Annotated in this window: 54 protein-coding genes, 1 tRNA gene and 2 pseudogenes (1 of these 57 only partly in view); 29 read left to right on the top strand and 28 right to left on the bottom strand. The window is 70.4% G+C overall.

Annotation, left to right across the window (positions count from 1 at the left end; translation table 11 throughout):
- Positions 1–663 carry the 5' portion of an ABC transporter permease gene (locus tag ACFWYW_RS27580; RefSeq protein ID WP_379614809.1) on the bottom strand. 1386 nt of this gene lie to the left of the window's left edge, so 663 of the gene's 2049 nt are visible here — the first part of the coding sequence; it begins with the start codon at positions 661–663; the stop codon falls past the left edge of the window.
- Entirely contained in the window at positions 660–1340 is a 681-nt protein-coding gene (locus ACFWYW_RS27575; RefSeq protein ID WP_379614807.1) for an ABC transporter ATP-binding protein, read from the bottom strand. The genes ACFWYW_RS27580 and ACFWYW_RS27575 overlap by 4 nt, the downstream gene beginning before the upstream one ends.
- Before the next feature lie 91 nt (positions 1341–1431).
- On the opposite strand from ACFWYW_RS27575, the gene ACFWYW_RS27570 reads away from it, so the two are divergent.
- Positions 1432–2079: a response regulator gene (locus ACFWYW_RS27570; protein WP_379614805.1), complete on the top strand. Its 648-nt coding sequence runs from the start codon at positions 1432–1434 to the stop codon at positions 2077–2079.
- Positions 2080–2146: 67 nt separating this feature from the next.
- Positions 2147–2824, top strand: a complete 678-nt coding sequence (locus tag ACFWYW_RS27565) for a DUF4328 domain-containing protein (protein ID WP_379614803.1) — start codon at positions 2147–2149, stop codon at positions 2822–2824.
- Positions 2825–2848: 24 nt separating this feature from the next.
- Here the strand turns inward: ACFWYW_RS27565 and ACFWYW_RS27560 are convergent, their stop codons facing one another.
- The 3 genes from ACFWYW_RS27560 to ACFWYW_RS27550 form a co-directional block, all read right to left on the bottom strand.
- Entirely contained in the window at positions 2849–6691 is a 3843-nt protein-coding gene (locus ACFWYW_RS27560) for a DNA polymerase III subunit alpha (protein ID WP_379614801.1), read from the bottom strand.
- Positions 6691–6957, bottom strand: coding sequence for a DUF6504 family protein (locus ACFWYW_RS27555; protein WP_379614799.1), 267 nt, complete (start codon positions 6955–6957; stop codon positions 6691–6693). Before ACFWYW_RS27555 ends, ACFWYW_RS27560 begins: the two co-directional genes overlap by 1 nt.
- Before the next feature lie 83 nt (positions 6958–7040).
- Entirely contained in the window at positions 7041–7787 is a 747-nt protein-coding gene (locus ACFWYW_RS27550; protein ID WP_379614797.1) for a GntR family transcriptional regulator, read from the bottom strand.
- A 110-nt stretch (positions 7788–7897) separates the two neighbouring features.
- On the opposite strand from ACFWYW_RS27550, the gene ACFWYW_RS27545 reads away from it, so the two are divergent.
- From ACFWYW_RS27545 to ACFWYW_RS27515, 7 genes are all read left to right on the top strand, one after another.
- A complete protein-coding gene (locus ACFWYW_RS27545) occupies positions 7898–9049 on the top strand; it encodes an ABC transporter substrate-binding protein (RefSeq protein ID WP_379614795.1) in 1152 nt (383 codons plus the stop codon).
- Positions 9046–9867: an ABC transporter permease gene (locus tag ACFWYW_RS27540; RefSeq protein WP_379614792.1), complete on the top strand. Its 822-nt coding sequence runs from the start codon at positions 9046–9048 to the stop codon at positions 9865–9867. The genes ACFWYW_RS27545 and ACFWYW_RS27540 overlap by 4 nt, the downstream gene beginning before the upstream one ends.
- A complete protein-coding gene (locus ACFWYW_RS27535) occupies positions 9855–10694 on the top strand; it encodes an ABC transporter permease (protein WP_379614790.1) in 840 nt (279 codons plus the stop codon). The genes ACFWYW_RS27540 and ACFWYW_RS27535 overlap by 13 nt, the downstream gene beginning before the upstream one ends.
- A gap of 64 nt (positions 10695–10758) precedes the next feature.
- Positions 10759–11835: an ABC transporter ATP-binding protein gene (locus ACFWYW_RS27530; RefSeq protein WP_379614788.1), complete on the top strand. Its 1077-nt coding sequence runs from the start codon at positions 10759–10761 to the stop codon at positions 11833–11835.
- Positions 11825–12421 carry an HAD family hydrolase gene (locus ACFWYW_RS27525; RefSeq protein WP_379614785.1) on the top strand — a complete coding sequence of 199 codons (597 nt, stop codon included), beginning with the start codon at positions 11825–11827 and terminating at the stop codon, positions 12419–12421. Before ACFWYW_RS27530 ends, ACFWYW_RS27525 begins: the two co-directional genes overlap by 11 nt.
- A 6-nt stretch (positions 12422–12427) precedes the next feature.
- Positions 12428–14059 carry a serine/threonine-protein kinase gene (locus tag ACFWYW_RS27520; RefSeq protein ID WP_379614783.1) on the top strand — a complete coding sequence of 544 codons (1632 nt, stop codon included), beginning with the start codon at positions 12428–12430 and terminating at the stop codon, positions 14057–14059.
- A gap of 67 nt (positions 14060–14126) precedes the next feature.
- Complete coding sequence (locus ACFWYW_RS27515; protein ID WP_379614781.1) at positions 14127–15074, top strand: quinone oxidoreductase family protein; 948 nt, start codon at positions 14127–14129, stop codon at positions 15072–15074.
- Between the two features lie 43 nt (positions 15075–15117).
- Here the strand turns inward: ACFWYW_RS27515 and ACFWYW_RS27510 are convergent, their stop codons facing one another.
- Positions 15118–15840 carry an SDR family NAD(P)-dependent oxidoreductase gene (locus tag ACFWYW_RS27510; protein ID WP_379614779.1) on the bottom strand — a complete coding sequence of 241 codons (723 nt, stop codon included), beginning with the start codon at positions 15838–15840 and terminating at the stop codon, positions 15118–15120.
- 54 nt (positions 15841–15894) lie between these two features.
- Between ACFWYW_RS27510 and ACFWYW_RS27505 the strand changes: the two genes are divergently transcribed.
- Positions 15895–16464 carry a TetR/AcrR family transcriptional regulator gene (locus ACFWYW_RS27505; protein ID WP_379614777.1) on the top strand — a complete coding sequence of 190 codons (570 nt, stop codon included), beginning with the start codon at positions 15895–15897 and terminating at the stop codon, positions 16462–16464.
- On the opposite strand, the gene ACFWYW_RS27500 is transcribed toward ACFWYW_RS27505, so the two are convergent.
- The 4 genes from ACFWYW_RS27500 to ACFWYW_RS27485 are packed head-to-tail and all read right to left on the bottom strand — an operon-like array spanning position 16433 to position 20004.
- Entirely contained in the window at positions 16433–17512 is a 1080-nt protein-coding gene (locus ACFWYW_RS27500; RefSeq protein WP_379614775.1) for a sensor histidine kinase, read from the bottom strand. The two genes, ACFWYW_RS27505 and ACFWYW_RS27500, sit on opposite strands and share 32 nt — an antisense overlap.
- 25 nt (positions 17513–17537) lie before the next feature.
- Positions 17538–17714 carry a hypothetical protein gene (locus ACFWYW_RS27495; RefSeq protein WP_379614773.1) on the bottom strand — a complete coding sequence of 59 codons (177 nt, stop codon included), beginning with the start codon at positions 17712–17714 and terminating at the stop codon, positions 17538–17540.
- 26 nt (positions 17715–17740) lie between these two features.
- The gene (locus ACFWYW_RS27490; protein WP_379614771.1) at positions 17741–18364 is read right to left on the bottom strand and encodes a LysE family translocator; all 624 of its coding nucleotides are present in this window, start codon (positions 18362–18364) and stop codon (positions 17741–17743) included.
- Positions 18365–18369: 5 nt separating this feature from the next.
- Positions 18370–20004, bottom strand: coding sequence for an FAD-dependent oxidoreductase (locus tag ACFWYW_RS27485; protein ID WP_379614769.1), 1635 nt, complete (start codon positions 20002–20004; stop codon positions 18370–18372).
- 137 nt (positions 20005–20141) lie between these two features.
- On the opposite strand from ACFWYW_RS27485, the gene ACFWYW_RS27480 reads away from it, so the two are divergent.
- The 5 genes from ACFWYW_RS27480 to ACFWYW_RS27460 are packed head-to-tail and all read left to right on the top strand — an operon-like array spanning position 20142 to position 25437.
- On the top strand, positions 20142–21719 hold the full coding sequence (locus ACFWYW_RS27480; RefSeq protein WP_379614767.1) for an ABC transporter substrate-binding protein: 1578 nt from the start codon (positions 20142–20144) through the stop codon (positions 21717–21719).
- A 1-nt stretch (position 21720) separates the two neighbouring features.
- On the top strand, positions 21721–22665 hold the full coding sequence (locus ACFWYW_RS27475; RefSeq protein ID WP_379641095.1) for an ABC transporter permease: 945 nt from the start codon (positions 21721–21723) through the stop codon (positions 22663–22665).
- Between the two features lie 5 nt (positions 22666–22670).
- Positions 22671–23492 (top strand): ABC transporter permease, encoded by an 822-nt coding sequence (locus ACFWYW_RS27470; protein ID WP_379614763.1) that lies wholly within the window; start codon positions 22671–22673, stop codon positions 23490–23492.
- Positions 23489–24433, top strand: a complete 945-nt coding sequence (locus tag ACFWYW_RS27465) for an ABC transporter ATP-binding protein (RefSeq protein ID WP_379614761.1) — start codon at positions 23489–23491, stop codon at positions 24431–24433. Before ACFWYW_RS27470 ends, ACFWYW_RS27465 begins: the two co-directional genes overlap by 4 nt.
- Positions 24430–25437, top strand: coding sequence for an ABC transporter ATP-binding protein (locus ACFWYW_RS27460; protein WP_379614759.1), 1008 nt, complete (start codon positions 24430–24432; stop codon positions 25435–25437). Before ACFWYW_RS27465 ends, ACFWYW_RS27460 begins: the two co-directional genes overlap by 4 nt.
- On the opposite strand, the gene ACFWYW_RS27455 is transcribed toward ACFWYW_RS27460, so the two are convergent.
- From ACFWYW_RS27455 to ACFWYW_RS27445, 3 genes are read right to left on the bottom strand one after another with little or no spacing between them, the layout of a single operon-like run.
- Entirely contained in the window at positions 25382–26359 is a 978-nt protein-coding gene (locus ACFWYW_RS27455) for a PucR family transcriptional regulator (RefSeq protein ID WP_379614757.1), read from the bottom strand. The genes ACFWYW_RS27460 and ACFWYW_RS27455 overlap by 56 nt on opposite strands.
- Positions 26360–26366: 7 nt before the next feature.
- Positions 26367–27158 (bottom strand): ABC transporter permease subunit, encoded by a 792-nt coding sequence (locus tag ACFWYW_RS27450; RefSeq protein ID WP_379614755.1) that lies wholly within the window; start codon positions 27156–27158, stop codon positions 26367–26369.
- Complete coding sequence (locus tag ACFWYW_RS27445) at positions 27155–28039, bottom strand: ABC transporter ATP-binding protein (protein ID WP_379614753.1); 885 nt, start codon at positions 28037–28039, stop codon at positions 27155–27157. Before ACFWYW_RS27445 ends, ACFWYW_RS27450 begins: the two co-directional genes overlap by 4 nt.
- A gap of 99 nt (positions 28040–28138) precedes the next feature.
- On the opposite strand from ACFWYW_RS27445, the gene ACFWYW_RS27440 reads away from it, so the two are divergent.
- Both ACFWYW_RS27440 and ACFWYW_RS27435 read left to right on the top strand, forming a co-directional pair.
- Complete coding sequence (locus ACFWYW_RS27440; protein WP_379614751.1) at positions 28139–28951, top strand: patatin-like phospholipase family protein; 813 nt, start codon at positions 28139–28141, stop codon at positions 28949–28951.
- 4 nt (positions 28952–28955) lie between these two features.
- Complete coding sequence (locus ACFWYW_RS27435; RefSeq protein WP_379614749.1) at positions 28956–29975, top strand: 1-acyl-sn-glycerol-3-phosphate acyltransferase; 1020 nt, start codon at positions 28956–28958, stop codon at positions 29973–29975.
- Here ACFWYW_RS27435 and ACFWYW_RS27430 read toward each other — a convergent pair.
- Positions 29972–30286 carry a chorismate mutase gene (locus tag ACFWYW_RS27430; RefSeq protein WP_184959739.1) on the bottom strand — a complete coding sequence of 105 codons (315 nt, stop codon included), beginning with the start codon at positions 30284–30286 and terminating at the stop codon, positions 29972–29974. The genes ACFWYW_RS27435 and ACFWYW_RS27430 overlap by 4 nt on opposite strands.
- 61 nt (positions 30287–30347) lie before the next feature.
- On the opposite strand from ACFWYW_RS27430, the gene ACFWYW_RS27425 reads away from it, so the two are divergent.
- Together ACFWYW_RS27425 and ACFWYW_RS27420 are read left to right on the top strand one after the other, a co-directional pair.
- The gene (locus ACFWYW_RS27425; RefSeq protein WP_379614747.1) at positions 30348–31232 is read left to right on the top strand and encodes a DNA-3-methyladenine glycosylase family protein; all 885 of its coding nucleotides are present in this window, start codon (positions 30348–30350) and stop codon (positions 31230–31232) included.
- Positions 31233–31255: 23 nt separating this feature from the next.
- Positions 31256–31846 (top strand): exonuclease domain-containing protein, encoded by a 591-nt coding sequence (locus ACFWYW_RS27420; protein ID WP_379614745.1) that lies wholly within the window; start codon positions 31256–31258, stop codon positions 31844–31846.
- Here the strand turns inward: ACFWYW_RS27420 and ACFWYW_RS27415 are convergent.
- A complete protein-coding gene (locus ACFWYW_RS27415) occupies positions 31767–33272 on the bottom strand; it encodes a cobyric acid synthase (RefSeq protein ID WP_379614744.1) in 1506 nt (501 codons plus the stop codon). The two genes, ACFWYW_RS27420 and ACFWYW_RS27415, sit on opposite strands and share 80 nt — an antisense overlap.
- Positions 33273–33392: 120 nt before the next feature.
- On the opposite strand from ACFWYW_RS27415, the gene ACFWYW_RS27410 reads away from it, so the two are divergent.
- Positions 33393–34712: an MFS transporter gene (locus ACFWYW_RS27410; RefSeq protein WP_379614742.1), complete on the top strand. Its 1320-nt coding sequence runs from the start codon at positions 33393–33395 to the stop codon at positions 34710–34712.
- On the opposite strand, the gene ACFWYW_RS27405 is transcribed toward ACFWYW_RS27410, so the two are convergent.
- Both ACFWYW_RS27405 and ACFWYW_RS27400 read right to left on the bottom strand, forming a co-directional pair.
- Positions 34642–35613 (bottom strand): cobalamin biosynthesis protein, encoded by a 972-nt coding sequence (locus ACFWYW_RS27405; RefSeq protein WP_379614740.1) that lies wholly within the window; start codon positions 35611–35613, stop codon positions 34642–34644. The genes ACFWYW_RS27410 and ACFWYW_RS27405 overlap by 71 nt on opposite strands.
- Positions 35597–36373 (bottom strand): phosphotransferase, encoded by a 777-nt coding sequence (locus tag ACFWYW_RS27400; RefSeq protein WP_379614738.1) that lies wholly within the window; start codon positions 36371–36373, stop codon positions 35597–35599. The genes ACFWYW_RS27405 and ACFWYW_RS27400 overlap by 17 nt, the downstream gene beginning before the upstream one ends.
- 92 nt (positions 36374–36465) lie before the next feature.
- Between ACFWYW_RS27400 and ACFWYW_RS27395 the strand changes: the two genes are divergently transcribed.
- Together ACFWYW_RS27395 and ACFWYW_RS27390 are read left to right on the top strand one after the other, a co-directional pair.
- Complete coding sequence (locus tag ACFWYW_RS27395; RefSeq protein ID WP_379614736.1) at positions 36466–37200, top strand: ZIP family metal transporter; 735 nt, start codon at positions 36466–36468, stop codon at positions 37198–37200.
- A gap of 54 nt (positions 37201–37254) precedes the next feature.
- Positions 37255–37328: transfer RNA gene (locus tag ACFWYW_RS27390), tRNA-Arg, on the top strand.
- Between the two features lie 229 nt (positions 37329–37557).
- On the opposite strand, the gene ACFWYW_RS27385 is transcribed toward ACFWYW_RS27390, so the two are convergent.
- Positions 37558–39117 carry a tyrosine-type recombinase/integrase gene (locus ACFWYW_RS27385; RefSeq protein WP_379614734.1) on the bottom strand — a complete coding sequence of 520 codons (1560 nt, stop codon included), beginning with the start codon at positions 39115–39117 and terminating at the stop codon, positions 37558–37560.
- A gap of 856 nt (positions 39118–39973) precedes the next feature.
- On the opposite strand from ACFWYW_RS27385, the pseudogene ACFWYW_RS27380 reads away from it, so the two are divergent.
- The 3 genes and pseudogenes from ACFWYW_RS27380 to ACFWYW_RS27370 form a co-directional block, all read left to right on the top strand.
- Positions 39974–41511, top strand: a pseudogene (locus ACFWYW_RS27380) (IS481 family transposase); the annotation flags it as partial.
- A gap of 501 nt (positions 41512–42012) precedes the next feature.
- Entirely contained in the window at positions 42013–42204 is a 192-nt protein-coding gene (locus ACFWYW_RS27375; RefSeq protein ID WP_379614732.1) for a hypothetical protein, read from the top strand.
- A 226-nt stretch (positions 42205–42430) separates the two neighbouring features.
- Positions 42431–43222 (top strand): hypothetical protein, encoded by a 792-nt coding sequence (locus ACFWYW_RS27370; RefSeq protein ID WP_379614730.1) that lies wholly within the window; start codon positions 42431–42433, stop codon positions 43220–43222.
- Positions 43223–43352: 130 nt separating this feature from the next.
- On the opposite strand, the gene ACFWYW_RS27365 is transcribed toward ACFWYW_RS27370, so the two are convergent.
- Entirely contained in the window at positions 43353–43565 is a 213-nt protein-coding gene (locus tag ACFWYW_RS27365) for a DUF397 domain-containing protein (protein ID WP_379614728.1), read from the bottom strand.
- Positions 43556–44383 carry a helix-turn-helix domain-containing protein gene (locus tag ACFWYW_RS27360; protein WP_379614726.1) on the bottom strand — a complete coding sequence of 276 codons (828 nt, stop codon included), beginning with the start codon at positions 44381–44383 and terminating at the stop codon, positions 43556–43558. The genes ACFWYW_RS27365 and ACFWYW_RS27360 overlap by 10 nt, the downstream gene beginning before the upstream one ends.
- A 243-nt stretch (positions 44384–44626) precedes the next feature.
- Here ACFWYW_RS27360 and ACFWYW_RS27355 point away from each other — a divergent pair, with 243 nt between their 5' ends.
- A complete protein-coding gene (locus tag ACFWYW_RS27355) occupies positions 44627–45121 on the top strand; it encodes an ATP-binding protein (RefSeq protein WP_379614724.1) in 495 nt (164 codons plus the stop codon).
- Positions 45122–45466: 345 nt separating this feature from the next.
- Positions 45467–45670, top strand: a complete 204-nt coding sequence (locus ACFWYW_RS27350; RefSeq protein WP_379614722.1) for a hypothetical protein — start codon at positions 45467–45469, stop codon at positions 45668–45670.
- A 1713-nt stretch (positions 45671–47383) separates the two neighbouring features.
- Here the strand turns inward: ACFWYW_RS27350 and ACFWYW_RS27345 are convergent.
- Together ACFWYW_RS27345 and ACFWYW_RS27340 are read right to left on the bottom strand one after the other, a co-directional pair.
- Positions 47384–48019 (bottom strand): tyrosine-type recombinase/integrase, encoded by a 636-nt coding sequence (locus ACFWYW_RS27345; protein ID WP_379627929.1) that lies wholly within the window; start codon positions 48017–48019, stop codon positions 47384–47386.
- Between the two features lie 312 nt (positions 48020–48331).
- On the bottom strand, positions 48332–48922 hold the full coding sequence (locus ACFWYW_RS27340; RefSeq protein WP_379627927.1) for a hypothetical protein: 591 nt from the start codon (positions 48920–48922) through the stop codon (positions 48332–48334).
- A 566-nt stretch (positions 48923–49488) separates the two neighbouring features.
- Here ACFWYW_RS27340 and ACFWYW_RS27335 point away from each other — a divergent pair.
- Positions 49489–49923, top strand: a complete 435-nt coding sequence (locus ACFWYW_RS27335) for a hypothetical protein (protein ID WP_379627925.1) — start codon at positions 49489–49491, stop codon at positions 49921–49923.
- Between the two features lie 508 nt (positions 49924–50431).
- Positions 50432–51166, top strand: coding sequence for a hypothetical protein (locus ACFWYW_RS27330; protein WP_379638700.1), 735 nt, complete (start codon positions 50432–50434; stop codon positions 51164–51166).
- On the opposite strand, the gene ACFWYW_RS27325 is transcribed toward ACFWYW_RS27330, so the two are convergent.
- The 6 genes and pseudogenes from ACFWYW_RS27325 to ACFWYW_RS27300 form a co-directional block, all read right to left on the bottom strand.
- Positions 51099–51533 carry a hypothetical protein gene (locus tag ACFWYW_RS27325; protein WP_379627965.1) on the bottom strand — a complete coding sequence of 145 codons (435 nt, stop codon included), beginning with the start codon at positions 51531–51533 and terminating at the stop codon, positions 51099–51101. The two genes, ACFWYW_RS27330 and ACFWYW_RS27325, sit on opposite strands and share 68 nt — an antisense overlap.
- Positions 51530–52084 (bottom strand): hypothetical protein, encoded by a 555-nt coding sequence (locus ACFWYW_RS27320; protein ID WP_379627967.1) that lies wholly within the window; start codon positions 52082–52084, stop codon positions 51530–51532. The genes ACFWYW_RS27325 and ACFWYW_RS27320 overlap by 4 nt, the downstream gene beginning before the upstream one ends.
- A 65-nt stretch (positions 52085–52149) precedes the next feature.
- Positions 52150–52518, bottom strand: coding sequence for a hypothetical protein (locus tag ACFWYW_RS27315; protein ID WP_379627969.1), 369 nt, complete (start codon positions 52516–52518; stop codon positions 52150–52152).
- A 379-nt stretch (positions 52519–52897) separates the two neighbouring features.
- A complete protein-coding gene (locus ACFWYW_RS27310; RefSeq protein ID WP_379627971.1) occupies positions 52898–53365 on the bottom strand; it encodes a hypothetical protein in 468 nt (155 codons plus the stop codon).
- 229 nt (positions 53366–53594) lie between these two features.
- Positions 53595–54599, bottom strand: coding sequence for a DUF932 domain-containing protein (locus ACFWYW_RS27305; protein WP_379627973.1), 1005 nt, complete (start codon positions 54597–54599; stop codon positions 53595–53597).
- A 311-nt stretch (positions 54600–54910) separates the two neighbouring features.
- Positions 54911–55980: pseudogene (locus ACFWYW_RS27300) on the bottom strand (hypothetical protein); the annotation flags it as partial.

Genomic DNA, 55980 nt, shown 5'->3' with positions numbered 1-55980 from the left:
CGCCCCCGCGAAAGAAGCGATCTTGGTGGGTGGCGAGCCCACGATCCAGTCGTCGCTGCGCGGCGCGGTCATGGCGGCGGCGTCGGGACGGTGCCCGATGACGGCGACCAGCTCACCGGGATGGACGAGCCCTTCGTCGCCGATCTGACCGGCGACCTTGGGATAGCGGCCGGCCAACTGGTCGGCGGGCAGTTCCTTGACCAGAGCGGCCAGCGCGGGCGACAGCCACGCCTCCCCGGGCGCGGGAAAACGCGGCAAACCAGGCGGTGCAGGCACCACCCCAGCGGACGCCACCCCAGCGGACGCCACCCCAGCCGGCACCGCCCCAGCGGGTGCCACCCCAGCCGGCACCGTCCCGGCGGGCGCCACTCCGGCTGCCGCCTTCTCGGGGGGCAGCGCGGCCAGGTCGACGACGGTGATCTGCCGGTCGCGGACGAAGTCGTGGCGCTGGGCCTCGATCGCCACCGCCCCGGCCTGGGCGGCGACGGGGTTGCGCCAGGCGCCGCGGTCGGCGCGGGCGTCGAAGGCGAAGTTGGCGGAGACCGCGAACAGCAGCAGCGCGGTGGAGATGGCCACGGCGCCGAAGGTCAGCCAGGTGCCGAGCATGCCGCGCCGGCCCCCGCCACGCAGCAGCCGCCAGCTGAGCGCGAGTGTGGTCTTCATCCGTGCGCTCCCCGGAGTGCCAGGATGTGGCCGTCGCGGACCTCGACCGTGCGGTCGCAGGCGGCGGCCACGTTGGGGTCGTGGGTGACGACGATGAGCGAGGCGTCGTTGTGCTTGGTGGCCTGGACGAGCAGGCGCATGGTGTCGTGGCCGGTGTTCTGGTCGAGCGCGCCGGTGGGCTCGTCGGCGAAGACGACGGCCGGCTTGGTGACCAGCGCGCGGGCGATCGCGACGCGTTGCGCCTGGCCACCGGACAGTTCGCCGGGCCGCCGGGTCTCCATGCCCTGCAGGCCGAGGGGGGCGAACCATTCGCGGGCCTGCCGTACGGCCTGGAGGCGGGTGACGCCGCCCAGCATGAGCGGGAGCGCGACGTTCTCCTCGGCCGGCAGTTCGGGCAGAAGCTGCCCGAACTGGAAGACGAACCCGAAGCGGGTACGGCGCAGCGCGCTCCGCTGTCGTTCGCCCATGGCGTCGATGCGCTGGCCGAGCAGGTGCACCTCGCCGGAGTCCGGTTTCATGATCCCGGCCAGGCAGTGGAGCAGGGTCGACTTGCCGGAGCCGCTCGGCCCCATGATCGCCACAGCCTCGCCGGCCCGTACCGCTATGTCCACGCCGCCCAGCGCGACCGTCTGGCCGAATCGTTTGGCCAGCGCCCTTCCTGCAAGCACCTCGTTCATGGGGAAAAGCTTCTCGATCAACCGGGGGGCGGCGGATCGGCCGAGCGTCCGGTTGCCCCTCGGCCGAACGGCTGATTCTAGAGTTGGGGCCGTGACTATTCGCGTACTCATCGCCGATGACCAGGAACTCGTGCGCACGGGCTTCAAGATGATCCTCGACGCCCAGCCGGACATGGACGTGGTGGCGGCGGTGGCCGACGGGGCCGACGCGGTCGCCGAGGCCAGGCGGCTGCGTCCCGACGTGTGCCTGCTCGACATCCGCATGCCGAAGCTGGACGGGCTGGAGGTGACCAGGGCGCTGGCGGGCCCCGGGGTGGAGAACCCGATGCGCGTGGTGATCGTCACCACGTTCGACCTGGACGAGTACGTCTACGGCGCGCTGCGCGCGGGCGCGACGGGTTTCCTGCTGAAGGACAGCGGCCCGACGCTGCTCATCGAGGCCATCAGGGCGGCGGCGACGGGCGACGCCCTGGTGTCGCCTTCGGTGACGGTCCGGCTGCTGCAGCACCTGGCCCAGCCCAAGCGGAGCGCCGCGCAGCCCGACGAGGCGCTGACCGAGCGCGAACTCGACGTGGTACGCCTGGTGGCCAGGGGCAGGACGAACCAGGAGGTGGCCGGTGAGCTGTTCGTCTCGCTGTCCACGGTAAAGACGCATCTCGGGAGCATCCAGTCGAAACTCGGTGCCCGGAACCGGGTGGAGATCGCCGCATGGGCGTGGGAATCCGGTGTGGTGAGCTGATTAATTCCGGGGCCCGCGGGATACAAGTTAGGGGAGAACCCAGCGCATGGCCCGGGGGGAGAACTACGTGCGGGCTGTCCAGACACCACCCACAGGGGCTGCCTCCGCCGTCTACCTGACGCTCGTCATCCAGGTCCTTTCCCTCGGGGCCCTGGTCGTCTTCGAGCAGGTCCGCGGCCGCAGCCTCGCCGGGCAGATCGCCGCGCTCGGCGGCGAGGCCAGAGGCTCGCAGGCCGTGGTCGGCGCGGTCACCGTCTTCGCCGTCCTGATGATGTTGCTGGTCGGCACCACCGTCGCCGCCGCCATCGCCTACCTGACCTGGCTGATCCGCGCCAGGCAGGTCAACGTCCCCACCGCCCCGGCGGCTCCCGTGCTGGCCGCGTGGCTGGTGCCCGGCGTCAACCTGGTCGCCCCGTTCGTCCTGGCCGACGAGGTGTGGCGGAGCGCCCGCCCGCCCTTCGACCGGCGCGGGCGCTGGCTGGGGCTGCTGACGGCCTGGTGGGTGTCGTGCCTGGCCGCGGTGTTCCTGGTGGCCGCCCGCCTGCTGGACACCAGCGTGGGCGAGCTGACCGGGCTGGGGCTGACGGAGCTCGCCGTGACGCTGCTGGCCGCGGTGCTGTGCGCGTGGACCGTGCGCGACGTCACCGCCATCCAGCGTTCCCTGCACGACAGCCCGCAGGTACGCCGCCTGCCGCTGGCACGTCCCCGCCCCGCCCGCCACGCCGCCTCCGACGTGGCCTCCTGAAAGACGTGGCCTCCTGAAAGCGGGTCAGACGGCGATCTGGGTCGGGCCCGAGCTGCCCTGGCTGGCGTGCCAGAGCTTGCGGGGCGGGTTGGCGGTGATGGCCGGGCCCAGGTCGGAGTAGGGCGACAGGAGGAAGCCGTTGGCGTACTCGATCCGCCGGCCGCCCACGTTCTCGCGTTCCTCCGGCGTCTGGGCCAGCAGCGCCCTGACCGCGTCGACGCCCTGGGCGCGCCACAGGCGGTCCAGGTCGACGAGGTCCCAGCAGTCCACGGCCCGCATCGAGATCGCCCGCGGCCCGGTGCGCCTGATCACGCCGCGGGCCACCATCAGCCAGGACCCGAACACCGTCGCCGCGCACCGCCCCTGCACCGACTCGAAGAACGTCAGGTCCACCGGCCCGGTCGAGTCGTCGAGCGTGGCGAAGATGACCCGCTGGCCGGAGCGTACGGCCGGCGTCTGGGTGGCCACCTTGACCCCCGCCACCAGCACCTCGGCGCCGTTGCGCTGGTCGAGCAGGTCCTGGGAGCGCACCACGCCGATCAGGTCGAGCAGTTCGTCGTGGAAGCGGATCACGTGCCTGCTCACGTCGATGCCGAGGATCTCCAGTTCAGCCTCGACCATCTCGCTCTCGGTCATCTCGGGCAGTTCGCCGGGCGCGATGTGCTCGGTGAACCCCAGCGGCAACTGCACGGCGCTTCCGGCTTCCGGCTGGTCCGGAGGCGCGGAATCAGGTATGCCGGAAGGCAGGCCCCCCGGCAGACGATGGCCGCCCGGTGAACCCGGTGGGGTCGCGGCGCCGTTCTGCCGGGGGGCTGTTCTGGGGGTGTAGCCGCGCCGCCGGCGCGGCGCGGTGGTCGCGCCGGACGACGAGGCGCGCTCCAGCACGCCGGTCTGGGCGATCAGATCGCGCCTGGTCAGCTCGCCCGCGCGCCAGCGCTCGCCGCCGGGGTGCAGGTCGTGCAGGGCGTCGAGGCCGCCCACCTGCACGATCCGCTCCATGGTCGGCCGCGCGGGCCGCGCCCGGTCCCAGAAATCGGCCATCGAGGTGTACGGCTGGCCCGCCACCATCCGCTCCACCTCGGCCTCGCTCACCCCCTTGACGGCGGAGAACGGCACGCGCAGCGCGTACCCCTTGCCGATCTCGGAGATCTTGAACTCACGCCGCCGGTAGTCGCCCAGGTCGGCCGGTTTGACCCGGACCTTCAGGCGTTCGACCTGCCAGTCCTTGCCGGACTTGTTGATGTCGAGCGGCAGGATGGCCACCCCGCACTGGCGGGCCTCGTCGATGATGACCCGCTGCGGGTACATGCCGGGCTCGTGGGTGAGCACCCCGGCGAAGAAGGCGGCCGCGTGGTGCCGCTTGAGCCAGGCCGACTGGTAGGTGGGCAGCGCGAAGGCGGCGGCGTGCGCCTTGCAGAAGCCGAAGGCGCCGAACGCGTCGAGCACCTTCCACGCCTTCTCCACCTCCTCGTCGGAGAAGCCCCGCGACTTGGCCAGCGGGACGAAGTGGCCGTGCACCTTCAACCGTCCCGCCTCGGTGGCGAGCGTGCGCCGCATGCTCTCGGCGAAGTGCAGGTCCTTCCCCGTCATCACCGAGATGATCTTGAGTACCTGCTCGTGGAAGACGACCACGCCGTGCGTCTCCTTGAGCGCCTCCCGCAGTTTTTCGTGCGGATAGTACGGCTGCCGCCACCCGTGCCTGGCCTCCAGGTACGGCGTGACCATGTCGGAGTTGACCGGCCCCGGCCGGAACAGCGAGATGTCCACGATCAGGTCGTGCATCGTGCGCGGCTCCAGCTTGGCCACGAGCTCGCGCTGCCCCGGCGACTCGATCTGGAAGCACCCCAGGGTACGGCTCGCGCAGATCATGTCGTAGGTGGCCGCGTCGTCGTGGGGCACGGAGTCCAGGTCGACGTCGGCGTCGTCCACCCGCTTGATCTCGCCGAGCGTGTAGGCCATGGCCGACTGCATGCGTACGCCGAGGACGTCGAGCTTGAGCAGCCCCGCCTCCTCGACGTCGTCCTTGTCGAACTGCGACATGGGGAAGTCCAGGAAGCTGCGCTCGACCGGCGTCACGTCCTTGAGCCCGGCGTTGCCGATCAGCACGCCGCAGGGGTGCAGCGCGATGTGCCTGGGCAGGCCGTCGAGCTTCTCGGCCAGCCGGAAGACCCGGTCGAGCCCGGCCTCGCCGAGGCGGCTGTCGCGCAGTTCCGGCAGGTCGCTGAGTGAGGCGGTGATCTGGCGGGCGCGGATGTGCGGGAAGGCCTTGGCGATGGCGTCGATCTCGTGGGGCGGCAGGCCCATGGCCGCGGCCACGTCGCGGATGGCGCTGCGGGCCCGGTAGGTCTCCATCATCGACACGCAGGCGACGCGGGCCTCGCCGTACTCATCGAAGATGGCCTTGTAGCAGTCGAGGCGGCGGGCGGACTCGACGTCGATGTCGATGTCGGGCAGCCCGATGCGGCCGTGGGACAGGAAGCGTTCCATGAGCAGGCCGTGTTCGAGCGGGTTCACCTCGCCGATGCCGATGAGGTAGTTGACCAGGCTGCCCGCTCCGGAGCCCCGGATGGCACACCTGATATCCATTTTTCGGATCATGTCGGTGATGCCGACCACTGCCACGAAATATCCGGACAGGCGCTTGCTTTCGATGATCGCCAGTTCCTCGTCCAGCCGCTCCCTGGCGTCGCGCGAGCCCTCCAGCCCGCGCGCGTGCAGGCCGTCCTCCACCCGGTGGCGCAGCAGCGGCACCGGGTCGCCGCCGATCTCCGGCAGGTGCAGGTTCGGCGGCTCGCTCCGCAGCGCCAGCATCGAGACCGGGTCCACCGCGCAGGCCTCGGCGAGCTGCCGCGTGGTCAGCAGCAGCCGCCCGGCCCGCTCGCGGTCGGCGCCGGTGACCTTCAGCGCCACCTGCCACATCTCCTTGGTGCTCTTGAGATAGGCGTGCGAGGTGGGCCTGTCCAGGTGCCGGGGGTGCAGCGGGACGAGCTGCCTGGCCGCGTCGAGCACGTCGCCGACCTGGTGGTCGGCGGGGTCGAGGTAGCGCACCGCGTTGGTCAGCACCGCGGGTACGCCGAGCGACTCGGCCAGGGCCAGCATGCGCACGGCGGTGCCGGAGTCGCGGTAGCCGTACTGGTCGACCAGCTCGATCGCGATCCCGGAGACCATGGAGCGCCACAGGTTGAGCAGCACCCTGGCGTACTCGTCACGGCGCTCGGCGACCGCCCTGCCCACGTCGGAACGCGGGCCGAGCAGCACGACGAGCCGGTCGTCGGCGCCGAGTTCCGCCAGCAGTTCGCGGGTGATCCACGGGTCGCCGCGCTCGCCCATGTGGTGGGCGGCGGTGACCAGCCTGGCCAGCCTCGGCCAGCCGCCCTTGCGGGCCAGCACGGTGACGCGGTCCTCCGCCATCGGCCCGGTCTTCGGCCGCCCACCCGAAAAGCCACCACCCGAAAGGCCGCCACCGGAATGGCCACCGCCGGGGAAGCCGCCACCCCTGGAGCCGCCTCGGGAGCCGCCTCGGGAGCCGCCTCGTGAAGAGCCGTCTGAAGAGCCGCCGCCGGCAGAACCGGAGAGATCAGCGCCTGCGGAGCCCGGGGGCGCGTCCCAGAAGGACAGATCGGGACCCGGCGCGCCCGCGTAGATGTCGGGCCGCAGCGCCAGGTTCACCCCGAACACCGCGCGCAGCCCGGCGTCGGCGCAGGCCTGGGCGTGCTTGACCGCGCCGTAGAGACCGTCGCGGTCGGTCAGGGCGAGGACGTCCATCCCGTGTTCGGCCGCGCGGGCGGCAAGCTGCCGCGGGAAGGCGGTGCCGTAACGCATCGAGTAGGCGGAGCTGACGCTGAGGTGCGGGAACGGGCGCGCCATCAATCCCACGCCCGCAGCAGCAGCCAGCCACCGCTGGCGGTGTCGAAACGGAGCTCGTAGGAGCCGGTCTCGCGGCCGGGGCTGGCCTCGACCCGCCAGAACTGCCGTTCGCCCGGATCCCCCTCGCTGGTCTTCCACCACTCCCGGGCCACGACCCAGTGGTCGAGGACGCGCCGGACGAGGTAGAGGCGGTCACGCCAGACGAATTGGGTGGGTTGCCCGTCGCGGGTCCACACCTCGATCGGATCGCCATAGAGTCTGCTCAAGACGCTTCTTCTCCCCGCGGCTCTGGTCCTTCGGTGAGCCACCCGGGGGAAGACGGGCGCTGCTAATACTCGAACATACGTTCTCACACCCCGAAGTGCAAGTCGCCCGCCTGCCGTATGAGGGGGTTCGCGCCGATCGAGTTGCGGATGCTGAACGTCACGCTGCCGGCCCGGTAGCGGTCGTCCGAGCTCTCCACCGGCCGGCCCTCCTGCGTGGTGGTGATCCGGCGCTGGCGCAGGAGGGGGCTGCCGCGCCGTACACCCAGGAGGCGGGCGTCCTGCGCGCCCGCGGCCACGGCGTCGATGAGGTGCTCGCCATAGGCGAAGACCAGCCCGGTGGAGTCGTAGAGCGCCTGCGTGATCGAGCCGCAGTCGCGCGGGATGGCCTCGACGGCGGCGGCGATCCAGCCCGCGTAGACGGTGCGCTCGACGAGGACGGGCTCGGTCTCGAGCGTACGCAGGCGCAGGACCTCCAGGACCTCCTCGGAGCCCAGCCTGGCCGCCTCCGCCGGACCCGCGGCCCGGCGGCGCTGCTGGAGCACCTGCCCGCCGAAGCTGTAGCCGTTGGATTTGGCCCACTGGGCAAAGCTGTGCAATTCCGCGAAACTCTGACTACGCGAGTTGCCGAGGACAATGCGGCGGGCCCCCTGACGGCTGCCGACCAGCCCTTCCGCCACCAGTACGGCCAGCGCCTGCCGTACCGTGCCACGGGCTGCGGAGTAGCGCGCAGCCAGCTCGGCATCGGTCGGCAACGTGGACCCCACGGAGTGCACACCCCGAAGAATGTCATCGCGCAGCTCAGCGGCGATTCGTTCATAGCGCGCGACCATTCTCGACCCTTCCCGTTCACGAAAGAGCAATCTTTATCCGACTTACTAGGGCTGGCCTTGTTTGTACAAGTTCCCCTAAGTTCGTTCTACACCCCCAGAGTGGAGGCGACGTGTTCACTCCTCGCGCCAGCGTGGCAGGCGTCATAGCAGCCCTAACCGTAGCCACCGCCGCCTGCGGCGCGGCACCCGGCACGCAGACCGCCGAACCGTCGAAGGGCGGGGTGGACGCCAAGACGGCCACCTCCGCCGCCGACTTCGGTGGTTTCGACAAGCTTGTGGAGGCGGCCAAGAAGGAGGGCAACCTCCACGTGATCGCGCTTCCCCCGGACTGGGCCAACTACGGCGAGATCATCAAGACTTTCGAGGCCAAGTACGGCATCAAGATCGAGAGTGAGGACCCGGACGCGGCCAGCGCCGACGAGATCAACGCCGTCAAGACCCGCAAGGGCCAGGACCGCGCCCCCGACGTGCTCGACCTCGGCCAGTCCTTCGCCATCAGCGGCGCCAAGGAGGGGCTGTTCGCGCCCTACAAGGTGCAGTCCTTCGACAAGATCCCCGAAGGCCAGAAGGAGGCCACCGGCCTCTGGACCAACGACTACGGCGGCTACGTCTCCATCGGCTGCGACGCCAAGAAGATCCCGAACTGCCCCACGAGCTTCAAGGACCTGCTCAAGCCCGAGTACAAGGGCAAGGTCGCGATGAACGGCAACCCGACCAAGTCCGGTTCCGCCTTCGCCGGCGTCTACGCCGCGGCCATCTCCAACGGCGGCTCCTTCGACGACATCCAGCCCGGCATCGAGTTCTTCAAGCAGCTCAAGGCCGCCGGCAACTACAACCCGGTCGAGACCACGCCGGCGACCATCGAGAAGGGCGAGACCCAGATCAGCATCGACTGGGACTACAACAACGCCGCCTACGCGCCGCAGCTGGCCGCCAAGGGCCTCGACTGGAAGGTCAACGTGCCGAGCGACGGCAAGTACTTCCAGATGTACGCCCAGGCCATCAACAAGGACGCCCCGCACCCGGCCGCCGCGCGCCTGTGGCAGGAGTACCTCTACAGCGCCGAAGGCCAGAACCTCTACCTCAAGGGCTTCGCCCGCCCGGTCCTGCTGCCCGTCATGACCACCGACGGCAGCGTCGACAAGGCCGCCGCCGAGAAGCTGCCGCAGGTCGACGGCACGCCCACGTTCCCCACCCCCGAGCAGGTGGACGCGGCCAAGGCGAAGCTCGCCGAAGGCTGGGACGCCGCGATCTCCGGATGAGGAAGTCCCGGGGCTGGCTGGGCGCGCTGCCGCTGTTCGCCGTCTACGCGCTCGTCTTCGGCGTCCCGGCCGTCGCCCTGCTGGCCGGGGCGTTCACCTCGCGGGGTGAGCCCACGCTCGACAACATGCGGCTGAGCCTGCAGGGCGGCAACCTGACCGCGATCGCCGGCAGCGTCCAGGTGTCGGCGGTCGTGGCGGTGGCCGGGGCCGTGCTGGGCACGTTCCTGGCCTACGCCGTCGTCACCTCCGGGTCGGGCGCGCTGCGCTCGGCCGTGCTGACGGCCTCCGGCGTGCTGGCCAACTTCGGCGGGGTGCCGCTGGCGTTCTTCTGGGTGGCCACGCTCGGCAACTCGGGGATCGTCAGCGGCCTGTTCGGGCTGCCTTCCGGCGTGCTGTTCACGTTCTGGGGGCTGGTCATCGTCTACCTGTACTTCTCGGTGCCGATGATGGTGCTCGTGATGGCGCCCGCGCTGGACGGGCTGAAGCCCCAGTGGCGGGAAGCGGCCGCCAACAACGGCGCCACCTCCTGGCACTACTGGCGCTACGTCGCCCTGCCCGTGCTCACCCCGGCCCTGCTCGGCGGCGTCGTGCTGCTGTTCGGCATGGCGTTCTCCGCCTACGCCACGGCCGCGGCCATGGGCGCGGGAACCGTCGTCCCGCTGGTCACCCTCAAAATCGCCAACGCGCTGACCAGCGACGTGCTGATCGGCCAGGAGAACGTGGCGCTCGCGCTCAGCCTCGACATGATCGTGGTGGCCGGGCTCGTGATGGCGGTCTACCTGCCGCTGCAGAAGAGGAGCACCCGATGGCTGCAGTGACGGGCCTGGAGAAGGTCCGCGCCGTGCAGCGGGGAGGCCGCTGGCGGTGGGCCGTGTTCCTGCCGGCCGCCCTGTACTTCCTGGTGCCGCTCGGCGCCTCGCTCTGGTACACGGTCTACAACGCGAACACCGGCTTCTCCCTCGCGCCCTACGCCGAACTGCTGACCGCCGAGGGCTTCGCCCAGTCGCTGCTGCTGTCGCTGAGCCTGGCCGTCGCGACGATCGTGCTGGTCCTGCTGCTCACGCTGCCGGCGATGCTGGCCGTACGGCTGGCCGCCCCGCGCCTGCGCCCCGTGATGGAAGTGCTGTGCACGCTGCCCCTCGTCGTGCCCCCGATCACGTTCGTCGTCGGGATCGGCAAGTCGCTGGCGGTGGGCGGCGAGGTGCTCGCCCCCACCCCGTTCTGGGCCACGCTCATCGCGATCCAGAACCCGGGCTTCCCCATGGTGCTCGTGCTCGCGTACGTGGTGCTGGTGCTGCCGTTCGTCTACCGCTCACTCGACGCCGGCCTGCGCACCATGGACGTGCGCACACTGGTCGAGGCGGCGCGCAACCTCGGCGCCTCGTGGCCGTACGTGATGTTCCGGGTGATCATCCCCAATCTGCGCTCGGCCATAGCCAGCGCCTCGTTCCTGACGCTGGCCCTGGTGCTGGGCGAGTTCACCGTGGCCAGGCTGCTCGGCTACCAGCCGTTCGCGGTCTGGATCGTGACGATCTCCGGCTCCAGGGGCCAGATGTCGGTCGCGGTCTCGATCCTCAGCCTGCTGCTCATCTGGCTGCTGCTGCTCGTGGTCTCCAGCGTCTTCGGTAAGGAGAAGAAGCAATGACCGAACGGAGTGAGGGCATCGTCAAACACAGCGACCTTGTCGCGAGACCGACGAAGGAGGGCTCGTGACAGCCCAGGTGGAGTTTCGGGCTCTTCGCAGGGTGTTCGGCAAGACGGTCGCGCTCGACGGCCTGGACCTGACCATCGAGCCGGGTGAGCTCGTCGCCCTGCTCGGCCCGTCGGGCTGCGGCAAGACGACGGCGCTGCGCTGCGTGGCCGGGTTCGAGCGTCCCGACTCCGGTGCCGTGCTCGTGGACGGCAAGGACATCACCGCCGTCCCCGCCAACAAGCGGGACGCGGGCATGGTCTTCCAGTCCTACTCGCTCTTCCCGAACCTCAACGCCGCCGACAACGTCTCCTTCGGCCTGCGGGTGCGCAAGGCCCCGGCCGCGCAGCGCCGGACCAAGGCGCTGGAACTGCTGGAGCTGGTCGGCCTGCCCTCCCACGCCGACCGCTACCCGCACCAGCTCTCCGGCGGCCAGCAGCAGCGGGTGGCGCTCGCCCGCGCCCTGGCCCTGGAGCCGCGCGTGCTGCTGCTCGACGAGCCGCTGTCGGCGCTCGACGCCAAGGTCCGCGTCAACCTGCGCGAGGAGATCCGCCGCCTGCAGCTCGATCTCGGCATCACCACCATCTTCGTCACCCACGACCAGGAGGAGGCGCTGTCGATCGCCGACCGGGTCGCGGTGCTGCGGGACGGCCGCCTGGAGCAGTGCGGCGCGCCCGCCGAGGTCTACGACCGGCCCGCCACCCCGTTCGTGGCCGAGTTCGTCGGCACCATGAACCACCTGGCCGGGCGGGTGTCCGGTGACCAGGTGACGGTGCTCGGCCAGCTCCTGCCCGTGGACGGCCAGGTGCCCGAGGACCCGTCCGTGGACGTGCTCATCCGCCCGGAGGCCGTCCAGGTCACCCCCGCGGCGGACGGCAGGGCCGAGATCCTGGCCGCCTCCTTCCGCGGCGCCTCGGTCCGGCTCAGGGTGGCCCTGGAAGGGGGCGAGGTGCTCGCCGACGTACCAGGTCACGAGGCGGTACGGCTCGCGGCCGGCACTAAGGTGACCGTACGCCTGGTCGAACGACCGGTCCTGGTGGCCGCCCGCACGGTCACGGTCCCCGCCCCCGTCACGGAAACAGCAGATGCCGTCTGATCTCCCCGCCGCCGTCCTGTTCGACATGGACGGCACCCTGGTCGACACCGAGGGCCTGTGGTGGCAGGCCACCGCCGCCGTCGCCGAGTCGCTCGGCCACGGCGGACTCGGCCCCGATGACGTCCCCCACGTCCTCGGCCGCTCGGTCGAGGACACCGCCGCCCACCTGGCGCCCGCCGACGCGGGGGCGGTGGCGGTCCGCCTCACCGACGCCTTCGCCGAGCGCATCGCCGGTGGCATCGACCTCATCCCCGGCGCCCTTGACCTGCTGCGCGAGCTGACGGCCGCCGGGGTGCCCACGGCGCTGGTGACCGCCTCGCCGCGGAGCATCGTCGAGCGGGTGCTGCCCAACCTCGACGGGCACCGCTTCGATCTGGTGATCACGGCGGAGGACAGTTCGCGGGGCAAGCCGTACCCGGATCCCTATCTGAAGGCGGCGCGGCTGCTGGGGCTGCGGCCGCAGGAGTGCGTCGCCGTGGAGGACAGTCCGGCCGGCATCGCCGCGGCCACGTCGGCCGGATGCCGGGTCGTGGTGGTCGATCCTGCGCACGGCCTGCCCGAACTGCATGCCATGTCGGTAAGCTAACCCGCCGTGAGCGGTGAAACCTCCCACATCGGGCGCTACAAACTGATCAGTGTGCTGGGCCGCGGCGGGATGGGCACGGTTCACCTGGCCGAGGACCCCGCAGGCGTGCGGGTCGCGGTCAAGGTGATCAACCCCGAGTTCAGCCAGCACGAGCAGTTTCGCATGCGCTTTCGCCGGGAGGCGGACGCGGCGCAGCGGGTGCGGCGGTTCTGCACGGCGGCGGTGCTGGACGCCGCGCTCGACGGCAACCAGCTCTACGTCGTCACCGAGTACGTGCCGGGGCCGAACCTGGAGGAGGCGGTCAAGCAGTCGGGACCGCTGACCGGCTCCAGCCTCGACGCGCTGGCGGTCAGTGTGGCCACCGCGCTCACCGCCATCCACGGCGCCGGGGTCGTGCACCGCGACCTCAAGCCGTCGAACGTGCTGCTGTCGCCGGTCGGCCCGCGGGTGATCGACTTCGGCATCGCGCGGGCGCTTGACGAGCTGGGCGGCGTGACCGGCACTGGCGAGATCATCGGCACGCCCCGCTACATGGCGCCCGAGGTGCTGCGGGGCGAGCCGGTCTCGCCCGCCTGTGACGTGTTCTCCTGGGGCTGCCTGATCGCCTTCGCGGCCAGCGGGCGGGCGCCGTTCGGCGGCGACTCGCTGCCCTCGATGATCTATTCGGTGCTCAGCACCGAGCCCGATCTCGGCGGTGTGGAGCCGGGGCTGCGCCCGCTGGTCGTGGCGGCGCTGCAGAAGGACCCGGCGCTGCGCCCGACCGCGCAGCAACTGCTCGACCATCTGGTGGGCAGGCAGGCCGCGCCCGAGCAGGCCGCGCACACCGTGCAGGTGGCCTGGCAGCGGGCGACCACCCCGATCACCACGGCGCAGCCCGCTCCGCCGGGAGGCGGCGCACGGCGCGTCAAGCTGATCGCGGGCCTCACGGCCGGGGCGGTGCTGGTCGCGGGCGGCGCCGTGGCGGCGCTGATGCTGTCGCAGGGCTCGCCGCCGACCCACCTGGGCCGCCTCTACCAGGAGGACTTCACGACCTCCTCCGGCGGCTGGGACGGCACCTACGACGCCGACGACGAGGCCAGCTTCGGCTACAAGACCGACGGCACCTACGGCCTCGACGTCGAGCCGAGCTACGAGCAGCGCTGGGCCAAGGCTCCGGCGCCCTTCGCCAACGCCTCCCCCACGCCCTCCCCCAGCGCCACCCCGACCCCGCTCATGCCCGACTCCGTGCTGATCAGCGTGACGGCGCAGGCCAGGAAGGTCTCCGGCGACGGCGAGTACGGCGTCTACTGCCACAACACCGCGGACGGCACCTTCTACGAGTTCGGCCTCGACACCACGGGCAACGCCCGGATCAGGAAGATCATCGACGGCGCCGGCGGCACGCTCGCGCAGCAGGCGGAGCTCGAGATCAAACCGCAGGCCAAGGTCCGGCTCGAGGCCTTCTGCGAGCAGTCGGGCTCAACGGTGAAGCTGACCATGTGGGTGGACGGCAAGCAGATACTGCGGGCCGAGGACCCCAACGGCATCAAGACCGGCCATGTCGGGTTGTTCGCCCGGGTGCCGAAAGACGAGAAGTCGATCATGAAGACCGTCTTCGACGACTTCGAACTGCGCGGCCAGCGCTCGGAGCAGCCCTGACTCACCCGGCGCCCGGCATGTCCGCGCGGCTGGAAGCAATACACGCGCGCCTGGGTTAGACAGGACTATGCGCGCAGTCGTCATCGCCGCCCAGGGCGGCCCAGAGGTCCTCGAATACGCCGAGCACCCCGATCCTGTCGCGGGACCCGGAGAGGTGGTCGTCGACGTCGCCGCGAGCGGCGTCAACTTCATCGACATCTACCAGCGCTCCGGCGTCTACCCGCTGCAACTCCCGAGCCCCATCGGCGGTGAGGGCGCCGGCACCGTCTCGGCCGTCGGCCCCGGCGTCACCGGCTTCGCCGTCGGCGACACCGTCGGCTGGGCGAACGTCCTGGGCAGCTACGCCGAGAAGGCCGTCGTGCCCGCCGACCGCCTCGTGCCCGTGCCCGACGGCGTCACCGCCGACCTGGCCGCCGCCGCCCTCCTGCAGGGCATGACCGCCCACTTCCTCACACGCTCCACGCACGAGGTCAAGGAGGGCGACCGGATCCTCATCCACGCCGGCGCCGGCGGCATGGGCCAGCTGCTCATCCAGCTCGCCAAGCTCTACGGCGCCACCGTCCACACCACCGTCTCCACCGACGAGAAGGCCAAGCTGGCCCGCGCCGCCGGCGCCGACGAGGTCCACTCCTACGACGACTTCGCGCAGGCGCTCGAGAACAGCATCGACGTGGTCTACGACGGCGTCGGCGCCACCACCTTCGACGGCGGCCTGGCCGCCCTGCGCCCGCGCGGCCTCATGGCCCTGTACGGCGCGGCCAGCGGCCCCGTGCCGCCCATGGACCCGCAGATGCTCAACCGGTCGGGCTCGTTGTTCCTGACCCGGCCCACGCTCGTGCACCACGTCGCCGAGCGGGAGGAACTGCTGTGGCGGGCCCGCGAGGTCTTCGGGTGGATCGCCGCCGGGCAGTTGCGCATCGACGTCTCCCACCGGTACCCGCTGGCCGAGGCGGCGCGGGCGCATGAGGACCTGGCGGCGCGCCGTACGACGGGAAAGCTGCTTCTGATCCCCTGAGACCTCAGCCCCGAGGACGGCTCGCCGTCCTCGGGGCTCGGGCTCACACGTGGGAGCCGCCGTCGACGCGCAGCTCCACGCCGGTGAGGTAGGCGCCGTCGGCCGAGGCGGCGTAGGCGATGGTGCCCGCGATCGCCTCCGGCTCGCCGAAGCCGACCTGCGGCATGATCCGCCCGTAGAAGGAGGCGTCCACGTCGTCGGGGAAGCTCACCGAGCTCATCAGCGGCGTCACCACGCCGCCCGGCGAGACCGCCACGACCCGCACGCCCTGCGGCGCCACCTCCGCCGCCAGGCTCAGCGAGAACGCCAGGACGCCGCCCTTGGAGGCCGCGTACCCGGTCATGTAGGGGTGCGCGTGCGTGGCCGAGGTGGAGGCCGTGTTGACCACGACGCCCTTGCCCTCCACCAGGTACGGCATGGCCTCCCGGCAGAACAGGAACGTGCCGAGCAGGTTGACGTCAAGGAGCCTGCGGAAGTCGGCGAGCGAGAGCGTGGCCAGCGGCGTCGTCTTGTGGATGCCGGCGACGTTGATCAACGTGTCGATCCCGCCGAACTCCTTGGCCGCCAGGGCCACGGCTTCCTTGACCTGCCCCTCGTCGGCCACGTCGGCGACATGCGGGGTGATGGCCGGATGGCGGGGAATCTCCGGGTTGAGGTCGACGGCGAAGACCCGCGCCCCTTCCTCCGCCAGCCGCAGGGCCGTCGCCCGCCCGATCCCGGTGGCCGCGCCGGTCAGCAGGACCTTCTTGCCCGCGAAACGCTCCATGAATCCTCCACGTCTCACTACGAGACAACTATGTCTCGTCTAGGATATGTCCTGATGAGCACCTCCGACTCCATGGCGAGAACCCGGGACGCGATCCTCCGCGCCGCCGCCACGGCGCTGCGCACCCACGAGCGAGCCGGCATGGCCGACATCGCCGCCGCGGCCGGCGTCGGCCGCGCCACCCTCTACCGCCACTTCGCCACCCGCGACGACCTGCTGGTCGAGCTCGGCCGCTTCGCCGCGGAGGAGTCCATCCGGGTGATCGACGCGGCCGGCATCGACGGCGTCGCGACCGAGACCGCCCTGACCCGCCTGACCAGGGCCCTGCTGACGGCCGGGCGCGAGTTCTGGGTGGTCAGCACCCACCGGCCGCAGCTGTGGCCGGAGGAGGAAGAGGTCGGCGAGCGGCTGCGCATCCTGGCCGAGCGGGGTCAGCGCGAGGGCGTGCTGCGCGCCGACGTCCCCGCCGAACTCCTGGCCGCCGCCCACGGCGCGCTCATCCTGGGCGCGCTGACGCTCGCGCCGCTGTCGGAGCTGGGCGTGGAGGACGCCACGGACACCATCGTCAGGCTCTACCTCCAGGGCGCCCGGCTCACACCCACGGAAGCGACGCCTCCACCCTGAACCCGCCCTGCGGCGACGGCGCGGCCCGCGAGACGCCGCCGAACAGCGCGGCCCGCTCGGCGATGTTGACCAGGCCGTGCCCGGACCTGCGCGGCGGCGCGGGCGGCCGGCCGGCGCCGTCGTCGATGACCGTGATGTCCAGCGCCTGCTCGCCGTAGCGCAGCACCACGTCCGCCTCGGCGTCCTTGCCCGCGTGCTTCAGCGCGTTGGTCAGCGCCTCCTGAACGATCCGGTAGGCGGCCAGCCCCAGCCCCGCGGGCACCGCCCTGACCCGCCCCTCGACCCGTAACCGCACCTCCAGCGGATGCCGCTCCACCAGCGCGTCGATCGCCTCGATGCCGGGCTGCCGCTCCCCCGGCTCCTCGCGCAGCCCGCCCAGCAGCAGCCGCAGCTCCGTCAGCGCCGCCTGCCCCGACTCTCTGATCGACTCCAGCGAGGTCCGCGCCGGCCCGTGGTCCTCCGCCGCCAGCGCCGACACCGCGACGTGCGACTGGATCACCATCGCGCTGACGTTGTGCGCCACGATGTCGTGCAGTTCGCGGGCGATCCGCACCCGCTCCTCCGCCACCATGGCCCGCGCGCGCCCCTCCTCGGCGCCGGCCGCCGCGACGACCCACCGCCGCCGCGCCACCCCCGCGCCCCACGGCAGCGCGCACACCAGCGCCGACATCACCCCCGCCGGCACCAGCACCCCCAAAAGCAGCAGTCCGTGGTACGGCGAAGCCCGCCACCTGCCCACCGTGTAAAAGGCGACCTGCAGAGCGGTGGACGCCCCCAGCTCGGCCCACGAGGCGTTGACCTCGGCCCAGACGTCCCAGCGCCCCACCGCCAGCCACAACACCCAGACCGCCGCCAGCACCCCGAGCGGCCACCGCCGCCGCAGGGCCAGGAGGGCGAAGGCCGCCAAATCCCCCCAGAACGTCAGCGGAACGCTCCCGATCTCGGCCAGCGTAGCCTCGGTGTAGGGAACCTCGATCAGCAGATACGCACACGCGATCCCGGCCAGCGACGCGTCGGCGGCCAGCGGGTGCCCCTCCAGCCACGCCACCAGCCTCCGGACCCGGTCCCGCAGCTCAGCCCGCACGGCCGACCGGCCCGGCCGCTCCGGTCACGATCCTGACCGCCGGGTCATCGGCGGGTTGGGGCGCTGACGCGGCCGGCGGGGCGAACAGGAGCACCGTCAAGAAGGCACTGCGCGGAGAGCGCCGTTCAAGGATCGACGTGGCCCGGCCGAGCAGACTATCGATCATAGACGGGAGTATCGCAGCACTCCCCGTCAATCCTGTACGGCCAGCCGTACCCCGAAGCCGATGATCACCACGCCCGTGAGGCGGTCGAGCAGGCGGCGGACCCTGGGCGTGCGCAGGACGCCGCCCATGAACGTGGCGAAGGCGACCAGCAGGGCGCTCCACACCAGCCCCTCGCCCACGTGTACGCCGGCCAGCGCCAGCCCCATCAGCGCGGGCGGCACGTCGTCCGGGATGAACTGGGGCAACATCGCCACGTAGAACGCGCCGACCTTGGGGTTGAGCAGGTTGGTCAGCAGGCCGCGCCGGAACGCGCGCGCGAACGTCTGGTCGGTGACCGGGGCGGCCTCCGGCCGGGCGGGGTGGCGGGCGTCCCAGAGCATGCGGGCGCCCATGTACACGAGGTAGGCGACCCCGGCCCAGCGCAGGATCTCGTAGGCCAGGTGCGAGGCCGCCAGCAGGGCGGACAGCCCCGCGGCGGTCGCCAGGCCCCAGACCAGGGTGCCGGCCTGGATGCCGAGGACGACGCCCCACGCCGGACGCCGGCCCGACAGCAGCGACGTGCGCAGGATCAAGGCCGTGTCCAGGCCGGGGGTCAGCGTCAGCAGGGCGACGACCGCGGCGAACGAGGCGATTGATGCTGCTATGTCCATGGAGGTCAGCGTAGCGAGGCGGCGATGTGCAGGGCGGCGGCGTAGCCGAACGTCATCGCCGGGCCCAGCGTGGCGCCCGGCCCCGGGTAGGTCTCGCCCATGACGGCGGCCGCGACGTTGCCCGCCGCGTACAGGCCGGCGATCGGCGAGCCGTCCCCGCGCAGCACGCGGGCGTCCACGTCGGTGACCACGCCGCCCTTCGTGCCGATGTCGCCGGGTACCAGGGGGATCGCGTAGAAGGGGCCCTTCTCGATGGGCAGCAGGTTCGGGTTGGGCAGGGTCGGATCGCCGTAGTAGTGGTCGTAGGCGCTGTCGCCGCGGTGGAAGTCGGCGTCGGAGCCGGCGCGGGCGAAGCCGTTGAAGCGGTCCACGGTGGCGCGCAGCTTGCGCGGGCCGAGTCCCATGCGGGCGCCCAGTTCCTCGACGGTCGCGGCCTTCTTGACGAAGCCGTTCTTGAGCCACGCGGCCTTGAACGGCTGACCGGGGAAGTGGCCGAGCATGATGTGCCGGTTCTTGGTGCGCTGGTCGATGACCATCCAGGAACGCACGGCGTCGCGCGCGTACATGGTGTCGACGAACAGGTGGTACGGCGCCGCCTCGTTGACGAAGCGCTCGCCCCGCCCGTCCACGACGATCATCCCGGGCACGCCGCGGTCGGTGACGAGGAACGTCGGCGGCTCGCCCGGCGGCACCGCGGCCGGCATGCCCCAGACCCGCTCCATGAGGTCGAGTTCGGCGCCGAGCGCGAGGGCGGCGGCGATCGTGTCGCCGGTCTGGGCCGGGGCCGCCGAGCTCCAGCGGGCGTCGGTGGGCAGCGGCAGGTACTTCTCCCGCATTTCCTGGCTGTGCGAGAACCCGCCCGCCGCCAGGACCACCCCGCCCCGCGCCTCGATCGTCCTGCCGCCCGCGCGTACGCCGGTGACCCGGTCGCCGGAGACGACGAACTCCTCGAACGGCGTGTTCACCCAGATCTTGCCGCCCGCCTCGGCCAGCGACAGGCTCAGCCGGCCGACCAGCGCCTCGCCCAGCGCGGCGTAGCGGGCGCCGGTGAGCAGCCCCTTGACCGCGCGCAGCCCGATCTTGGCCGCCATCAGCTTGCCGCGCGTGGTGCGCGTCATCATGTTGACCTCGTGGAACTCCGAGGACTTCATGACCATCCCGTACGTCGCCAGCTCGGAGCGCCGCATGATCCGGCGTAGCGCGCCGAGCCGGCGCAGGTCGAACACGGGCGGCTCCACCGAGCGGCCCATCGCCTTGCCGCCGGGGAGCTCGGGGAAGTAGTCGGGGTAGCCGCGGGCGTACTCGAAGCGGACGTGGCGGGTCCGCTCGTGCAGGAAGCGCACCTTCTCCGGCCCCTTGTCCAGGTACGCCGCCCGGCGCTCCTGCGGCACCCGGTCGCCGACCGTCGCCTTGAGGTAGGCCCCGGCCTCCTCCTTGCCGTCCTTCAGGCCGGTGCCGTCGAGGTAGAGGTTGCCGGGCACCCAGATGGCGCCGCCGGACAGCGCGCTCGACCCGCCGTACTTGTCCGTCTTCTCGATGACCACCGCGGTGAGCCCGCGCAACCGCGCGGTCAGCGCCGCGGTGAGCCCCGCGGCGCCCGATCCGACCACGACGACGTCGAAGCTGTGATCCCAGCGCACGACCAACCTCCCTTGTCTCATGGCGAGACATACATGTCTCAGTCACGATAACGCGTCCGATGACGTGATTAGTCCGGCGCTGAACTTCTTGACAGGCGACAGTCAGAGTGATCAGCTCGTGGTCACGGGAGGCCCCCATGAGACCCGTGATCCCCATGGTGGCGGCCATGCTGACCGTCGCCGCCTGTTCCTCGATCCAGCCCGCCCAGCCCCAGAGCCCCGCCCATTCCACCGGCCCCGTGCGCGCGGGCGGCACGCTCACCTTCGCGCTCAACGCCGACCCCGACCACCTGGATCCCACGCTCAGCCGTTCGCTGGTCAGTCGCCAGATCTTCCACGCCATGTGCGAGAAGCTCTACGACGTCGACGAGAAGGTCCAGGTCGTCCCCCAACTGGCCGCCGCCCTGCCGAGCATCAGCCCCGACGGCAGGACCTACACGATTCCCCTGCGCGCCGGGGTGAAGTTCGCCGACGGCACGCCGTTCGACGCCGAGGCGGTCAAGCGCAGCCTCGACCGGCACCTCACGCTGGAGACCTCCTCGCGCCGCAGCGAGCTCGGGCCGATCACGGCCGTGCGCGCCACCGATCCGCGGACCGTCACCATCACGCTCGAACGCCCCACCGCCCCGCTCACCGCCGCCCTGGCCGACCGGGCGGGCATGGTGATGTCGCCCAAGGCGCTCCAGGGGAACTTCGCCGCCGCCCCGGTCTGCGTCGGGCCGTTCAAGTTCGCCTCGCGGGTCCCGCAGAGCAGCATCGAGCTGGTCAAGGACCCCAACTACTACGACGCGGCCAAGGTGAAGCTGGACAAGCTCGTCTACCGGATCATCACCGACGGCAGCATCAGGGCGGCCAACCTGCGCTCGGGCGACGCCCAGGTGGCCGACACGATCTCGCCGGAGGACGTGCCCCAGCTCAGCGCCGACACGAACCTGCGGGTGCTGCAGTCCGACTCGCTCGGCTACCAGTCGCTCACCGTCAACGTCGGCAACACCGACGGGCTGGGCAAACCGCCCAAGACGCTCGGCACCCCGATCGCCAAGGACCCGCGCGTCAGGATCGCGCTGGAGCACGCGATCGACCGCGACGCCCTGGTCAAGACCGTCTTCCGCGGGCTCTACCGGACGGCCTGCTCGCCCGTCTCGCCCAACTCGCCCTATACGAGCGAGCGGGCCCAGCGGTGCCGGCCGCACGATCCGGCCAAGGCCCGGCAGTTGCTGGCCGAGGCGGGGGCGGCGGTGCCGTACAAGATCAAGATGTCCGTCACGAACACGCCGCTGAACCTGCGCCTGGCCCAGACGCTCCAGGCCATGGTGAAGGACGGCGGGTTCGAGATGGAGATCCAGGCGGCGGAGTTCGCCTCGCTGCTCGACCTGCAGGACGCCGGTGACTACGAGACGCTGCAGATCGGCTGGTCGGGGCGGGTGGACGCGGACGCCAACATCACGCCGTTCGTGCGCACCCAGGCGGCGCAGAACGTCGCCGGCTACAGCGACGAGCAGGTCGACGCGCTTCTGGACAAGGCGCGCGAACAGCTCCAGCCCGCCGAGCGCGCGCAGACCTACGCGCAGGTGATCGAACTCCTCCAGCGCGACAACCCGCTCATCTACCTCTACCGGCAGCGCAACATCACCGGCGTCAGCGCCCGGCTCACGGGCGTGCAGGGGTTCGCGGACGGCCTGGTCCGCGTGGCCTTCGCCGGTTTCGTGTCGTGACATGCGGCGCTACCTGCTCCGGCGGCTGGCCGAGTCGGCGGTGACGTTTCTGCTGGCGACCGTGGTGGTCTTCGCGGGCGTGCGGGCGCTGCCGGGCGATCCGGCGCGCGCGCTGGCCGGTGAGGACGCCACGCCCGAACTGCTCGCCGCCATCCGCGAGCAGTACGGGCTGGACCAGCCGCTTCTCGTCCAGTACACCCGCTACGTCACCACCAGCCTCACCGGCGACCTGGGCACGAGCCTGCGCACCGGCCTGCCGGTGCGCGACATGCTGGCCCAGGCGCTGCCGGTCACGGTGGAGCTGGCCCTGCTCTCGCTCGCGATCGCGGTCCTCATCGGCGTGCTCGCCGGCGTCGTCGCCGCGGTACGGCGCGGCCGCCCCGCCGAGTGGGTCGCCAACGGCTTCGCCCTGCTCGGCCTGTCGATCCCGAACTTCTGGCTGGGCCTGATGGGCATCCTGTGGTTGTCGGTGGCGCTCGGCCTGTTCCCGGCCTCCGGTTATGTCCCATTCTTCACCGACCCGCTGGGCAACCTGCACCGCATGGTCATACCCGCGGTCGTGCTGGGCACCGGCCTGGCCGCGGTGATCATGCGGCAGACCAGGGCGTCGATGCTGGAGGCGCTGTCGGCCGACTACGTGCGGACGGCGCGGGCCAAGGGGCTGGCCGAACGCCAGGTGATCGGCGTGCACGCGCTGCGCAACAGCCTGATCGTGGTGGTCACGATCGCCGGGCTGCAACTGGGCGTGCTGATCTCGGGCGCGGTGGTGACCGAGCGGATCTTCGCGATCCCGGGATTCGGCAAGCTGACGGTCGACGCGGTCTTCCAGCGCGACTACCCGATCATCCAGGGTGTGGTGCTGGTCACCGCCACCGCGTACATCGTCATCAACCTCCTGGTCGATCTGCTCTACTCGGTCATCGACCCGCGGATCAGGGTCGCATGAGGGCCGTGCGCAGGCTCCTGCGCAACCCCCTGACCGTCGGCGGGCTGCTCGTCCTCGTGATCGGCGTGGGGGCGGCGCTGCTGGCGCCGTGGCTCGCGCCGCACGCCTTCGACCGCGCCGACTTCGGCGGCCTGTTCCGCCCGCCCGGCTCGCCGGGACACGTCCTCGGCACCGACGACCTCGGCCGCGACATCCTCTCCCGCATCATGTACGGCATGCGGGCCTCCTTGCAGGTGGGGGTGTTGTCCGTGCTGCTGGCCGTGGGCATAGGCGTCCCCCTAGGCCTCATAGCCGGATATTTCAGGACCTTCGATGGCCTGGTCTCCCGCCTGACCGACCTGGTCCTGGCCTTCCCGTTCCTCATCCTGGCCGTCGGCTTCGCCGCGATCCGCGGGCCGTCGCTCACCAACGCCGCCCTGGCCATCGGCATCACCCAGATCCCCGGCATGATCAGGGTCACCCGCTCGGAGACCCTGCGGATCAAGGCGCTCGACTACGTGGACGCCGCCGTGGCGGCCGGCGCCCGCGACGGCTGGATCGTCACCCGGCACGTCTTCCCGAACGCCGTCTCCGCGATCATCGTGCAGGCCACGGTGGCCGTCCCGATCGCGATCATCGGTGAGTCCGTGCTCTCCTTCCTCGGCCTGGGCGTGCAGCCGCCGGTGCCTAGCCTCGGCACGATGCTCTCCGACGCCCAGTCCTACAGCTCGACCGCGCCCTGGACCGCGGTCGTGCCCGGCATCACGATCCTGCTGGTCGCCTTCGCCTTCAACCTGGTCGGCGACGGGCTGCGCGACGCCCTCGACCCGAAGGAGAGCCGCCGATGATCGAGGTGTCCGATCTGTCGGTCGGCTTCCGCACCGAGGACGGTCCGGTGCGGGCCGTGGACGGCGTCTCGTTCGACGTGCGGCCCGGCGAGGTGCTCGCGGTGGTGGGCGAGTCGGGCTGCGGCAAGAGCGTCATGGCGATGGCGCTGACCGGCCTGCTGCCGCCGACCGCGGCCGTGTCCGGCTCGGTCCGCTTCGAGGGCACGGAGCTGGTCGGCGCCCCCGCCCACCTGCTGCGCTCGGTGCGCGGCAAGGACATCGCCTACGTCTTCCAGGAGCCCGCCACCTCGCTCAACCCGGTCTTCACCATCGGCAGGCAGATCGTCGAGGCGGTCCGCGCGCACACCTCCTTCTCCAGGCGGGCCGCCGCCTACCGGGCCGCGGAACTGCTCGACCTGGTCGGCATCCCGCGTCCGCTCGAACGCCTCGGCCACTACCCCCACCAGCTCTCCGGCGGCATGCGCCAGCGCGTGATGATCGCGATGGCGGTCGCCTGCGGCCCCAAGCTGATCGTGGCCGACGAGCCGACCACGGCGCTCGACGTGACGATCCAGGCGGCCATCCTCGACCTGCTGCGCGACCTGCGCTCCAGGCTCGGCACGGCGGTCCTGCTGATCACCCACGACCTGGGCGTGGTGGCCGACTCCGCCGACCGCGTCGTGGTCATGTACGCGGGCCGCGTCGCCGAGTCGGGCACCGCCCGCGCCATCTTCACCCGTCCCCTGCACCCGTACACCAGAGGCCTGCTGGGCGCGGTGCCCGCGGGAGCCGGCCGGCGGCTGACCGAGATCCCCGGCATGGTGCCCGTGCTGGCGGATTCGCCCGACGCGTGCACGTTCGCCAACCGGTGCCCGCTGGCCGTACCCGGCTGCCTGGCGGGCCGCCCTCCGCTCCGTGGCGGCGAAGGCCACGAAGTCGCCTGCATAAGGGCCGAAATATGAGTGCGTTGTGTGAAGTAGAGGATCTGGTGCTGCATTTCGGCCGGGTACGCGCGGTCGACGGGGTGAACCTGCGCGTCGACCGCGGCCAGGTGGTCGCGCTCGTCGGCGAGAGCGGCTCGGGCAAGTCCACCGTGGGCCGCTGCGTCGTACGGCTCCTGCAGCCCACCTCCGGCCGGATCCTGCTCGGCGGCGTGGACGTGACCACCCTGAACAGGCGGCGCCTGCGCCCCCACCGCCACAAGGTGTCGATCATCTTCCAGGACCCGGCGGGCTCGCTCGACCCCAGGTTCCGGGTGGGCGACATCGTCGCCGAGCCGCTGCGCGTCGGCAGCGAGCGCGTGCCGGGACGGCAGCGGTCGGCCCGCGCGCACGAGATGCTGGAGAAGGTCGGCCTGCCCGCCCGCATCGCCGCCCGCTTCCCGCACGAGCTGTCCGGCGGCCAGCGCCAGCGCGTCGGCATCGCCCGCGCCCTGGTCTCGGGGCCCGACCTGCTCATCGCCGACGAGCCCACCAGCGCGCTGGACGTCTCCGTGCAGGCCGCCGTGCTCAACCTGCTCGCCGACCTGCAGCGCGACCTGGGTTTCGGCTGCCTGTTCATCACCCACGACCTGTCAGCCGTGGAGTACCTGGCCGACACCGTGGCCGTCATGTACCTGGGCCGGATCGTGGAGAGCGGCCGGGTGCTCGCCGCGCCCCGCCATCCTTACACGCAGGCGCTGCTGTCGGCCTCGCCCTGGCCCGATCCCGACGCGCAGCGGGCCAGGACGCGGGTGGTGCTCTCCGGGGAACTGCCCTCGCCCGCCGATCCGCCTTCCGGGTGCCGGTTCCATACGCGGTGCCCGGTGGCGGAGGCGCGCTGCCGTACCGAGGAGCCGGTGTTGCGGCGGGTGGAGGGCGGGTCGGTGGCCTGCCACCTGGTCGGCGAGGACGGATCGGGGCCCCAGCTGATCACGCCGGCGGCCAGTCGAGCAGCCGCGCCCCCAGCACCGCCGTCTCCAGCGTGAACCGCTGCGTCGGCTCGTCCGGCGAGAAGCCCGTCAGGCGGCGGATGCGCTCCAGCCGGTAGGTGACGGTTCTGGTGCTGACGCCGAGCCGGCGCGCGGCCGCCGCCTGGTTGCCGTGCACCGCGAAGACGGCCGCCAGCGTCTCCAGCAGCGGCTCGTGGCCGCCGCGCGCGCCGAGCAGCGGGCTGAGGACGCTGTTGACCAGGTCCTCGATGGCGGCCCTGTCGCGCAGGAGCACCGGGAAGACCAGCAGGTCGGCGGCCTTGACCACCGGGGCGGCCAGGCCGAGGCGGCCCGCCAGCTCCAGCGCCCGCTCGGCCTCCCTGAAGGAGGTGACGACGCCGCCGGGACCGCGCTGTGCCCGCCCGACCGCGACCCGCCAGCCGGGCGCGAACCTGGCCCGCACGTGGTGGGTGAACTCCCCCACCGCGGCCGGGAGCGTCGCCGGTGACACGCACACCAGCAGGGACTCACGCGCGGCCACGAGGATGTTGTGCGAGCCGAACCTGGCGACCAGGTCGCGTTCGATCCGGTCCTGGTCGCCGTCCTTCATGCCGCTGGCCACGGCCACCACGTACGACTCGGCCAGGCGCAGCCCGAAGTGCTCGGCCCGCTCGGCCAGGCGCTCCGCGCGGCCCTGGAGCAGGTCGTCCACGAACTCCTTGCGGGCCGTTTCCTCGCTGCGCAGCGCGGCGTGCTGGGCCGCCTCGTAGCCCTCCATCAGCGCGGCCACCAGCCGGCGCAGCGCGGGCGGCGCCGTACCGTCGGCAGCGGCCAGCGCGTCGTCCACCAGCACGCGCAGCGGGACGCCGCGCACGGCGGCGCTCTCGCCGATCGCGCGGCACTCCTCGACGGCCGCGCGGCCCGGCAGCCGCCCCGCGGCGGCGTGCTCGGCCACGAGGCGCCGCAGCGGCTCGTCCATCTGCCCGTCAGACTCCTACGTCGCGCCGGTCGAAGGCGAGGACCGCGGTGAGCGCCAGCACGACCGCCGCCCCCGCCAGCACAACGTAGTCCCATGCGGGCAGCCCCTGGTAGACGGGCCGGCCCTCGGCGTAGTAGTGGAACGGCGAGAGCCACTTGAGCCAGGAGATCGCCTCGACGTTCCTGCCGACGGTCACGACCATGTAGCCGGCGACCGCCCAGACGCCGACGGCGGCCATGGCCGGGGCCTTGCGGCCGGTCACCGCGCCCACGGTCACCGTGACCGTGCCGAAGAACACGGCGAGCAGGAAGACTCCGGTGTGGGCGGCGAGGATGCGGTCCACGCCGACGCCCAGGTCGATCGACTGGGCGACGGCCACCAGGACCGCGAAGGTGATCGCGGCGATCACGAAGAGCGCCGCGATCATCGCGGCGTAGCGCTCCAGCAGCAGCCGTTTGCGGTCGACGGGCAGCGTGATCGTCAGCTCCAGCGTGCCGGACTCCTCGGGCTGGGCGAGGGCCCGGTTGCCGAGGACCATCGCGCACACGATGAACATGATCGGGACGAGCAACTGGTAGACGACGGTCTGGAGGTAGCCGGAGGCGGAGGCGATGTCCTCCATGCCGCCCATGATGTCGCGCAGCGCGCCGGGCGACTTGGCCAGCGCCTGCCTGCTGAGGATCTCGGGGTCCTCGCGCATGCCGGCGTAGACGCTGACGTACATGGTCAGGAACAGGCTGATGCCCACCGACCAGCCGATGAGCGACCTGCGGTACTCGCCCAGGGCGTTGGCGATCATGATGCCTCGCTGTAGTAGGTCAGGAAGATCTCTTCGAGGTCGGGTTCCGAGCTGACGAGGTGCACGACGGTGAAGCGCGCGGCGGCCTTGATCAGCGCGTCGGGGCGGCCGTCGATCGTGCAGGCCACCGCGGCGCCGCGGATGCTGAGCTCCCGCACACCCGGCAGGCCGGCGAACGCCTCGGGCGGCACCGGCGCGTCGAAGTGCAGCTCCACCCGGCGTACCGCCTTCTCCCGCAGCGCCGAGACGTCTTCCACCGCGACCAGGCGGCCCTCCCGTACGATGCCGACCCGGTCGGAGACCTGCTCCACCTCGGCCAGCACGTGCGAGGACATGAGCACGGTCCGCCCCGACACGCGCACCTCGCGCACCATCGACAGGAACTCCCGCTGCAGCAGCGGGTCGAGGCCGCTGGTCGGCTCGTCCAGGATCAGGAACTCCGGTTCGTGCATGAACGCCTGGATGAGCCCGACCTTCTGCTTGTTGCCCTTGGAGAGCTTGCGCATCGGCACCGACAGGTCCGCGTCGAGCCGCTCGGCCAGTTCCTCGATCCGCTTGGGCGGTACGCCGCCGCGGACCCTGCCCAGGAAGCGCAGGTAGTCGCGGGCCTTCTCGCGGCCCTCCAGGACCAGTTCGCCGGGCAGGTAGCCGATCCTGGCGCGGGCGGCGGGCTCGCGGGTGCCGTGCCCGAGGACCCGGACCGTGCCCCTGGTCGGCCGGATCACGTCGAGGAGCAGGCGGAGGGTGGTCGTCTTCCCTGCTCCGTTCGGGCCCAGGTAGCCGAAGACCTCGCCGGGACGGATCTCCAGCGTCAGGTCCTCCAGGCCGCGGCGCGCCCGGTAGTACTTCGTCAGCCCTTCGGCCTCCACGACTGCTGTCATGTCCCGGATGCTCCTCCGCCACCGGCCCGTCGTCATCACACGAGTCCGGCAGTCGCGGAGTCTGCTTGGTTTCCGTATTCCGGCAATAATGTTGCCTTCGTGGAGACGGCATTCGTGCTCGGCGGCGGCGGGCTGCTCGGCGCTCACGAGGTGGGCATGCTCAGGGCGCTCGACGAGGCGGGCGTGCGCCCCGACGTGGTGCTCGGCACCTCGATCGGCGCGATCAACGGCGCGGTGCTGGCCGCCGACCCCGACCGCGCGGTCGAACGGCTGACCACCCTGTGGTCGTCCGACGTGGTCCGTACGGCTTTCGCAGGCTCATGGGTCTCGCGGCTGTCCACCCTGGCCAGGACCGGCACCCACCTGCATCCGGCCGGGCCGCTGCGGCGGATGCTGGCGGCCACGCTCGGGGTGGAGCGGATCGAGGAGCTGGCGGTGCCGTTCCAGTGCGTGGCGGCCTCGGTGGAGCGGGCGGCGGCGCACTGGTTCACCGGCGGGCCGCTGGTGGACGCGGTGCTCGCCTCGTGCTCCGTGCCCGGATTGCTGCCGCCGGTGGACGTGGGCGGTGAGCACTTCTTCGACGGGGGGCTCGTGCACAGCATTCCGGTCGGGCGGGCCGTACATCTGGGGGCCAGCCGGGTTTTCGTGCTTCATGTCGGACGGATCGAGCGCCCGCTCAGCGCGCCGACGCGGCCGTGGGAGGTGGGGATGGTGGCCTTCGAGATCGCGCGCCGGCACCGGTTCGCCGAGGAGATGGCGAACCTGCCGCCGGGCGTGGAGGTGCACGTGCTGCCGGCGGGCGCGCCGGAGCCGGTCTCTCCGCTCCGCTATCGGGACGCTTCGCTGATTTCTGCTTATGTCGAGCGCGCTTACAAGGCTTCTTCCCGATATTTGGCTTCAAGGGGAGGATGAGGACGTGCCCCCACGCATTCTGCGGCGCCTCATCCTCGCACCCCTGGTCATCGTGCTGACCGTCGTGGTGGTCGTCACGCTGCCGTTCTGGCTGGTGGTGGTGGCGGTGGCCTCGCTGCGCCTGCCGCCGCCGCAGCGGCGCGGGGTGCGGCTCATCTGGTTCGCGGCGGCGTGGCTGGTGCTGGAGTGCGGCGCGCTGCTGGCCTGCTTCGCGCTGTGGGTCGCCGCGGGCTTCGGCGGGCGGCTGCGCAGGGACGAGTTCCAGACACGCCACTACGCCCTGATCAAATGGTTCCTCGCCCGCGTGTACGGCACCGCCGAACGTGTCTTCCGCCTGACCGTCACCATCGCCGAACCCCCGCTGACCGAACAGGAACAGGCCGCCCGGCTGACCCGCCCGGTCATCGTGCTCTCGCGCCACGCGGGCCCCGGCGACAGCTTCCTGCTGGTCCACCACCTACTGGCGCTGTACCGGCGCAAGCCGCGCATCGTCATGAAGGCGGCCCTGCAGTACGACCCCTCGCTGGACGTCCTCGTCAACCGCCTGCCCAACGCCTTCGTCCCGCGCCGGGTGACCGAGAGCGGCATCCTGGACGAGATCACCCGCCTGTCCTCGACGATGGAGGACCACGACGCCCTGGTCATCTTCCCCGAAGGCGGCAACTTCACCCCGCGCCGCCGGCGCCTGGCCATCCGCCGCCTGGAGGAGAAGGGCCTGGCGGCCGAGGCCGAGCGGGCGCGCGGCCTCGACCACCTGCTGCCGCCCCGGCCGGGCGGGGCGATCGCCGCCATCGAGGCCTGCCCGTCGGCCGACGTCATCTTCGTCGCCCACACCGGCCTCGACGACCTCGTCACCGTCGGCGACATCTGGCGCCGGCTCCCCCTGGAGGCGAAGATCACCGCCCAGTGGTGGCGGGTACCGGCCGCGGAGATCCCGCGCGAACGCGAGGAACGTATCCGCTGGCTCTATGACCAATGGGAGAGCATCGACGACTGGATCGCCGCCCAGAAGGTGGCCGGCTAGGACCTGCGGGCCCGGTTGTTCGCGATCAGCTCGTGGTGGCGCACGACTTCGGCGATGATGAAATTAAGAAAGCGCTCCGCGAATACCGGGTCGAGTTTCGATTGTTCCGCCAGGCTGCGCAGCCGGGTAATCTGCCGCTTCTCGCGCTCGGGATCGGCGGGCGGCAGGCTGTATTCCGCCTTCAGTTTCCCGACTTCCTGCGTGCATTTGAACCGCTCCGCGAGCAGGTGCACCAGGGCGGCGTCGAGATTGTCGATACTGTCACGGAGCCGCTGCAGCTCCTTTTGCACGAATTCCCGGTCACCGTCCATCAACAATTCCTCATTCCCTGCTGGTGAAATCCCAATTCAGGGAGCTTACTACCATGTCCGTATGAGCACGCACGGCTTCACCCTCGCCGCCGAGGGCCCCTTCGACTTCGCCGAGTCCCTGCGCTTCGTCGAGGACTGGCCCGCCACCAGCACGCTCGCGCCCAGCGACGGCACGGCCCTGCGCTTCGCCTACAACGCGGAGTCCGACTGGCGGCCCATCGGCGTGAGCGTGCGCGCGGCGCCCGGCGGCGTCTCCGTGCGGACCAGCCGCCCGGCCGGCCCGGCGATCCGCGCCGAGATCGCCCGCATCCTCTCCCTCGACGTCGACGGCACCGGCTTCGCCGCGCTGGCCGCCGCCGACCCGGTACTCGGCGACGTCCTGCGCCTGCGCCCCGGACTGCGGCCGTTGTGCTTCTGGAGCCCCTGGGAGGCGGCGTGCTGGGCGGTGATCGTGCAGCGCTCCTCGATGCACATCGCCGCGCGCGTCAAACAGCGCATCGCCGAACGGTACGGCGCCACGCTCGACGTCGACGGCCACCCCTTCGTGGCCTTCCCTCCCCCGATCTCCCTGGTGGAGGCGGGCGGGCTCGGCCTGCCCGCACGCAAGGAGGAGTGGATCCACGACCTGGCCAGGGCCGCGCTCGACGGCGTCCTCACCACCGAGCACCTGCGCGGCCTGCCGCCGTCCGAGGCGCTCGCGGAACTGCGGGCGCTGCCCGGCGTCGGACCGTTCACGGCCGGGCTCATCCTGATCCGCGGCGCGGGCGCACCGGACGCCTTCCCGGGTGACGAGCCCCGGTTGTTCGCGATCCTGCGCGAGGCGTACGGCCTGCCGGAGGACGCCCCGCCCGCCGCCTACCGGAAGATCGCCGACTCGTGGCGCCCCTACCGTTCGTGGGCCTCCTTCCACTTCCGCGCCACCGGATATCAGATGCGCCGGCCGTAGGAGGACTCGTACGCTGACGCCCCATGGACCATCTCCTTAACGTTGTGGACGTCGAGGCGACCTGCTGGCCCGGCTCCCCGCCGCCGGGCATGGTCAGCGAGATCATCGAGATCGGCCTGACCGTCGTGGACCTGGCGGCCGGCGAGCGCGTGAGCAGGCACGGCATCGTGGTGAAGCCCGCCCGCTCCACCGTCAGCCCGTTCTGCACGGAACTGACCGGCCTGACCGAGGACGAGGTCGGGCGGGGCGTGCCGTTCGCCGAGGCCTGCCGTGTCCTGGCCGCCGACCACCGGGCGGGCTCGCGTCCCTGGGCGAGCTGGGGCGACTACGACCGCAAGCAGTTCACCCGTCAGTGCGCCGCCACCGGCGCCCGCTACCCCTTCTCCCGCAACCACACCAACGCCAAGCTGCCCTTCACCGCCGCCCACGGGCTGCGCAAACGCCCCGGCATGGCCCAGGCGCTGACCATCGCGGGGCTCCCGCTCGAAGGCCGGCACCACCGGGGCGAGGACGACGCCTGGAACATCGCCGCCCTCATCCTCCACCTGGCGTCGCGGGACGCCTGGCACCTCCCGGAGGCAGAAGCGGAGCGTCGATCGGACCGTGCTCGATGAGGCGCATCATCGCGCCGACGTCCAGATGTTGTTCGACCAGGTCGCCCAGCGCGTCCAGGCGCTCCTCGCGCAGCGCGGCGAAGCTGACGCCGGGGTCCGGGGCGAAGGCCCGCCCGGCGCGCGCGGCCACGTCCGCGAGGAAGGCGCGGCGGAAGCCGTCGTTCTCCAGGGCGCCGTGCCAGGTGGTACCCCAGACGTCGCCGACGCGGCAGCCGTCCAGGAAGGGCTCACCGCCCTCGACGGCGGCCACGCCGTGATGGATCTCGTAGGCGCGCACGGGCTGGCCATAAGCCTGGCCGGTGGGGCGGGCGAGCGTCTTCTCCGGCCGGAACGTCACGGTCACCGGAAGTAGCCCGAGCCCCGGGACGTAGCCGGCGCCGGACTCCACGCCGTCGTGGATGTCGCGGGCGAGCATCTGGAAGCCGCCGCAGATGCCCAGCACCGGCCCCTTTCTCTCCTGTACGGCACGCGCCAGCCCGTTCTCCCGCAGCCAGGCGAGGTCGGAGACCGTGGCGCGGGAGCCGGGCAGCACCACGAGGTCGGCGTCGTCCAGTTCGGCGGGGTCGGTGACGAAGCGGACGACCACGCCGGGTTCGGCGGCCAGGGCGTCCAGGTCGGTGAAGTTGGAGATCCGGGGCAGCCGGACCACGGCCACGCGCAGGGTCTGCCTGCCGTACGGGCCGCGGGTGACGACGCGGCGGTTGTCCAGGGCCAGGGAGTCCTCGACGTCGAGCCAGAGCCCGTCGAGCCAGGGCAGCACGCCGTAGACGGGGCGTCCGGTCAGCGTGTGGAGGGTGTCCAGTCCGGGTTGCAGGAGTTCGACCGCTCCGCGGAACTTGTTGACGATAAATCCGGAAATATGGGCTTGGTCGGCGGCGTCCAGCAGCGCCACCGTCCCGTAGAAGGCGGCGAACACCCCGCCCCGGTCGATGTCGCCCACCACCACGACCGGCAGCCCCGCCGCCCTGGCCAGGCCCATGTTCGCGATGTCACCGGCCCGCAGGTTGATCTCGGCAGGGCTGCCCGCCCCTTCGCAGATCACCACGTCGTGGGCGGCGCGCAGCCGTTCCAGCGACTCCAGGGCCTTCTCCCGCAGCATGTCCTTGAGCGCCCCGTACTCCAGCGCGTCCACGTCCGTCAGGGGCCGGCCCATGAGGACCACCTGGCTGCGCCGGTCGCTGCCCGGCTTGAGCAGGATGGGGTTCATGTCCGCGACGGGCTCCAGCCGCGCCGCCCTCGCCTGAACCTCCTGCGCCCGCCCGATCTCGGCGCCCCCGGCGGTGACGAAGGAGTTCAGGGACATGTTCTGCGCCTTGAACGGCGCCACCTTCACACCCTGGCGGACCAGCCACCGGCAGATGCCGGCGGTCACCACGCTCTTGCCCGCGTCCGACGTCGTCCCCGCCACCAGCAACGCACCCTTCACCGCGGCATTTTTTCACACGTGCCCCATTTACAGCGCACTGCCCTTCTAGAACAATCTCCTAGAACGTCGCTCTAAGAGAGGTGCCGCATGGTCGGGACGTTCGGATCACCACGAACCGGTGTGATCAACGCACAGGACCGCGCGCCGTACGGCTGGACGCCGCTCGTCGTCCTGTTCATCGTCGGCCTGGTCGACCGCATCGAGTACAACCTGCTGTCCGGCGTCCTCCCTCTGGTCCAGGCGGAATGGGGCTTCTCCGACACCGCCGCCGGATCCATCCCCACGGCCGCCGCCCTCGCCGCCGCGGTGGTGGCCCTGCCCGCCGGGTACTTCGCCGACCGCTACAACCGCACCCGCATCCTCGCCATCGTCGTCTTCTGCTGGGCGATCGCCACCCTCGGCTCCGGCCTCGCGACCGGATTCGCCATGTTCTACCTGATGCGCGTCTTCCTGGCCGCCGCGGAGAACATCGACAACCCCGCCGCCGGCAGCCTGCTCGCCGACTGGTATCCGCCGCTCTCCCGCGCCAAGGCGTACGGGCTCACGCGCGTCACCACCTACCTCGGCGGCATCGGAACCCTGCTCGGCGGCATCCTCGGCCAGGCCATGGGCTGGCGCAACGCCTTCCTCGTCATGGTCATCCCGGGCGTGCTCACCGCGATCCTGTGCTGGATGCTGCGTGAGCCCAAACGCGGCGAACTGGACCGGCTGGTCGCGGGCGGAACCACCCCGGCTTCTCCGGCTTCTTCGGCTTCTCCGGCTTCTTCGGCTTCTTCGGCTAAGGCGCCAAAGCAGCCGTTCTGGCCGCAGTTCCGTCTCGTGCTGCGCAATCCGACGCTGATGTTCGTCTGCGTCGGCCTGGCCCTGCTCACGCTCGGCCTGGCCGGGATCTTCTTCTGGCTGCCCACGCTGATGGTGCGCGCGTTCGGCGCCACCCCGGCCACCGCCGGCTCCTACAGCGGCCTGATCACGGTCGCCGGCACGCTCGTCGGCACCCTGGTCGGCGCGTGGCTCGGGCGCAAGTGGCACGGCACCGTCAAGGGCGGGCGGCTGCTGGCCGGCGGCGGCGGGATCACGATCGGCGCCGCGGTGCTCGCCGCCGCCCTCTCCATGAACTCCCTGCTCGCCATGGCCGCGCTCACCCTGCTGTCCTGCTCGCTCATGTCGATCGCCATCCCGAACATGACCGCCTGCCTGGCCGACGTGGTCGGAGCGGGCTCGCGCGGGCTCGGCTTCGCCGTCCTTCAGGTGTTCACGACCGCGGGCGGCGCGTTCGGCTCGCTGATCGTGGGCATCTTCTCCGACCGGCTCGGCTCCCTGGTCGGCGGCATGTACGTGCTGATCGTGCCCATGGTCCTCGGCGGGCTGATCACGCTGGGCGCGCGGGCGTCCTTCGAGCGGGACGCCAAGAAGGTCCTCGACGAGGCCAGGGACGCATAGCCGCCAGCACCGCCAGCCCGGCGGCCGTGAAGCTCACCGCCCTGGTCAGCCGGACCGCGCGCCCGATGTCCCCGACCTCGGGCGCGCGGCCGTCGCCCATGGTCGGACGGTGTTCCGTCCGCCCGCCGTACACGTTGGTGCCGCCGAGCGTCACCCCGAGCGCGCCGGCGAAGGCCGCCTCACACCGTCCCGCGTTCGGGCTCGGGTGCCGATGCCCATCCTTCTTCAGTACGGCCAGCGCCCCCGCCCGATCCGGCCCCACCGCCACGGTGATCAGCCCGGTCACCCGCGCCGGAACGTAGTTGGCCACGTCATCCAGCCGCGCCGCCGCCCAGCCGAACCGCTCGTACCTGGGCGAACGATGCCCGATCATCGCATCCAAGGTGTTGATCGCCCGATAGGCCAGCAATCCGGGAATCCCCGCCACCGCACCCCAGAACAACGGCGCCACCACGGCGTCCGAGGTGTTCTCGGCCAGCGACTCCACCGTCGCCCTGGCCAGTTCCGGCTCCTCCAGCTCCGACGGGTCGCGCCCGCACAGGTGCGGCAGGCGGCGCCTGGCCCGCTCGACGTCCTTGTCCTCCAGGGCGCCGGCCATGTGGGCGCCTTCGCGGGCCAGCGTCGTACCGCCGAGCACCGCCCAGGTCGCCGCCGCGGTGAGCGCGGTGCGGGCCAGCGGGTGGCGTACGCGTTCGGCCAGGATGCCGACCCCGGCCGCCGCGCCCACGCACAGGGCGACGTGGGCGACGCCGTTCGGGCGGGCGTCGCCGTACAGGCGCTTCTCCAGAGCGGCGGCCGCCCGGCCGAACAACGCGACGGGATGTCCGCGGCGCGGATCCGCGAACACGGCGTCAAGCGCGACACCGAGCGCGATACCGGCGGACCTAGACCAGATGTGCATGAAGTTCATCTTCGTGCACATCGAGCCAGGCGGCCGCCCGGCGGATGCGCTCACCGGCGCCGCCGGCCCACATCGCCGCCCAGGCGCCGCCCTGGTCCGCCCGCTTCCGCATCACGTCGTAGCTGCGGTGGAAGCGGAGCCTGGCCAGGTCGAGCAGGCGGCGCCGGTCTCGGGGCGGCAGGCCGTACGCGTCGCAGAAAAGACGCAGCCGAGCACCCACGTCCACGCCCCGCAGGAGCGGATGGCGGTCGAGCGGATCGGCGATGGGCGCCCAGTGGCGCAGCGTGGTGACCACGTCGAACAGCCGCGTCGTGGGCCTGGCCTGGTCGAAGTCGATCAGCGCGACGGCGCTGCCACGATGAAAAATCGTGTTCTCCGGCCGTAAGTCACAGTGTCCGATGACTTCCGGCGCCCTGTCATCATTGGACCCCTCGACCCACCCCTGGGCGGAGAACCCTTCGGTGGCGTCATGAAACCCCCGCAACAGCTCCGCGAGACTCCGCAACCCATCCTCGGCCACGTTGTGCACGGTAAGCCCGCAACTACCCGGAATGAAGGTGATGACCTCGCGATCGAACTCATCGAACCCCACCACCCGAGGCGCCCCGGCGAACCCCGAGGCCTCAAGGTGCCGCAAAAGGGCGTGCACGGCGGGCGTGGACGAGCTTTTCGGACGGCGGACCGTATCCCCGACCCGAACCACCCCGTCCGTCACGTCCCCGCCCCGCAGCGGTGTCTCATGCAGGAGCGTCGCGACCATGCAACGGCATCTTAGACCCCTTTAGACCGATCCCGCCTGGCTTTTTGTGTCGGACCACCGCCCCGGCGCCGCCTGCCCATAACGTGGCCCGTATGCCGATCCTGCTGTCCGTAGTGGCGTTCCTGATGACGCTCCTGGGCGGCCTGGTCGCACACCGCGTCCGCGAACGCCGCAACCTCGTCCTGGGCGCCGCCGCCGGCGTCATGCTCGGCGTCGTCGCCTTCGACCTCCTACCAGAGGCCCTCGCCCTGGACACCATGACCCTGCACGGCGTCCCCCTGCCCATGCTCACCTTCGCCGCCGGCTTCCTGGCCGTCCACATCGTGGAACGCGCCGTGGCCATGCACGACACGCAAGAAGGCGACTACGCAGCCCACCGCCATGCCCACGCCGGCATGGGCCTGGCAGCAGGCAGCGCCTTGGTCATCCACAGCTTCCTGGACGGCGCCGCGATAGGCGCCGCCTTCCAAACCGACACCGCCCTCGCCGTAGCGGTCGCCATAGGCGTCATCGCACACGACTTCACCGACGGCTTCAACACCTACACACTCACCACCCTGTACGGCAACGCCCGCCGCCGCGCCATCATCCTCCTCACCCTGGACGCCATAGCCCCCATAGCCGGCGCCACCCTGACCACCCTCCTCACCATCCCCCAAGGCCTGCTGGGCGCGTACCTGGGCCTGTTCGCCGGCTTCCTCCTGTACCTGGCCACCTCCCACATCCTCCCCGAAGCCCACACCCCCCGCCGATCCACCGGCCTGACCCTGACGGCTACGCTGGCGGGCACGCTGTTCATGTGGGCGGTGATCGGACTGACCGAGTGACACGGTCAAATCGAGTGCGTGACAACTCGCCGGATCATGCACAATAAGGCGGGAGCGCCCTTAGCTCAGCTGGATAGAGCATCGGACTTCTAATCCGACGGTCGCAGGTTCGAATCCTGCAGGGCGCGCTTAGATCATGCCGTTGACCTGCTGAAACATGCGCTTGGCCGTCTGGGCGGAACATAGTTCTAGCCGTTCCGTGCTCCAACCGTGCTCGCCCGTACCAACCCCGTACACACCATGATCACCATGCCGTCCGACACCGCACTCACCGGTTCCCGCGATACGGCGGACGGCCCCGTCCGCCGCGTTTCCGGCGGGACGAAGCCGTCCTGTGACCCTGTCAGGCACTCTTGGCTATGCGCGCAGATGCCGCAGTGTGCCGTACTCCTCGTCGTCGCCCAGCAACAGCGCTGCGGTCTTCTCCGCCGCCGCCATCGCTACCTGGGGAAAGACCGAGGTGTAGGTGTCGGCGGTGAACGCGCTGGAGGTATGCCCCAAAGTTTCCTGGACCACCTTGATCTCCACACCCGCGGCCAGCATCAACGACGCAGCCCCATGCCGGAGGTCATGGAGCCGGATCGGTGGTAGTCCCGCCAGGTAGGCCAGCCACAGGAACTGGTCGGACACATGCTGCGGATGCAGCCGATCCCCATCGGACTGGGTGAACACGAACCCGGTCCCCCTCCATGTCTCCCCTGCTGCGAGTTGTTGTTCGCGTTGACGCCGCTGGTGCGCGCGCAGGATCGTGATCGTTTCGGCGTCCAGGGCGATGGTGCGCATGGAGGCGTCGGTCTTGGGCTTGCCCTCGTGGATGCGCCCGGCCAGCTGCACCAGCTGCCAGGAGATGCTCGCGGCTCCGGTATCCAGGTCGATGTCTTTCCAGCGCAGCCCGCATGCCTCGCCCCGCCGCAGCCCGCGAAGCGTGATCAGCCGATACAAGGCGAACAACGGATGCCGACCGGCCTCTTCCAGAAACAGCCGGGTCTGCTCCGGTGTCCATACCATCACCGCCGATGGGCGCGGCACCCGGATGTAGGCGTCGATCGGATCCACTCGCCGCCCTCCCCGGCGCGCTTTCTCCGCGCTGCGGTAGGCGCGGAAGTCCTGATGCCATTCCTCGACCCGCTCCCGGGTCCACACCAGTGGCCTGGGCCGGGTCTTGGCCGGCATCTCCAGCACCGCCGCGGGGTTGAAGTCGATCAGCCGGTCCTGGCGGATGGCCACGTTCAGCGCATGCCGGAGTGTCGCCCGGATGCTGTGCATGGTGGCCATGCTGACCGCCCGCCGATACTTGACGCTGGCCCGCACCTCACGGTCAGCGCTGGCGCGGCGCTCGGCGATGACGTCGTTGAACTCCTCGATCTGCTCGAACATCCCCGCCACGTCCCCGACCCTGAGCTGATCCAGCCGGATATGACCCAGGTAGGGGGTCAGATACAGCCGGATGTGGCCCTCGTAGGAGCGCCGGGTCGTTTCTTCGATCTTCCGCTTGCGCTTGAGGAACTCCTCCAGCCACTGCTCGACCGTCACCTCCTGGGTCAGGTCCTGGCGGGTGCGCACCTTGCGGCGCACCACCTCGACGCTGGGCAGAGCTTCGGTCTCGGCCAGCGTCCTCTTGATCAGATCAGCGATCTGATTACGGGTCACAACCTCGCCCGGATCGGCCAGCGCCAGCAACTCGCGCACCTTCCCCAACTGGTCGCCAGCGGCGTCCTGCGAGGCGAAGCCGCTACGACGCAGCGGACCCCGGCGCTTCCCCTCCACCGTGGCCGGAAGCTCGATCTGGTAACTCCAGATGCCGTGCCGGTTACTCCAGCCCCCACCGGGACGCCGTAGCTTGGGGCATTTCTGTCCCAGCGCCTTGCCGTCGGCTCCCGTGCAGGAGCACCGCTTGTACGTGGTGCCGTCAGCCATCACTTTCTCCCCTCATCCTGCGATGCGATGTCTTCTCCCGCCCGCGAGCCCGGCAGCGCGCAGTCACACTCCGGATGCCGGTCAGGCGAGCACGCCCCGCGACCAACACCGGGAATACGGCATGGCCATGTCGGGCGGGGATGTATCGACGCCCACCTGCACGGCATCGGTCAAGCCCAATCCGACCCCCGTTCCGGAATCCAACGACCACCACCCCCCCACCCGAAATTGACACACCCTTGCCGGCCCCGACGATCAACGGAAAATCTCCCGTCACTAATCTAAATACCTGCCACCAGACCAGAAATCGGACAGCCCTCTCGGGCAAGGATCAGCAAATTCCGCCACCTCCGGCCCATATAGAAGGACCCGGCGGGCATCCGGGCGAGGCGACACAAAGCAATAGCCTGCGGCAGAACCTGACAGAGATGGCGATGGCGAGACCGTCACGAGGACGGGCGATTAGGCGCACACACGGGGCAACGCAGCTGTGGACTTTAAACCGTAGGTTCTGGGTTCGAGCCCCGGGCGCCCTACCACCAAAGACCGCGTCTGACTTGGGGTTTTTCGATTCTCGTGGCCTCCTGCGAGGGCCGAGATCGGCCGTTGGTTGTCCGGCGGTTGCTCTTCGGCACCGGTCCGGCATATGTGCAGTTCCGGTAGATGGTGGACACATCGGTTCCGGTTCCTGTGTGACAGTTCCAGGACGCGGTTCCGGTAGCCGGGCGACATAGTCCCGGCTGCTGTGCGACAGGGATTCCGGTAGGTGAGCGACACCTGGCGGTGACTTGTCGGTGGTGGTGGTTCGGTTCTTGGCTGTGGCCTTCAAAGGGTTGCGGGGAGGGAACCGAGGGCCATGCTGATGGAGCTGGGTGTGGTGGAGCAGCGGTATCGGGCGGTGCTGGAGGTGCTGGAAGGCGCCTCGGTGACCGAGGTCGCGCGCCGTTTCGGGGTGGTGCGGCAGACGGTGCATCGGTGGCTGCGCCGGTATGCCGATGATGGCGGGATCGCCAATCTGGCTGATCGCTCGTCGCGACCGGAGCGGTGTCCGCATCAGATGAGCGCGGTGGTCGAGGCGCGGATCGTGCGGTTGCGGACCGGCCATCCGGGGTGGGGGCCGACCCGGATCGTGCATGAGCTGGAGCGGGAGGCGGTCGCGCCGGTGCCGGGCCGCTCGAGTGTGTATCGGGCGCTGGTGCGTCATGGGCTGATCCAGCCCGGGCGGCGGGTGCGTAGGCGCGGCGACTACAAGCGCTGGGAACGCGGCCGGGCGATGGAGCTGTGGCAGATGGATGTGATGGGCGGCGTGCACCTGGCCGATGGCCGTGAGTGCAAGGTGGTGACCGGGATCGATGATCATTCGCGGTTCGTGGTGTGTGCCGCCATCGTGGCGCGGGCCACCTCCGGGCCGGTGTGTGCGGCGCTGCGGGCGGCACTGGCCGCGCACGGGGTGCCCGAGCAGATCCTCACCGACAACGGCAAGGTGTTCACCGCCCGGTTCGGTCCCGGTCCCGGTCCGGTGGCCTTCGATCGGATCTGCACCGACAACGGGATCAAGCACCTGCTCACCGCGCCGTACTCGCCGACCACCACCGGGAAGGTGGAGCGACTGCACAAGACCATGCGGCGCGAGCACTTCACCGAGTGTGATCGCCGGTATGCCACCGTGGCCCAGGCTCAGGCGGCGCTGGATGCCTGGGTGCAGATCTACAACACCACCCGGCCGCACCAGGCGCTGGGCGGCGGCTCGCCGATCGAGCGGTTCCGCCTGGCCGCCCAGCAGGCGGCACCGGTGCAGGCCGGCGAGCAGGCGGCCGAGCCGATCCAGGCGGCGGGGTCGCTGCCAGACCCTGGCGGCGCATCTTCGCGAGGGCAGGGGCGGCGCACCGCCCGGCCGCCGGGCATCACCCGCTGGGTCGACCAGCACGGGCGGATCTCGCTGGCCGGCGCCACATACCGGGTCGGCCCGGTCTTCGCCGGGGAATTGGTGGAGGTGGTGGCCGGCGATGGGCTGGTGGAGGTGCTGCACCGCGGTGTGCTGGTGGCCACCCACGTGCAGCGGGCCAGGTCCGGCGGCAAGGGCACCCGGGCCCAACCGGTGCACCGGGCGCGGGCGCCCAGCACCGGCCCGGTGGTGACCCGGGTCGCCGACCGCGACGGCGGCGTGTCGTTCGCCGGCACCATGTACCAGGCGGGCCGGGCCTGGGCCCGGCGCAGCATCCAGGTGTCGATCGTGGCCGGGTCGGTGCAGCTGTCCGTCGATGAGGTGGTGATCCGGGTGCATCCGATCCGGCACGACCGGGCCAAGGAACACGGCGCGTTCGCCACCCCGGGCGGCCGCCCGCGCAAGCCCAAGCCCAAGCCCAAGGACCTGGCCTCCGCCCGGATCCCCTCGACCGGACCTTAACCTGGCCCCAGGCCCGCCCCGGGCTGCCCCGCCGGGTCAGAATGCAGGCTCTCGGGCCCACGGTCAAGGGCGCCTACGGCGTCGCTGCGCGATGGGCTACGCCCACCCTGGACAGCGGGCCCGTTCCCCCGCCCGGCAGGCGGCTAGCGGGGAGCCAGGGAAACGTCTTGGCACTCCTCATCTCTGCCTGTCGCACAGCTACCGGAACTCCACCGTCGCGCGGGTACCGGAACTTGACACACCGGTCCGGCATATGCCCGGCCCCCCGGCCCCTGACGATCACGGCATACCCCATGGGAAGCCCAGCAGAGCACCAAGCCGGAGGAGGCGGCGGGCGGTCGGGTGTGTCCAGTTAACGGTTCTGATCCACTTGGTGTGAACTGATCGCACGCAGTACGGTTCTCACCGTCGGCATCGCCCTGTCCAACGGCCGGATCTTGGTCCTCCACCAGCGGCCGTGAGGGTGAGTCTGCTGAACGATGCCGCCTGTGTCGCGACTCGAACAACGCCGAGTCCTGAACATGGCCTTTCTCAGGGAAGAGCAGCTCGATTACGACTGCGACGGCCGCGATAATTGCCGCTGCCGACGCGACGCGCTGGTTCGGAAACAGAAGGCCAACGACTATGGCGGTCGCCAGGGCCGCAATGATGCGACACCGCCGAGTCGCGACCAGCCGTAAGACACGCTGGATGACGGTCTGGATGAAGCGCATGTGGTGTGCTCACTTTCGGTTGACATCTGTCTGGGTCTGCTGCTGGAGGTCGCGAGCCGTGGCAGCTGTCCGAACAGGCGTCCGAGCTGTTCGGGACACTGACTTCATTCTTAAGCTAGCGAATGCCCTGGTGGGAGCGCGTTCTGAACATCGAGCAAATAAGGTGACAACAGGGTGAAATCAATCGGGTGAGGTGACGATGCCGAAAAAGCCTCTCGGCGAGCCGAAGGCCCCCTACGGTCCCCAGTACGACTTCTTCGACCTACTCCAGCGCACGATCCGTCGGCATGACGACCCCTCGCTAAGAGAGCTGGGCTTGACGGTTCACCGCAGCAGGGCAGTGATCCACCGATACGTGCTCGGGCCGAAGCTCCCCAGCCGTGATCTGCTTGATCGGCTTCTGCGTGCTCTCTCCTGCACTGAAGAGGAAACGGAAGCCGTCAACGCCGGATACGCCGCGGCTTACGAAGACCAGATTCGGCGGCGGCGTGCCGCACCGCGGGATCCACTCATCATGGACCAAGACAGGATAGGCAGGTCGCATCACGCTGGTTCGATCAACTTTGGCACCGACTACACCAGCGACGAAGATGCAGCAGCCGAGACACCGGTTAGTCCAGCCGAGGCAAGGGCTGGTACGAGTCAAATCCATGACCGATTCGCAAATCGCCCGGCCTTGGCCGTGTGGTCACGTGAGCTGCTGGCTCTCAAGACATCTGCCGGAGCTCCGCCCTACCGGGCGATGCAGCGCTGGATGAAAAGACTAGGGAGCGATTCCTCAGTGACTGCGCTGCACGCCTGGTTCTCCGGCATCAGCCTGCCCCGCCATTGGCATGAGATCCAGCCTCTCATTGAGATGCTTATCAGCCAAGCAGAGGCCAGTTACAACGGTCGTGTTGAGAATTTCGCCGCGATCTTTGATCGTGCCCGGATAGAGCGTGACGCAAGGAGGCGCAACTGGGTCTGGGACGAAGTACCTGGTTGACGGTGGCCATGAAGAGCTTTCCATGGCCACCGTCAGCCGGCCAAGCTGAAGACAATCCGACCTGGCCCTCGGGCAGGTGCAGGGGTGCTAGGGCCTGCCCAGGCGCCTGCGCCGGTTGCCGGTCGGAGTGTCAGAAGTCGAACTCGCCTCTTTTGGCGCCGTCGATGAACGCCGCCCATACCGATGCTGAAACGACGTAGGGGGCCTGGTCAGGGGCTTCGGTGTCACGGATACCGACCCTGCCTCCGGACAGGGGCGCCACTTCCAGGCAGTTGCCGTTGTCGCCAGAGCGGGTTGCCTTGCGCCAGATGGCGCGGTCCAGTTCCTCGTTGGTCACTTCCATCGCTGGGCTTTCTCCTCGATCAATTGGAGTGAAGCCCTTCGAGGAAGGGCCTCACCGTGCAACATCTCATACCTCGACTTGATGTCCAGAACCCTGCTCGGGTCAGCTGTGATCTGGCTCAGCGTGATGGACTCGAGGTAGGCCGTGTCTGGCATTGCCGGTCCACCGGCCAGCATGAAGGCACCTTGCAGCCCGGTCGTCAGCCACGCGTTATGAGGGAGGATGCGAAGGTGAACCCGCGGATGATCGTCCATACCGGCGAGATGCGCGAGTTGCTCCGCCATGATCTCCTCGCTCCCGATAGGCCGGGTGAGGACTCCTTCGTCCAGCACTACCCATAGCTTAGGTCCCTTCTCCCGTTCCAGGATGCGCTGGCGATCTAGCCGTGCTGCCACGCTTTGCTCGACGACGTCGGGGGTGATCTCCGGCCTGCCCCGGAAGATGGCGCGGGCGTACTGCTCGGTCTGGAGCATGCCAGGGACGATCAACGGCTCCCAAGCACGGAGCATGTCCGCCCGCTGCTCGATCTCGACCAGTTGCGCGAGCCAGATAGAGAATCGACCGGCTTGCCCGACGGTCTCACGCCAACGTGTCAGGAGGCCACCACCTGCTCCCAGCGCGGTGTCGGCGGCGCGGGCGAAGTCCTCGTCGGCCCGGCGTTCTCCGCGCTCGATCATGCTGATCTTCGAGACTGACCAGCCGAGCATGACAGCGAGCTGCTTTTGTCGCCTCCCTGCCATGATGCGGTATTCACGAAGATGGGTGCCGAACTTCACGCTCGGGGTTTTTAGTGCAGGCTCCGGCTCGGCGTTTTCCATGGTGAAACGCCTCCTCTCTGATAACACACCTCAAAGCACGGGCATGTGTTGTAGCACACCTGGTAAGTGCCCGGGAAGTGCTTTGCCTTTGGCCCCGCATGCAGGGGTTTTCTGAGATGGTCTCTTCAGGCCGGGTTGAACCACACAGCCAGGCACACGAATAGAACGCAGGTAGGTAGATGTTGCTCGCATTCTTCGCATATTGGAAGCGACTGGTGATCAGAAAATAGCGAGGCGAATCCGGTGATATACCACGTACCCCCACCGACAAAGCTCGAGGAACTCGGCATCATCCAGCTGGCGTGTGACGCGCGGGCGCCACATCTGGCCCGGCAGGCGATCACCACGTGGCTGGGCGGCGCTCATGCCGCAACCGAGATTGTCGTGTTGGTGACCTCCGAGCTGGTCACCAACGCCGTCAAGTACGCCGATGCCTCCGGTATCGGTGACGGTTCTGGTCACATCGCGGTCAGGCTGTCGCAGAACGCGGTCCTTATCAGGGTGGGGGTGACCGATCCGGGGTCGCACTGCTCAACCCCCGCCTGCATCCCGTTGCAGGTGCCGAACCTGCACTCCGAGCACGGTCGGGGGCTGGCGATCGTGGCGAACCTGTCACGTGGCCGGTGGGGCACCTACCGGATGCCCGGCACCGGGTACCGGCACGTGTGGTGTCACCTGGACCGCTATCCGACCGAGGCGCAGTTAGGGCAGTTGTACTGCGCTCCGGTCGCCGGCTGACCTCGTCTGCTCCCTCTTCCTTCTTCATACAGCTCGTTTACGCCTGTGTTTGGCCTGCCCGGAATCGGAGAAGCATTGTGCGCCGCCATCATCTGCTCATGCTCGTCCCGGTGCTGGTCACGGCCGCGTTCGTCGCTGGATCACCGCCGCGCCCGGGAGCGTCCCGATGCCGGTGAAGGTGGCGGTGCTCGCAGGCGGGCCGGGCCTGTTCGCAGGGGTCGTGCTCGGGCGCCGGTGGCGGTTGCGGCGTAAGGCGCTCAACGGCCGTTCGCTGTTCGGCCCCCTGAATCACACCCCATCCGGCTCCGTGCCTTCCCTCGTTCGTTTTGTGAACTGGAGTTCGTCGTGTTGCGTCGTCATCTGATCAATGGGCTGCTGGTGGTGTTCACCGCTGCGTTCGCGGTCTTCTCCGTGGTGGCTCCGGCCGGGGTGGTCCGGCCGGTGGCGCTGGCGGTGCTTGGCCTGATCGTGGTCGGGGTGGTCGGGGTGGTGGTGTGGGCTGGTTACGTGGTGTGGCGGCGTCGCAAGCAGAACCAGCCGTCCGCCTGAAGATCGCCCTCCCCGCTACAGCAGCTGTACGCGGCTACCTAAACCCCCTCCTCTTCCTCTTCCCCTGACTATCCCCCGGAGTCGACCATGTCTGATCCCGTCCCCTCGGCGATAGCCGAGCAGGCCGCCCTCTACCTGACTGACCTGCAGCGGGTGCTGCAGGCGCGGGGCTTACTCGCGCGGGTGCTGACCGATGCGGGGCGGCTGCCGCGCTTGCGGGTGATCAACCCGGGGCCACCACGCTGGCCGAGGTTGTTTCGGCCTTGCCGCGGGAGGGTGAGTGGATGTTCTGGTGGTCGTGGGCAGCGCCGATCGTCGAGGTCACCCACCCGGACCGGGCGGCCGAATGTGTCGGCCGGGTGCTGGCCGTAGCGTCCCCGCACACCGTCTGACCGGCACGCGACCACGCCGACCGGGCACGGATGCTGTCCGCCCGTTGGCGGCCCGTGTCGCGGCCCTGTCGTGGCTGTCAGCGGCCGGGGATCGGCGGCCATCAGCCCTGTCACCACGATTGCCGCCCGTTCGGCGGGGCCGTGGATGGCAGCGTCCTCACCCGCTCCCTTCCGGTCGGGGTGTCTGGCGGTGGCATCCCGGCCGGGGGCCGGGGCGGGTGAGGGCCACCCTGTCAGTGCTTCTCGGATGGGTGCCGGGTGGTGGGCGACCGTGGCCGGTGTCCTGTTCGAGTCCGAGGTGGCCGCGTGGTGTGCAGCGCGTGGTCACCGGTGGTGGCTGGCCGGATGTCCTTGCCGGTCAAGTCACCGCCTGGGTGGCGTGTCGCGTGGGTCCCCCGCTCGCGTCGATCGCCGCCTGGGGCGGTCCCTCACCTGGGAGGAAACCATCGCGCACGCCGACGCCGCGATGGGAGGGACCGCCCCCCTTCCCCAGGAGGAGACAAGCGAGATTTCAAGGCTTCTCGGGAGCGATGCGGCCGGGCGGACGCGCAGGCCCACCCGCCGCACTCCCGAGAATCGGGTGACCGCGAGCGCCTCAGGCAACCACGGGCGCGGTCACCCCTTGGGGCGGCTGGCCGGATACCCGAGGAGGTCCGGTCAGCCACTCCCCGGGAAAGGCCGGGTGGTTCCCCTTCCGCCCGGTCAACCGGTGGGCGGCCCTCTTTGCGCTGGTGCGGAGCGCGGCTGCACAGGCCGCGAGGCGTGAAAGGGGGCCGCCCGCCCTTTGAGAACTTCATGAACGTCCGGTAGCGGCACGCTCCCAGTCATCGCGGGTGCCGCTACCGGGCCCGGACCCCTCTGGCGGGCGGGTTGCGCGCAGGCGACCGTGCCCGCCAAGGGGGAGGGGAGGTGGCTGCTCGGGCCTCCGCTGTGCGGAGAGAGCAGCCACCCCCTTGGCTGACCGTCCTGGAAGCCCGGTCGGCCAACGCTGATGGCCTTGGTGCAGCCGCTGACTCACCAGGCCGTGGGCGGGCGGCTCCAGCAGCGTCACACGAGTGTGGGATCCGGGGCCCGCACACGAACGCTGGAGCCGCCACCCCGGGACTCTATGAAAACGTCCGGCAGCGGTGGCGCTACCTCCCTCGTGCCCTGCTGCCGGACCCTCCCGGGGCCTTCGGGACGTAGCGCAAAGCGGGGAGTCACCCTCCCCCCCATGGGCCGCTCATCCCGTCCCGAACCCTCTCCGCTCCCGCTGCGGGGGAAGGAGACAAGGGAAAGAGGGAGGTAGGTCAGCGTGCGGCTGACCTACCTCCCCCTTCTGCTACCTGATCGCGATTCTTAGCTGGTGGGCAGGTGGATCACCGTCCCACTCGTGCCCTCGCCTCCGACCGCCGCGTCCTGTGCACTCCGTCCAGAGCGGGTGGTGCGCCGAGAGGGCGGTAGTGGCCGGGGTGTGGGTGCGGGGGGTTCCGGTCAGCAACGCGGCGGTGGCCTCGGCTCCTGCGGCAGCCGCTTCGGGGTAGACACTGATGTAGGTGTCGCGGGTGAACGATGCCGTGCGGTGCCCGAGCGCTTTCTGTACTAGGACGGCATCCGCTCCTGCCGCGAGCATCGCTGTGGCTGCCAGGTGGCGCAGGTCATGGAGGCGGATCGGTGGCAGTCCGGCCTGGTAGCAGATCGCGTAGAAGCGATCCGTCACATACTGCGGATGCAGAGGCCGACCGATCTCGTCGGTGAAGACGAACCCGGACTCCACCCAGTCCGGCCCCGCGGCCAGCCGCTCCCGCGCCTGCCGCCGTTCATGCTGCTTCAGCCAGGTCATCGACTCGGCGTCGACGGCGATCTCGCGGTCGCTGGCATCGGTTTTCGGGGTGCCCTGGATGGGGTTCCAGCCGAGCTGGGTGATCTGCCAGTGAATCCCGATCCAGTTTGCGGATATCGAGCCCTCCCAAATCACGAAAGAGACCCTCAAGGAGGGGCCTCGACGAACGGGCACGGACCGGCATGACGCGATCTTTGCTTGACGGCCTGTCCGAACGCGGCCTTCGCGGCGTTCCAAGCCGCTGGTCTGGACCGAGGAGCGGGTCGCCCAGTGGCGCCTCGACCACGCGGAACATCTGGACCTGCTCAAGCGGGCACGCGAGGGCAGGCGAGTCGACCCCGTAGTCGCCTACACTGGTGCGCCGCGTCCCTCGCCGGTGATGGTGTGGACCCCGTAGCAGACCCAGCGATTCCTCACCTACGCCCGAAGAGATCGCCTGTTCGCCCTCTACCGGCTGTATGCGATCAACGGCCTGCGCCGACGGGAGGCGGTAGCGAGTTCGACGACGGCGGCGGGGTTGAAGGCCAGCAACCTGTCCTGCTTGATGGCGATGTTCAGCGCGTGGCGCAGGGTGGCGCGGATGCGGTGCATGGTGGTGGGGCCGACCGGACGCCGGTAGCGCACCGCCCGCACGCGGGCGGGGTCGCCGCTGGCGCGTTCGGTGACGATGATGTCGTTGAACTCCTCGATCGCGTCGAACATGCCCGCGACGTCCGACACGCGGAGCCGGTCCAGCCGGATCTCCCCCAGGTACGGCTTGAGGTAGAGCCGGATGTGCGACTCATACGAGCGCCGGGTGGTCGGCTCGATGGCGCGCTTGCGCTTGAGGAACTCCTCCAGCCACTCGCCGACGGTGACATGCCGGTTCAGGTCCTGGTGCGTGCGGACGTTACGCCGTACCTCCTCGGTGTCGGGAAGCTGCTGGGTGGCTTTGGTCACCGACAGCATCAGCGCGGTGATCTGCCTGCGGACGGCCGGGTCGGGGTCCAGGGCGAGCAGGCCGCGGGCGTGATCCAGCTCCGCTTCAGCATCCTCCAAGGTGAGGAAGCCGCGCCGCCGCAGCGGGGTGCGGCGCTTACCGTCAGCGGGGGCGGGGAGTTCGAGCTGGTAGGCCCAGGTGCCGTGCGTCGAACTCCACCGTTTCCGCCGTTGGCGTGCGTGGTGCGCAGCTTCGGGCAGGTCTTGCCGATGTTCTTGCCGGTGTCGGGATCGATGCAGGCGCAGATCTTGTGGGTGGTGCCCTTGGCGACGGGCCGCTCCCTGCCCGCCGCCTTCGTCGTGCTTGGGTTGCTGGCCATCGTGGTCATCCCTTCTCTCGTGTCTGACGGTCATCGCCGCCCTGTTCTTCTGGCTGGTCGAGGAGCACCCGCAGCCCGCGCACCGGTACGGCGTACCTGCCACCGATGCGCAGCGAGGTATTCGGATAAGTGACAGGGATCAGTGACCCGATGCTCGGGCCACACCCGGTCCAGCGCCTCGCTCCATCGCCGCCCAGCCGTCAGCACCTGCCCGAACCCGAACTGTTTTCGCAGGCCACAGCGTTTTCGGGCAAGTTCCGGGCAGCGCCTGGCGGGGGCGGCATACGCTGAGACCGAGCCCCTGCAGTGCGTGAGGCCACGGAGATGGGCGAGTTGCCGAACCGCAGGGATGAGCTGGCCGAACGTCGCTTGGCCAAGCTGGATCTCGTGAAGGCGATGATGGCCGCCAACCTGAAGCCGGACTACGGCGGCTTCTACGGCCAGCTCCAGCTCGCCTCTGACGCGGTCGCGGAGCTGGGCGAACTGGCCGAGGTCCGCAAAGCCGCCCGTGCCGCTGGTCACCAGCTCGGCTGGAAGGTCCGCACCCACGTCAGCGAGGACGGGACCCTGCTGGTGATGGACGAGCGCGACGCCCCCGAGGAGATCCAGATGCTAGCCGCCCGCCGCGCGGCCGAGGCCACCGCCGCCCTCCTCACCAGCGCCCAGAACGAAGCCCACATGTGCCACACCAGCCAGCCCACCTTCCCCGGCCAGCCGAAAGACCCCGGCCAGGACCTCTGAACGCCTGACCAGCGGCCATTGAACGCCCACGGGTCTTGTGGCGGCAGGACGGCCCGGGGCCCGGGGGGGTAGGGCGCGGAACGCCGTACCGGCCGCCGTACGGCCCTGACGGGCCCGCCCACAGCCGCCCGGCCCATGATGCCTACCCGCCCGACGCCGTGACGGCGTCAGGTGACGCCACGGGGTCCGGCATTGCATCGGTTCCAAAATCCGCAGGTTCATCGTCGCAGATCCGGGGGTGCATCGTCGTAAATCCGCAGGTGAGCGACTTGCTACTGCTGGAAACTTGTGGTCACGCAGAGCGATGTAGCCGATACTGGCCGGGACATCTCCAGCAGATCCACGTGGAGGAGCCCCCCGTGTCCGCTGTACGGCTCGTCGTGTTCCCGCTCGTCGTCACCCTCTCCGAGTACCCCGATGAGCTGATCAAGATCCGGGCCAAGCACAAGGTCGCCGGCACGCTCCTGCTCTACCGCCACCAGGTCAAGAGCCTCGACCAAGCTGGAACGTGCCCGGCGCCTACATCCTGCTCGACCGCCCCGACAGCGAGGGCCGGTGGGGCGCCTACGTCGGCAAAGCCACCAACCCCGGCCTCCGAAACCGCGTCCAACAGCAGTTCAAGAACCGTGACCACTGGTACCGGGTGCTGGTCATCCGCTATGAATCCAACGACGACGAGAAGCTGAACAGCACCGAGGCCGGGCGGTTGGAAGGGGAGATTTACTACTGCCTCGACAGCGCCGAGACGGTCGACCTGCACAACCGCAACCGGCCCCAAGACGCCACCTTGTCCATCGATGACGAGGCCAGCCTGCGCGACTACATGATCCCCATCGAGTCCACACTCCGCCTCATCGGCCACTCCCTCCAGCCGCAACGGTCCGAAGTTTCTCCCACGAGGCAGGTGTCGCCCACGTCGGTGCCCGTGCAGCAGCCCAGGCCGTACGTGAACGCATTCGGGGTGCAGGTCTGCCCCAAATCCGTATCTCCTGCAGAACCCCACCATCGAGGCAGTCATGGAGAGGATCGCGCAACTCGATACAAGATGGAAAGCTCGAGCTCAGAGGCCGAACGCGAGCAGGCCCGTCTGAGCCGGTGGTGCAGGAGGTATGCCCCGGCCAGCACACTGATACTGTGCTGGGCGGGGCATACCCCCTATGCCACCGGCTCAGGCGCTAGCTCAGGTGGCCCTGACCCTTCTCCCCGCCGTGCATCCGGCAGGCGAGTTCTTCCTCGGCCGTGAGGATCACCGCCGCCAGTTCGGGCACGCCGGTGTCGAGCGCCCTGTAGAGGCGGTGCCAGCCGTCGATGATCAGCATTCCGCTGTCGGGGACGGTGATCACGATCAGCGGTTCGGACATGTCCACGCGCGCGGCGTGGTCGGTGTCGAGGGCGATCAGGTGGAGCATGCCCGACCACTCGCGGGGGTTGATCCGGCCTTCTGCTTCCCGGCCTCGGGCGAGCTTCTTGGCGGCGGTGACGTTCCATCGCCAGGCCAGCATCTGGAAGAACTCCACGTGCGGGCGGCGGTCCGGGCTCGGCGCGGGCGTGTCCGGGGACGTCGCCGGGGCGTCGGGTGCGTGGGTGTTGTTGGTGTTGTGGTTGGTCATGCGGTCATCTCCTGCTCGGTCGGGTTGGCCGGAATCTGCTCCGCGGAGGCCGGCGCGAGTGCCTCGGCTTGAGCGATGAAGGTCCGGGCCGCGTCTCGCCGGATCAGGGCCATGGCCCGGTTGAGGTGAATGAGGGCGAATTCGTGCTCGACCTCCGGTCCGAGGACGCCGACGACCATGGCGACATCCGGTGTGGGGTCGTCGTGGTCGAGGTAGGAGCTGATCCAGGACGCGAATTTGGCCAGTGTCTGCTTCTGGGTCAGGCCCTGGCTGCGTCCCGCGTGGCGGATGTGCCGGTCGACCAGCAGCCACCAGGTGGCGAGGGTCTGGGCGCGCAGGGTGTCGTAGAGCTGCTCGGCGGAAAGGTGCTCCCCCCGGCCGAGCCTGCGGGCGATGTCGTCGCTGCTGCGCCGCCTCGTGATGCGGGCCTGCTCGATGATGGCCTCCATCGACAGCGTCTCGCCCGGCGCGGGCGCGGCGGCGGGGGTGGGGGTGGCGGCGGCTTCGTTTCGGGGTTTCGGGGTGTCGGGGTGCTGCGGGTGGTCGCTCATCGGGTTGTCCTTTCGTGGGGTGGTGACGTCAGCGCCGGGCGACGCTGACGGGGTCGGTTGGGGGTTCACGGCGTGTGCGCCGTTGTCGAGGGTTGCGCCGGGGACGTGGCCGGGTGGCCGGGGACGGGGTGGCCAACCGGCCCGCCCGGCCCCAGATGGTCGGCTCCGTCGCCGGGCTCGGTGGCCAGGTGCTGGGTGAGGAGTTCGCCGGTGTCGGTGAGGAAGTCGCGGGCGGCCATGCGGGCAGCGTGGGCGAGGGCGTGATCGAAGAGGGTTCCCGGCCGTCGGGCGGGGGCTTCGTTGGTCAGGAAGTGGCGGGCCATGGTACGCACGCGCCGCAACGCGTGGTCGCATGCCAGCCGCTTGAGGGTGATCTGTCCGTCGACCACGTCCCACCAGGCGCGGGTGGTCTGGGCGTAGGCGGCGGCGAACACCTGCTCGGCGGAGAGAAACTCCCCGTTCTGCAGGGCGGCGACGGCCTCGGCCGCCGCTGTGTAGTAGGCGTGCCGGGCTTCGGTGATCTTCTCGGCGGTGAGCTCATCGACTGAGCACCCTGCCTCCTCGGCCGGTTCGCCGTTGGTGAGGGTCGAGCCGGGTGCGGCGCGGCCGAGCGCGCCGTACGGGGGAAGAGGGCCGGGCTCGTAGAGGTCCGTTCATGGAAGTGTTCCTTTCGTCGGTGACATGGACGGTTGGTGACATGGACGAGCGAGAGGTGAGGGGTTTCTGGGTGGGGCTGTCCGGGGCGGCGGCGCGGGGCGGTCCCCGCGCTGCCGGGCGGACGGGATGTGAGGTCATGGCCGTATCCCGGCTGGGTTAGAAGACGGGGGGCTTGTTCCACGGGTCGGGCAGGGGTCCGGCGTGTCCGCCGTAGGTGTCATCCGGGTGGGTGGCCGGTGCGGCTGGTGCGGGTGGTGGGGTGAGGGCGTCGGCGATTCTCTGGGTTGCGGCGAGGAAGCCTTGGGCGGCGTTGCGGCGGGATTCGGCCATGGCCTGGGCGAACAGTCCGCCGTGCGGGGTGCGGGCGCTGATCAGGAACTCGCGGGCGTGTTGCCGCACGGTCAGAATCGCGGTCCCGCCGTCCACGGTGTTCTCGATGCCGTGGGTGAGGTCGGTGACCTGGTGCCACCAGCTCATCCGGTGGTAGGTGTGGGCGATGCGGGCCAGGGTGCCGTCGTCCAGGTTCCCCTCGTCATCGAGGGAGCAGACACGGTCGAGGGCTTCGCCCAGCGCGTGGCGGGCGTCGTGGGCGTGCTGGCTGGCGCGCTCTTCGAGTCGACCCATGATGATGATCTCCTTCACTGTCGGGTTGCTAGGGCGTGGTGCGTGGGTGTCCGGTACGAGGGCCGGGGCGTTGGTGCGGTATCCGGGGGTGGGTGTCCGGGGGTAGGTGCCGGGTCCGGTCAGGCCGCGCCGGGGCGTGTGGCGGGCCGTCCGCCCGTGTGATGCTGTGCCGTCCGGCGGCGTTCCGGTACGGCCCACGCGTTGGGGCCGTACCGGACGCCGGGGCGTGTTAGGCGGTGGCGAGCATCCGGAAGGCGCGGGCTTTGAGTTTGGCGTTGTCGTGGTCGTCGAGCAGGGCGCGCTCGGCGCGGACGGTGGCGACATCGCGGCTGCCGAACACCGGGGACTTGTGGTCCAGCCGCTCGGTCACCGCGTTGTAGGCCGCCCACCGCGTGTTGCGGATCGGCTCCTGGGTGGGGGCCTCGTTGAACAGGTACTCCAGCTCCCGCATGGTCAGGTCGTGGTTGCGCTTGGTCAGGTCTTTCGCGTCCGCCGGTAGCGGGTGCAGGCGGGTGGCGAACTGGCGGAATTCGTTGCGGTTCATCGGGATGGCGAGGAGTTTCTCGGCTTCGGCGGCGAACGCCTGACCGTGCTTCCAGGTGAGTTTGAGCGCCTCGCGGGCTTCGGCGATGCGCCCGGCGAGGTTGCCGGTATGGCGGACGGTGTAGCGGGAGGTGTGGTTGGCCAGCGCGGCGCGTTCGGTGTTCGCGCAGACGACCCGGACCGGGGTGGCGACGGTGACGAACGAACCCCACCCGTCGTGCCGGTTGAACGCGGCCAGGTAGAGGTCGATCTGGTCGAACCCGCCGACCATGAGCGGCTCGGGCAGCCGCATGGTGATGAACACCCGCCGCCCGTTGTTCAGCGAGCCGCCGGTGTCGAAGACTGCCCCCGACTCATCCACCAACGTCTGGAGGAAGTCACAGACCTCTTCGTTTTGCAGAGGCTGGTACTCGCGTCCGACCCGGCCGAGACGTTCGGGCTTGCGGGTGACCGGGTTGGTGCGCACCGTCAGGAAGTCCTCGTCCGTGACGACCGGCTGGCCGGTGACCGGGTCGGTCACCGGGCCGACCGGCACCTTGCGCACGTTCCACCCAGCCAACTGCGATCGCGACAGGAGCTCCTCGGCGGTCATCGGGCCGGGCGCGGTGTAGCCGAGCCCGTGCCAGCCGGGCTTCCCGGCGGCGGCGAACCCGGCCAAACCGTTGGCGAAGATCTCGATTTCGTGAGCCATGATGTGTTCCCTTCTGAGGTGCCGATGTGCGGCGTTGTGGTGTGCGGGCATGCGGAACAGACGCGATGCCGCGAGCGGTGTGGCGGGTGGATCGGACCCCCGGCCCGGTGCGGGCCGGTGGCCGGTGGACCGGTGATCAGCGCGGGCTACGGGTGCCCTTCCGGCGCGTGGCCGGGTTGGTTCGCTTTGCGGGGCGGGCGGGGCGATGTGTCCGGGCTACGGGGGTGCGGGCGGGGCTGTAGGGGTGTCCCGCCCGCTACCCGGGCCGGGGTGGGCGGGCCGGTCAGGGCGGCCCGCCCGCTCAGGCCCGGTCAGTCGCCGTTGATGTCGGTTGCCGCACCGTCCCCGGTGTCGGCCGCGTTGACCGGGGCGAGGCTGGCCAGGGTTGCGGCGGGGGCATTGACCGGGGCGGTGGGGGCGAGGGCGAAGCGGCGGGGCCGTTCCGTGGTCAGCACCGCGTCGCCGAGCTGAACCAGCCGGTCCAGGGCGTTGGCCACCGCGCCGGACGAACGGCCGCCCAACGCCTTGGCCATGTCATGCGGGCTGAACTCCTTGCCGGGGAACTCGATCAGGTGCGCGTGAACCAGGTCCCGCAACCCGCCCGGCCGCGTGCTGCCGCCGATGCCCGCACCACCTCCGCCCCCCGGTACGGCGCGCGCCGGGGTGGCGGTGCCGGTCAGCGCCGCCCGAACGGTGCGGTGCGCGGTGGCGACCTTCGTCATCGCCATTTCCAGGCACCCCAACGCCATCACGGTGTTCCCCTCGTCCTTCGCCGTGAGCACCCCGTTGAACAGGTCCGCCAGTTCCGACAGGTCGGCACGGGCCCGCGCCCACGCCGGGTCATCCGCCACCGGCTCAGACTCCGGCTCGTCGGCGTCGGCGTCGGCGTCGGCGTCGGGAATCGCGTCGAGGTCACCGTCCACCTCGCCCGGCCCCTGACCGGACGTCTCCTCGGTCGGGTCCGTCTCGTCATCGGTCGGCTCGTCCGCCGGGGCGGGGTCGGCCGAATCGGCGGCGGATGGGGGAACCTCCCTCTCCGAAGCAGGCACCCCGTCAGCGTCCGTGGCGTCCGTGGCGTCCGCGTCGGGTGCGGGGTCCGGTGTTTCGGGGGCCGGTGCGGGCACGTCGGCGATGTCGGTCGGCTCGGTCGGCGCGGCAGTGTCCGCCGGGGAGTCGGCGGGGTCCGTGGTGATCGGGTACCACCGGTCAGCCGCCCGCCCGCGCCCGCCGTCGTTCACACCCGGCTCACGCCGGGCGTGCCCGTCGGCTTCGAGCTGGTTCAGGATCTTCCCCGCGACCGCGCGGTTCAGGTCGGCCGCCGCCCCGATCATCGTGGCCGACCCGCCGGGCTCAGCCCTCAGCGCCGCCCACACCGCCCCCA

Origin of the sequence: Nonomuraea sp. NPDC059023 (genome assembly GCF_042740095.1) — a bacterium.
Taxonomy (GTDB): domain Bacteria; phylum Actinomycetota; class Actinomycetes; order Streptosporangiales; family Streptosporangiaceae; genus Nonomuraea.
Note: the sequence above shows the minus strand (reverse complement) of the source record. Positions and strands in the feature narration are given on the sequence as shown.

Excerpts from the sequence above, each read along its gene's own strand:
- ACFWYW_RS27575 (WP_379614807.1), bottom strand. The coding sequence starts at position 1,340 with ATGAACGAGGTGCTTGCAGGAAGGGCGCTGGCCAAACGATTCGGCCAG.
- ACFWYW_RS27560 (WP_379614801.1), bottom strand. The coding sequence starts at position 6,691 with ATGGCGCGCCCGTTCCCGCACCTCAGCGTCAGCTCCGCCTACTCGATG.
- ACFWYW_RS27550 (WP_379614797.1), bottom strand. The coding sequence starts at position 7,787 with ATGGTCGCGCGCTATGAACGAATCGCCGCTGAGCTGCGCGATGACATT.
- ACFWYW_RS27540 (WP_379614792.1), top strand. The coding sequence starts at position 9,046 with ATGAGGAAGTCCCGGGGCTGGCTGGGCGCGCTGCCGCTGTTCGCCGTC.
- ACFWYW_RS27535 (WP_379614790.1), top strand. The coding sequence starts at position 9,855 with ATGGCTGCAGTGACGGGCCTGGAGAAGGTCCGCGCCGTGCAGCGGGGA.
- ACFWYW_RS27525 (WP_379614785.1), top strand. The coding sequence starts at position 11,825 with ATGCCGTCTGATCTCCCCGCCGCCGTCCTGTTCGACATGGACGGCACC.
- ACFWYW_RS27515 (WP_379614781.1), top strand. The coding sequence starts at position 14,127 with ATGCGCGCAGTCGTCATCGCCGCCCAGGGCGGCCCAGAGGTCCTCGAA.
- ACFWYW_RS27510 (WP_379614779.1), bottom strand. The coding sequence starts at position 15,840 with ATGGAGCGTTTCGCGGGCAAGAAGGTCCTGCTGACCGGCGCGGCCACC.
- ACFWYW_RS27505 (WP_379614777.1), top strand. The coding sequence starts at position 15,895 with ATGAGCACCTCCGACTCCATGGCGAGAACCCGGGACGCGATCCTCCGC.
- ACFWYW_RS27495 (WP_379614773.1), bottom strand. The coding sequence starts at position 17,714 with ATGATCGATAGTCTGCTCGGCCGGGCCACGTCGATCCTTGAACGGCGC.
- ACFWYW_RS27490 (WP_379614771.1), bottom strand. The coding sequence starts at position 18,364 with ATGGACATAGCAGCATCAATCGCCTCGTTCGCCGCGGTCGTCGCCCTG.
- ACFWYW_RS27480 (WP_379614767.1), top strand. The coding sequence starts at position 20,142 with ATGAGACCCGTGATCCCCATGGTGGCGGCCATGCTGACCGTCGCCGCC.
- ACFWYW_RS27475 (WP_379641095.1), top strand. The coding sequence starts at position 21,721 with ATGCGGCGCTACCTGCTCCGGCGGCTGGCCGAGTCGGCGGTGACGTTT.
- ACFWYW_RS27465 (WP_379614761.1), top strand. The coding sequence starts at position 23,489 with ATGATCGAGGTGTCCGATCTGTCGGTCGGCTTCCGCACCGAGGACGGT.
- ACFWYW_RS27460 (WP_379614759.1), top strand. The coding sequence starts at position 24,430 with ATGAGTGCGTTGTGTGAAGTAGAGGATCTGGTGCTGCATTTCGGCCGG.
- ACFWYW_RS27455 (WP_379614757.1), bottom strand. The coding sequence starts at position 26,359 with ATGGACGAGCCGCTGCGGCGCCTCGTGGCCGAGCACGCCGCCGCGGGG.
- ACFWYW_RS27450 (WP_379614755.1), bottom strand. The coding sequence starts at position 27,158 with ATGATCGCCAACGCCCTGGGCGAGTACCGCAGGTCGCTCATCGGCTGG.
- ACFWYW_RS27445 (WP_379614753.1), bottom strand. The coding sequence starts at position 28,039 with ATGACAGCAGTCGTGGAGGCCGAAGGGCTGACGAAGTACTACCGGGCG.
- ACFWYW_RS27430 (WP_184959739.1), bottom strand. The coding sequence starts at position 30,286 with ATGGACGGTGACCGGGAATTCGTGCAAAAGGAGCTGCAGCGGCTCCGT.
- ACFWYW_RS27425 (WP_379614747.1), top strand. The coding sequence starts at position 30,348 with ATGAGCACGCACGGCTTCACCCTCGCCGCCGAGGGCCCCTTCGACTTC.
- ACFWYW_RS27420 (WP_379614745.1), top strand. The coding sequence starts at position 31,256 with ATGGACCATCTCCTTAACGTTGTGGACGTCGAGGCGACCTGCTGGCCC.
- ACFWYW_RS27405 (WP_379614740.1), bottom strand. The coding sequence starts at position 35,613 with ATGCACATCTGGTCTAGGTCCGCCGGTATCGCGCTCGGTGTCGCGCTT.
- ACFWYW_RS27400 (WP_379614738.1), bottom strand. The coding sequence starts at position 36,373 with ATGGTCGCGACGCTCCTGCATGAGACACCGCTGCGGGGCGGGGACGTG.
- ACFWYW_RS27395 (WP_379614736.1), top strand. The coding sequence starts at position 36,466 with ATGCCGATCCTGCTGTCCGTAGTGGCGTTCCTGATGACGCTCCTGGGC.
- ACFWYW_RS27385 (WP_379614734.1), bottom strand. The coding sequence starts at position 39,117 with ATGGCTGACGGCACCACGTACAAGCGGTGCTCCTGCACGGGAGCCGAC.
- ACFWYW_RS27365 (WP_379614728.1), bottom strand. The coding sequence starts at position 43,565 with ATGGAAGTGACCAACGAGGAACTGGACCGCGCCATCTGGCGCAAGGCA.
- ACFWYW_RS27360 (WP_379614726.1), bottom strand. The coding sequence starts at position 44,383 with ATGGAAAACGCCGAGCCGGAGCCTGCACTAAAAACCCCGAGCGTGAAG.
- ACFWYW_RS27325 (WP_379627965.1), bottom strand. The coding sequence starts at position 51,533 with ATGACCAACCACAACACCAACAACACCCACGCACCCGACGCCCCGGCG.
- ACFWYW_RS27320 (WP_379627967.1), bottom strand. The coding sequence starts at position 52,084 with ATGAGCGACCACCCGCAGCACCCCGACACCCCGAAACCCCGAAACGAA.
- ACFWYW_RS27310 (WP_379627971.1), bottom strand. The coding sequence starts at position 53,365 with ATGGGTCGACTCGAAGAGCGCGCCAGCCAGCACGCCCACGACGCCCGC.
- ACFWYW_RS27305 (WP_379627973.1), bottom strand. The coding sequence starts at position 54,599 with ATGGCTCACGAAATCGAGATCTTCGCCAACGGTTTGGCCGGGTTCGCC.